Below are 54336 nucleotides of genomic sequence, written 5' to 3'. Positions count from 1 at the left end.
GTCATTGTCTTTTTCCTGTTCACGAGTGAAGCTCTGCTATTGAGATGTACGATTGCAAAACTGAACACAATCGCTGATAAATCACAGCTCGTGTGCGTGCGTGCGCAACTGGGTAATTTGCAGACGGAGACCGGAATGGAAAACTGGGATGAGGTGCGTACGGCCTATCAGGTGGCTCGCATGGGAACGGTCAGCGGCGCGGCAGAGGTTCTGGGGGTCCACCACGCCACGGTCATCCGCCATATCGACGCAATCGAAGCCCGGATGGGGGTGAAACTGTTCCAGCGTCACGCGCGCGGCTATACCCCGACCGAAGCTGGGCAGGATCTGCTGCGGGTGGCGCAGACCACGGACGATCAGTTCAGCCAGCTGGCCGGGCGGCTCAAAGGGCAGGGGGATGAAGTCACGGGTGAACTGGTGGTGACCTCTCTGTCGTCCCTGTCGCATCTTCTGGTGCCGGTGCTGACCGAGTTCCAGCAGATGCATCCTGGATTGATCATCCGCTATCTGACCGGCGAGCGCCTGTTTCGGCTGGAGTACGGTGAGGCGCATGTGGCGCTGCGGGCAGGCAATGCCCCCGATCAGCCCGACAACGTGGTACAACCCTTCCTGAGCCAGCGAGTGGGGCTGTTCGCCACCCAGAGGTACGTGGATAAGCACGGCATGCTGAACGGTGTCGAGGATCTGCCGAACCACCGTTTCGTGGGCAGCGACAACGCAGACAGCCGGGCGCCCTTTAACAGGTGGCTGCGGGATCACACTACGCCCGAGACGATCATGTTCCGCTGCACGGACGGTGTCGCGATGCAGGAGGCCATTCTGGCCGATGCCGGGATCGGTTTCATGTCCCTGTGGGAAGCCGCCCGGCACAGCAATCTGGTGCCGATGATGGAGCCGTTGAAGGAGTGGGAAGGCAGCCTGTGGCTGGTCACCCATGTCGATCTGCACCGCACCAACAAGGTGCAGAGCTTCCTGAAGTTCCTGAAGGAAAGGTCGAAAGAATGGGTGGCCTGACCCCGGCGCTGCGCGGCCACATCGCCATGCTTTTGTTTTCGGCTCTGGTGGCGGGGTCTTTCTCGCTTGGGGTCATGGTTGCCAATGAAATCGCCCCGGCGGCGCTCAACGCGGCGCGGTTTGCCCTTGCGGCGGTGCTGATCGGGGCTGTGGCGCTCGGCACGCGGAAGTTCCGCGCCAGCCATTTTCGCGCTCCCTGGCGGTTTCTGGTGCTGGGCGGACTGTTCGCGGCCTATTTTGTGCTGATGTTCTATGGGCTGAAGACAGCAGATCCGGTCAGCGCCTCAGCGGTCTTTACCCTGACCCCGGTGATGAGCGGGGTCTTCGGCTGGATCCTGCTGCGGCAGGTGACAACGCCGCGTATGGCGCTGGCGCTGGCCATCGGAGCCACCGGCGCGCTCTGGGTCATCTTCCGCGCCGATTGGTCCGCCTTTACCGCCTTTGAGATCGGCCAGGGGGAAATGATCTATTTCACCGGCTGTGTCTCGCACGCGGTCTATACCCCCATGGTGCGCAAGCTGAACCGCGGTGAACCTGCGGTGGTCTTTACCTTCGGGATGCTGATCGCTGGTGGGGTGATCCTGACCGTCTTTGGCTGGAACGATATCCGCAGCACGGATTGGATGAACCTGCCGGGCATTGTCTGGATCGGACTTTTCTATCTTGCGATCTTTGCCAGCGCGACGACCTTTGTGCTGCTCCAATATGCGACCCTGCACCTGCCCTCGGCCAAGGTCATGGCCTATACCTATCTGACGCCCAGTTGGGTGATTGTCTGGGAAATCGCCCTAGGTCGCCCGGTGCCATCGGGGTTGCTGCTGGTGGGGATCGCGCTGACGGTCATCGCGCTGGTGTTGCTGCTGGAGAATGACGCGAAACCGGCCCGCGCCCCGACCTGAGGGGCGGGCCCGATGGGGTTATTCGCTGGCCTCTGCCGTGTCGCTGCCGAGTTCGGTGGCGAGAAACCGTTCAAAGGCATCAAGGTTCACCGGCTCGAACTGGCCAAACCCCTGCATCCAGACCGAGGCGCTGCGCAGGGCGTCCGGTTGCAGCTTGCACCATTTCACCCGGCCGCGTTTTTCCTGCGCGATGAGCCCGGCCCGGGTAAGGATGGTCAAATGCTTGGAAATCGCCGCCAGCGACATCTCGAACGGGTCGGCCACATCGGTGACGGCCATGTCGTCTTCGAGCAACATGGTCAGGATCGCCCGCCGGGTGGGGTCGGCGAGAGCGGCAAAGACGGTATCGAGATCGGCGCGGTTAGTCACCCTTTGGCGTTAGACGCAGCGCGCCCACCGGTCAAGGCCCAGCATGCTCTGTCGTATAGCGCGCTTAGGCGCTGTTTTCTTACTTAACCGAAAAGTTGAATAAGGGTTTTTGCCCGGAATCGACGCAGCAGGCCCCCTGTTCGACAAATCCGGTGAAGGCGACAGTTTGGAATGTGATTTAATTTCAACGCGGTAGACTGCTTGTCGCAGCCCTATCTGGGCAATTGACTCTGAGCCCCGCACCCCTTAGCACCCTCTTCAGAATTCACGTGAGGATGGCGCCCGTGACAGATGACGACCAAAAGCAGCGCATGGCGCAGCTGGAGGCAAAGCTGGCGGAGGCGCGTAAGGCCCAGGAGCCCAAGCCGCGCGTGGATGAACACTACTCTCTGGCCAATCAGGCCTGGCGGATGGTGATCGAATTGGTAGCCGGTCTCGGGATCGGCTTTGGCATCGGATACGGGCTGGACCACCTGTTTGGAACCCTGCCCATCTTCATGGTGCTGTTCATAATGCTGGGGCTTGCCGCCGGGGTGAAGACGATGCTTCGCACGGCGCAGGAGATCCAGAACGAGAAACTGGCCGAAGAGGCCGACAAAAATGCGCAAGACCGGGGCTGACCCTAAGGGGGAAGGCACTGGCGACAGGAGACACGGACAGATGGGCAAGATTTTCTTTTACGCGGCACTGGCGCTGGCCCTTGTAGCAGGGGTTGTGTTTGCACCCGAGCATGCCGCCCTGGCGATCCACCCGATGGATCAGTTCATCGTGACCCCGCTGTTCGGCGGTGACCACATTTCCTGGTACACCCCCACCAACGTGACCCTGTGGATGGGCCTCGCGGTTGTTGCAGTCTTCGCGCTGCTGGTTCTGGGCTCTTCGCGCCGCGCCATCGTGCCGAGCCGCGCCCAGTCGGTTGCGGAACTGGCCTACGGCTTCATCTACAAGATGGTTGAAGACGTTGCAGGCAAGGACGGTGTGAAGTTCTTCCCCTACATCATGACCCTGTTCATGTTCATCGTGATGGCGAACTTCCTGGGTCTGCTGCCGATGTCCTTTACCACCACCTCGCACATCGCCGTGACCGCGGTTCTGGCTGCGCTGGTGTTCTTCACCGTGACCATCGTTGGCTTCGTCAAGAACGGCGCCGGTTTCCTGGGCCTGTTCTGGGTGTCGAGCGCGCCGCTGCCGCTGCGCCCCATCTTGGCCATCATCGAACTGATTTCCTACTTCGTGCGCCCCGTCAGCCACTCCATTCGTCTTGCGGGTAACGTCATGGCTGGCCACGCGGTTCTGAAGGTGTTCGCAGGTTTTGCCGCCGCTCTGGGCGCATTCAGCTTCCTGCCGATCTTTGCCATCACCGCAGTTTACGCTCTCGAAGTTCTTGTGGCCTTCATCCAGGCCTACGTCTTTACCATCCTGACTTGCGTGTACCTCAAGGACGCACTGCACCCGAGCCACTAAGGCAGGATCGTTTCCTCATCCGGGTGAGCTGTCCGGCTCACCCGAGACCCTAAATCATCAATTCCATCGTAAGGAGAAAACCCATGGAAGGCGATATCGCACAACTCGGTCAGTTCATCGGCGCAGGCCTGGCAGCAATCGGTTCCGGCGCAGCCGCAATCGGTGTGGGCCACGTAGCCGGCAACTTCCTGGCAGGCGCTCTGCGCAACCCGTCGGCAGCCGCCGGCCAGACCGCAACTCTCTTCATCGGCATCGCCTTTGCAGAAGCTCTGGGCATCTTCTCGTTCCTGGTCGCTCTGCTGCTGATGTTCGCTGTCTAAGACCTCAGGAACCTCAATCCTTACGGCCGGGCAGTGCGGATCATCGCGCTGCCCGGTGTAACGGCAAGTTCCCAAGGAGAACGACATGGCATCAATTACGCAAGAGGCAGCACACGGCGCGGCGGACGCAGCGCACGGGTCTGCACCGGGCATGCCGCAACTGGATTTCTCGACCTTCGGAAACCAGATCTTCTGGCTCGCCGTTGCGCTGGTCGTGATCTACCTCATTCTGTCGCGCGTGGCTCTGCCCCGCATCGCGGCGGTACTGGCGGAACGCCAGGGAACGATCACCAATGACCTCGCCGCGGCTGAAGATCTGAAAGCCAAAGCGGTCGAGGCCGAAAACGCATATAACAAGGCTCTGGCCGACGCACGCGCCGAGGCGCAGCGTATCGCCGCCGAGACCCGCGCGGAAATTCAGGCCGATCTGAACGATGCAATCGCCAAGGCGGATGCACAGATCGCCGATAAGGCCGCCGAGTCCGAAAAGGCCATCGCAGAGATCAAAGCCGGCGCGCTGGAAAGCGTGAAGGTTGTGGCGACCGACACCGCAGAGGCGCTGGTTGCAGCCCTGGGCGGCAAGGCGGACGCGAAAGCGGTATCGGCTGCGGTCGATGAACGGATGAAAGGATAAGGACATGCGCACAGTTCTGGCAATTGCCCTGACCCTTGGCGCCACTTCCCCGGCCTTTGCCGCAAGTGGTCCGTTCCTGTCCATGAGCAACACCAACTTTGTTGTTCTGATCGCGTTCCTTCTGTTCGTCGGCATTCTGCTGTTCGTGAAGGTGCCGAGCCTGCTGGGGAGCCAGCTGGATTCGCGCGCCGAAGGTATCCAGAAAGAGCTGGACGAAGCCCGCGCCCTGCGGGAAGAAGCCCAGACCATCCTGGCCTCCTACGAGCGTAAGCAGCAGGAAGTCCAGGCGCAGGCCGACCGCATCGTTGCGGCCGCCCGCGAGGACGCCGTCAAAGCCGCAGATGAAGCAAAATCCGATCTGGAAACCTCGATTGCACGCCGTCTGGCCGCAGCCGAAGAGCAGATCGCTTCTGCCGAAGCATCGGCTGTGAAGGAAGTGCGTGATCAGGCCATTTCCATCGCGGTTGCAGCTGCGGATCAGGTTATCGCCAAGCAGATGACTGCGACCGAGGCGAACAAGCTGATCGACGCGGCCATCGCGGATGTGGACGCCAAACTGCACTGATCCTCAGTCAGTTTAAAACCTTAGAAAACCCGGGCGGTAACGCCCGGGTTTTTGCGTTTCCGGGGTCTTCTGCGGGCCGGAACCGTTTCCCATCCTTTTGGATAGGAGGGCTAACCCGTCAGCATCGCGGACTGTTCTCCTGCCTTGCTGCGGCGCGCAGCCCTGTCGGGTATGGTGGATTGAGCAACGTTCAAAGGAACCGGAGGACGCTATGACGCCGCAGCAAAGCCGCCTGAAGACATTTCACCCGATGGGACCGTCGGGTGCGTTTGAACCGCTGGCAATCGCCGTGGCGCTGGAAACCGCAGGTGCAAGCATCATCGACACGCAATGCCTTGGCGCCTTGGGACCGGTTCGCAAACGGCTGGCAGAGACCGATCCGTCGCGTGGCTTCTTGATGGATTTTGCAGCCGCCTGAAGAAGATTAAAACGGGTTGCAACGCGCCCCTTCTCCCGCCCGGATGGACGTCCCTGTGCTCTCTCCACAGGCGGCGCCACCGGGCCGGTAGTATTTCACGGATCAGCAGCCCGGCGGCGTTAACCATCATTTACGTATGCTCGGTTATGGTTTTATGGTTGTTATGAGTAGCAGTTTTGAAAGGTGTCCGGATGGACAAGGTAGATCTGGACCGGCAGATTAAAGACGCCGTCGGCGCGCATGGATGCTGGAAACTACAGCTGAAAGAGGCCGTTGCGACCGGCAAGCTGCCTTGGTCGGCAGAGCAAATTTCCCAAGACGACCAATGCACTTTTGGAAAATGGCTGGTAAAGCTGCGCCAGGATCCCGAAATCGGTGACTCTCCGTACTTTCAGGCTGTAGCGCAGGCGCATAGTCGTTTTCATCAGGCGGCGGGTCATATCGCGACCTGTGTGGAAAAGAACCGGCGGGATGCGGCGGCAGAGCTGCTGAGCAGTGGCGATTTTCAGAAGATCGCGGACCGGCTTGGCAAGGCGATCATCGACTGGCGGAAAAGCCTGCACTAGGCGCAGATGGCTGTGTCGCGTGGGCGCAGTCATCCAAAGTCCGCCCGTCTGGGTCAGGATTTGCTTTTTTCGTGTTCCAGCCGCTGCCGGGCAACATCGGCGTTCCGCTCGGCGCGCTGGTGGTCCATCAGGGCCTGTTTCACATAATCCAGATGCCGTTCCACGGCTGCGCGCGCTGCCGCGGGATCACGCGCTTGCAATGCGGCATTGATGGCTTCGTGTTGCTCCAGGATCGCCTCATACGAGGTATACTGCTGAAACATGACCTTGCGATTGTAGAACACCCCTTCGCGCAGCAGATCGATCATCGACCGCATCATATGCAGCATCACCACGTTGTGGCTGGCATCCATGATCGCGGAATGAAACTGCGCATCCAGCTTTGCCGCTTCTTCGGATTCGGCGGGGTTTCCAGCGGCTTTCATCTTGTCAAAGATGGTCTGGATCACCTTCAGATCATCGTCTGACCCCAGCCGCGCTGCACGTTCGGCGGCCAGACCTTCCATGTCGCGGCGGAAGGACAGGTAATCGAACAGCGCCTCATCATGGCTGGAAAACAGCTGCACCAGCGCGGGGGAAAAGGCGGAGCCCAGAACATCGCCGACAAAAACACCTGATCCCGCTTTCGAGGTCAGAAGCCCGCGTTCCTGCAACTCGCCGATGGCTTCGCGTAGCGAGGGGCGTGATACGCCCAGACGTTCCGCTAGTTCCCGCTCGGCCGGCAGGCGCTCACCAGGCGACAGGATACCTCGCAGAATCAGCTGCTCGATCTGGCGCACGACCGAGGTCGAGAGTTTTTCCGGCTGAACTTTCTGAAACGGCATCGGAGCCTCGGGATCTGTGTATTGCACGACGGGAGTGGTTTTCCCGAATTGGTCAAATCATATGACCGCATCTCAGGCAAGACCGCAAGTCATGCGCAAGATCCGTAAAAGCCTGATCACCTTTTTGAAATAAAAGGTCAGTTATATTGACTTACCTGCAAGAAAGATTGCCAATCGCCCAAAGGTGTGCAGTCAGGAGGGTCTCATGCAGCTGAAAGACATATTTGCCAGTCGTGCGATGCGGATGAAGGCGTCGGAAATCCGCGAGTTGCTGAAACTTCTGGATCAGCCGGGCATTCTGTCCTTTGCAGGTGGCATTCCCGACCCGGACCTGTTCCCGGCCGAGGCTTTTGCCGAAGCGTTCCAAGGGGCCTTGTCCGGCGGACAGCAAGCACAGTCCCTGCAATATTCGGTCAGCGAAGGATACCTGCCGCTGAAAGAATGGATCGTTGGCCAGATGGCGCGCATGGGCGTTGACTGTGATCCGGACAACATCCTGATCACCTCAGGCTCGCAGCAGGGGCTGGATTACCTTGGCAAACTGTTCCTGTCGCCAGGGGACACCGCGCTCGTGACGGCGCCGACCTATTTGGGGGCGCTGGCGGCCTTCAACGCCTATGAACCGCGCTATGATCAGCTGAACCTTTCCGGGAACCGCACTGCACAAAGCTATCGCGATGGCGCCGCACAGAATGGTGGGGCGGTCAAATTCGCCTATCTGTCAGCGGATTTTGCCAACCCGACTGGGGAGACCGTCGGTCAGGCCGACCGGGAACGTCTGCTGGATCTCGCCGAAGACCTGCAATGCGCCATCGTCGAAGACGGTGCCTATCAGGACCTGCGCTATGACGGCGATCCGGTGCCGCCCATTCTGGCGCTTGAGCTGGCGAAGAAGGGAACGCTGGACAACTGCCGCACAATCTACTGCGGCACCTTTTCCAAGACCCTGTCGCCAGGGCTTCGCGTTGGCTGGATCGTCGCGGCCCGGCCGGTGATTGCACAGATGGTGCTGATCAAACAGGCGGCGGATCTGCACTCGCCAACCCTGAACCAGATGGCAGTAAACGCCGTTGCGCGTCAGCAGTTCGACAGCCATATGGAAAAGGTCCGCGCCGCTTACAAGGCGCGCCGGGACGCCATGCTGCGCGCGCTGAAGCAGCACATGCCGCCGGGCGTGTATTGGACCCGCCCCGAAGGCGGCATGTTCATCTGGATTACTCTGCCTGCGGGGCTGGACGGGGCGCAGCTTCTGGCGCGCTCGCTGGACAGCGTGAAGGTGGCCTTTGTTCCCGGTCAGGCCTTTTTTGCCGATGGCGGTGGCCCGAACACGATCCGGCTCAGTTATTCGGTGCTAGATGAGGCCGCGATCGAAGAGGGGATCGCTCGTCTGGCCCGTCTGATCGCAGAGACTCTGGCAGAGCAGGACGCTGTGTCGCCTCGGCAGGTCAGCGCAGAGGTGGTATAATCACTTCCGAGCCTCTCCTATCGAGGGCGAGGAAGCAACCGTGAGGCGGCCATGCGTGTACTGAGTCTTCTGTGCGTTCTGCTGGTGGCGGGCTGTGATACCCCGAGTGCGCATTTCCGGGGTGTTGCGCCTGCGCGGATTACGGTCGAGGGCAGCACCTTTGATATCCGACAGCGCGGAACTCTGGTCGAGGCGGTGCGCATCAACCCGCAATATGCGCCCCGGCTGGGACCACTGCGGCACCGGGCCAGACGGGCAATGGCGGCCTCTACCGGCTGCCGGGTCCTTTGGGTCAGCGGTGATCAGGCGGTGCTTGTCGGGCGTTTGTCCTGCCCGTAAAAGGCCAGTTCCGGCAATTTTTCCCGCTGAGGCTGTATTTCTCGGGATTATCCACAAGATATAGTGGCCAAAGAAGGCAGGCTTGCCCGATTTGGGGGCTGTGGCGTTGACTCAAGACCCGCGAACCTGCTGAGGTTCACTATCACGGAATCACTCAGGGGCAGCTTTGCGCTTTTCCAAACTCAGGCTCAACGGCTTCAAAAGCTTTGTCGATCCGACCGATCTGATCATCGCGGATGGGCTGACCGGCGTTGTCGGGCCTAATGGCTGTGGCAAGTCGAACCTTTTGGAGGCGCTGCGCTGGGTAATGGGCGAAACCCGCGCCCGGGCCATGCGTGGCGGCGGTATGGAGGACGTGATCTTTGCCGGGACGACCTCCCGTTCGGCGCGCAATTTCGCCGAGGTCAGCCTGCAGATTGATAACAGCGACCGGCTGGCACCCTCGGGGTTCAACGACAGCGATCAGCTGGAAATCGTGCGCCGGATCACCCGCGATGTAGGCAGCGCCTATAAATCCAACGGCAAGGATGTGCGAGCGCGGGACGTGCAGATGCTGTTTGCCGATGCCTCGACCGGGGCGCATTCGCCTGCGCTGGTGCGGCAGGGGCAGATTTCCGAACTGATCAACGCCAAACCGAAGGCGCGCCGCCGTATTCTGGAAGAGGCGGCCGGGATCTCGGGGCTTTATCAGCGCCGCCACGAGGCAGAACTGAAGCTGAAGAATACCGAACAGAACCTGCTGCGCGTCGATGATGTGATCGAACAGCTGGCGGCGCAGTTGTCGCAGTTGGCGCGTCAGGCGAAACAGGCGCAGCGCTATCGTGATATCGGGGAGAAACTGCGCCTCGCCGAGGGCATGCTGCTGTACCGCCGCTGGCGTGAGGCAGACGACGCCCGCGCTGCAGCCGAGGAAGAGCTGAGTACCCGCGTCACCCAGGCGGCTAAGGCTGAGGCGCTGAGCCGTGCAGCGGGCGCCAAGCGGGCTGAGAATGAAGCCGCCCTGCCGCCCCTGCGCGAAGAAGAAGCAATTGCGGCGGCGATCCTGCAGCGGCTGATGGTACAGCGCGATGCGCTGAGTGATCAGGACGCGCAGGCGCGTCAGGCCATTGAGCGGCTGACCTCCCGCATTCAGCAGCTCGGCAACGATATCGAGCGTGAGACTGGTCTGAACCGGGATGCGGGCGAAACCATCGAACGGCTGGATTGGGAACAGCGGGAACTGGCCAAGGCCAGCGAAGGCCACGAGGATCGTCTGGCCGAGGCCTCTGATCTGGCGCGCGATGCAGGGCAGATCCTTGAGGCCCGCGAGGACCACCTGTCGCAGGTCACCGAGGATGTGGCCCGTCTGGTGGCCCGTCACCAATCGGCGCGGCGTCTGGTCGAGGATTGCCAGCGCGCGCTGCAGCGGGCCACCGATGAAGGCGAAAAATCCCGCGGCGCCCAGGCAGAGGCCGAAGAGGCACTGGAACAAGCCTCCGATCGGTTTGAAGAGGCTGTCACTGCCGAGGAGGACGCCCGCGAGGCCGCAGAGGCCGCCGAAGAGGCGCTCGCTGCTGCCGATGAAATGCGGGCGGACACGCAGGAACGCGAAACCGAGGCGCGCGCGCAGCGATCTGAGGCCGAGGGCGAGTTGGGCACCCTGCGGGCCGAGGTCACGGCACTGGCGAAACTGGTGGAACGGGACACTGCTGAAGGCGGCCAGATCCTGGATGAGCTGAGCGTGGCCCCGGGTTATGAAAAGGCGCTTGGCGCGGCGCTCGCCGATGATCTGCGTGCGCCGATGGCCGATGTGGACGGACCGACCGGCTGGGTCACACTGGCGGGATATGATCGCGATGTGCCTTTGCCTGATGGGGTAGAGCCACTGGCGAAATATGTGTCTGGCCCGGTGGCGCTGGGGCGGAGGATCGGACAGATCGGATTGGTAGATGGTGACACGGCCCGCGATCTGCAGTCGCAGCTGCAACCGGGGCAACGTCTGGTAACGCTGGAGGGCGATCTGTGGCGCTGGGATGGCTATCGGTCTTGGGCCGAAGATGCGCCAAGCGCCGCCGCCTTGCGGCTGGAACAGCTGAACCGGCTGGAGGCGCTGAAACAGGATCTGGAACGCGTTGGTGCCCGCGCGGATGGCGCCCGCGCCGCCCATGATGCGCTGCTGCGCAAATTGGAAGAGGTGTCTCAGGCGGATCAGCTGGCTCGCCAGGCCCGCCGCGCCGCCGATCAACGCGTTGCCGATGCCGCCCGGGCGCTGAGCAGGGCGGAGGCTGACCGGAATATGGCCGAGGGCAAGCTAGAGACCCTTGGCATCGCGGTGACCCGGCATGAAGAAGACGCCATGGCCGCCCGCCTGCAATTGACAGATGCCGAGACCGCGTTGGAAGAACTCGGGGATCTGGAGCAGGCCCGCGCCATGGTCGAGGAGATCAAGCAGCAGGTGGAGGCGGCGCGGATTACCATGCTGACCCACCGCTCGGCCCACGATGAGCTGCGCCGCGAAGGCGAAGCACGCACCAAACGGGCGCAGCAGGTCACCAAGGATCTGTCGGGCTGGCGTCACCGGTTAGACACTGCCGAGCGCAGGATCGCTGAGTTGGCCGAACGGCGCGAGGCCTCTCAGGAAGAGCTGGAAGACGCCCACGCGGTACCCGCCGAGATTGCCGAAAAGCGCGAAGAGCTGAACGAGGCCATTGAAGAGGCCGAAGCACGCAAGGCGGCAGCGACCGATGCGCTGATCGCGGCAGAGGCGGTGCTGCGCGAGACGGTGCAGGCTGAACGCGATTGCGAGCGTCTGGCCTCCGAAGCGCGCGAGGCGCGGGCCAGATCCGAAGCCCGGTTCGAGGCAGCGCGGGAAACCGTGACCCATGCTGCGGAACGGATCGCAGAGGAGCAGAACTGCGCGCCGCAGGTACTACTAGAACAGCTTGATACCGACCCTGATCAGATGCCCACGGCCGAGACGCTGGAGGCCGAGGTCTCCCGTCACAAGCGGCAGCGGGATGCGCTGGGTGCGGTAAACCTGCGGGCCGAGGAAGATGCCCGGGAGATCCAGACCGAACATGACGAGTTGGTGTCGGAAAAACAGGATCTGGAAGAGGCCGTGCGGACCCTGCGCAGCGGGATTGCCAGCCTCAACCGCGAAGGGCGCGAGCGGCTGCTGACCGCGTTTGAGCAGGTCAACGCCAGTTTCGCGATGCTGTTCACCCATCTGTTCGGTGGCGGCGAGGCCAACCTCGTGATGGTCGAAAGCGACGATCCGCTGGACGCCGGGCTGGAGATCATGTGCCAGCCGCCGGGCAAGAAACTGTCGACCCTGTCGCTGCTCTCCGGTGGTGAGCAGACCCTGACGGCGATGGCGCTGATCTTTGCCGTCTTCCTGTCCAACCCGGCGCCGATCTGTGTGCTGGACGAGGTCGACGCGCCGCTGGATGATGCCAATGTGACCCGGTTCTGCGATCTTCTGGACGAGATGTGCCGCCAGACTGATACCCGGTTCCTGATCATCACCCACCACGCGGTCACCATGGCCCGCATGGACCGGCTGTTCGGGGTGACGATGCAGGAAAAAGGCGTCAGCCAGCTGGTTTCTGTCGATCTGAAAAAGGCAGAAGCGCTGGTCGCCTGATCCTCGATCTAAGCAAGGCGACTTTAGGTTATGGCGCGGGCGACTTCCTTGTGTGGCCGAGACGTCCTGCTTAGGATCGGTACAAGTGTTTTCAGGAGACCTAGTATGTACCCTTCACGATGCCTCGTCATCCTCACGGCCGTTGCGCTGACTCTGCCCATTGCAGCACAGGCCGAACCCGTTTTTGCGACGGATGGCGATAGCCTTTACAGGTTCTTCGAAAATGAAGGGGCAGAGGTCGAAGCGACAACGGATAATGTCGGCGATCCCAAGCTGCGCGTGACTTATTACGGCAGTGATTTCTCAGTCTATTACTACGGCTGTGACAACAACACCGACTGCAACGCGGTCCAGTTCTTTTCCGGCTACCAGACCGAAGGATCGGTACGGCTGGCCAAGATCAACGAATGGAACACGGAGAACCGGTTTGCACGTGCCTATATCTCGAATGAAGGGTCGGCCCGCATCGAGATGGATATCTATCTGGGCCGGGACGGTGTCAGTGCTGATGACTTTGCCCAGCAGGTGTCACTCTGGGCACGGGCGATGAAAGACTTCGAAACCTTCATCGACTGGTAGGCACGCCCGCGGAACAGGTATTTTCGGCGTCACCGGATCGTGACCTGCGCCCGGCGGCTTTTGCGATATACCGGGGGCATGACACGTGTTTCCCTTATTGCCTGCTCTCTTGCCGTCGCCACGATCTGTCTTGGCGCAGGCCCGGCCGATGCGGAAGACTGGAACCTGAAACCCGCCGACCAACCCTTTGCTCCGTCTGAGCTCGCGGCGCTGCCTGGGCAGGCCTTCGTGTTCTTTGATGACGGTGAGGCGCGGTTCGGCAAGGATGGTGCCTATTCCTATACCAACTCGGCCGCAAATGGCGGGGCCACCAGCTGGGGCAGCTACCGGATCGCACAAGATGGCAGCGTCTGTATCGATTATGTCGACGGGTTCTCGCGCTGCGATCTCTATGTGCACAGCCATGGCCGGGTGGTGCTGATCAACCAGGCTGGCGACAGGTTTCCTGTGCGTTAGAGTCGGTTCAGCAGGGCCGGAGTGGGCCAGGCGTCAGCGGGCAGGCCAAGGCGTTCTTGCTCTTTTTGTACCGCGATCCGGGTCTTGGCGCCCAGAATGCCGTCGATGTCTCCCACGTCGTGACCGCGCGCCTGCAGTTTCTGTTGCAACTGTTTCATCCCGGCGCCGCTGAGGCCCTGATCGGGGTTTCCGGCGTCATAGATCGCCGCGCCTTCCAGCCGGGTGGCGAAATAGGCGGCCGTCATCACGTAGGTGAAGCTTTGGTTCCATTCGAAATAAACATCGAAATTGGGGTAGGCGAGGAAGGCAGGTCCCTTATGGCCCTGCGGGACGATCAGCGAGGCGCGCATGGCTGGATCGGGCAGGCGCCCTTCGCGCGGCGCGACACCCATCCGCTGCCAGTCGGCCACTTTCAGCTTTTGCGCGGGCCCGGTGAGCGACAGGTCCAGGCCTTTGGGCAGCGTCACCTCCTGAATCCAGGGCTGACCCGGCTGCCAGCCCAGATGCGATAGCATCTTGGCTCCCGACATCAGTGCATCCGGTGCCGAGGTTTTCAGGGTGACATGCCCGTCGCCATCGGCATCAACGCCATTGTCCAGAATATCGCGGGGCAGCATCTGTACCATGCCGATCTCTCCGGCCCAGGCGCCTGTGGTGCGGGCTGGGTCGAAATCGCCGTGCCGGAACAACTCCAGCGCGGCAAAAATCTGCGGGCGGAATAATTCGGGGCGGCGGCAATCGTGGGACAGGGTGACGAGCGCATTGCGGGTGTTGAAATCGCCCTGAAAGGCGCCAAAGTCGGTTTCAAATGCCCAGAACGCCAATAGCACGCCGCGGTTGATGCCGTAGGTGTTTTCGATGCGGCGGAAGGTGCTGTCGTGTTTCTTCGACATGGCTCGGCCTCGGTCGATCCGGTTCTGGGAGATCAGTCGCCGTGAAAACTCGATGAAGGGTTTCTGAAACACACCCTGCGCCCGGTCTGCGCGCAGCACCTTGGGGTCCTGTTTGGTGCCTTTGAAGAACGCATTCACGGTGGCGGCGTCATAGCCTGCGGTCACCGCTTCCTGTTTCAGGCCCTGCACGAAGTCGGAAAAGCTGCCGCCACATTGGGCGAAGGTGCCGGTGGGCAGCATCGCGGCTGCCAGGGCCAGGATCAGTTTGCGCATGTCTTGGGCGTCCTTTCTAGACCGTGATTGCCCCAAGTGTGTGCTAGAAGATTACCGCAATAGCAACCGTCAGCAGCAGGCCAAGTCCCCAGGTTTTCCAAAGCATCTCGGTGCAGCGCCGGATTGCCTCGGCGCCGATGCCTTTGGCACCATCTTCGTAAACCCAGGGAAATTCTTGCATCTCGCCGTCATAGGAGCGGGGCCCCGACAGGGCCGCATCCAGCGCCCGCGCCATGGCAGCCTCGGGCCAGCCGGCATTCGGGGAGCGATGCTTGCGGGCGTCCTGCGCAATCGCGGACCAGTCCCGCAAGGTTCCTCCGGCCAGCGCCATCAAAAGCGACGTCAGCCGCGCCGGGATCCAGTTCACCAGATCATCGAGCCGCGCCGCCGCCCAGCCAAAGTCGCGATAGCGCGCGTTGCGGTAGCCGATCATGCTGTCGGCGGTGTTGATCATCTTATAGGCCAGCAATCCGGGCAGCCCGGCGATCAGAAACCAGAAGGCGGGTGCGATCACCCCGTCCGACATGTTTTCGGCGCCGCTTTCGATGGCAGCGCGGGCGACCTGTGGGCCGGTCATCTCGGTGGTGTCGCGGCTGACGATCATGGCAACTGCCGCGCGGCCGCCGTGCAGACCGTCCTTTTGCAGGCCCTGAACCACCGCCTGCAGATGATCGCAGAGCGAGCGCTGGGCGATCAGGATTGCGGCCACGAGGATCTCCATCAAGGCGCCAAAGAGTGACAGCAGCCAACCGATCAGCAGTCCGGTGATGACAAGGACCAGAACGGCGACCACGCCCTTGGCCCGGCGCCCGGCGCCGGAGTTGAGCCCTGCATCGAGGGCACCAACCAGTTGCCCCATCAGCACCGCCGGATGCGGTAATCTGTTCCACAGCCAACGGGGTTCCCCCAGAATGGCGTCTAGGATCAGGGCGGGGATCAGAAGGGTTGCGGTGATCAAAGGGCGGCCTCCAGCCGGTCCCAGCCTGCTGCCGGAGGCAGGCCAAGGCGCAGGTAGGTGTCTGAATAGGGGAAAATGCGGCTCCAGATGTGGGCGCGCGCCAGTCGCTGCTGCCAGGCGGCGGCATCATCGACGTGATAGAGACGGAACAGATCGGTGCCGCCTGCCAGTTCCGCGCCTTTGGGCAGGATCATGTCGTCCATCCGAGCAGCGTCCTCCGCCAGCCTTGTGCGGGTCTGCGCCGCCCAATCTGTATCCGACAGCGCCTGGATGCCGGTTTTCAGCGCCGGACCGGACACCGACCAGGGGCCTTGCAGTTCAGAGAGGCGGGAAATCAGCTCAGGATCGCCAATGGCAAAGCCAAGGCGCAGACCGGCCAGCCCCCAGAACTTGCCAAAGCTTTTCAACACCAGCGTGCCGGGTTCTGCCGCCAGATGGATCAGGCTCTGATCAGGGCAGATGTCGCAGAAGCTTTCATCGATGATACGGAAGGGCGCAGCCAGCTCTTCGGCTTGCCACTGGCGGCCGGTCGGATTGTTGGGGTGTACCGCGACGCAGGCTTCGGCGGGGCCTTGGCCCGTGACGCTCCAGCCGTGGGCGCGAAAGGCGGCCGCGTGTTCGTTATAGGTCGGTGTCTCAATCCGCACCCAGCGCGGATCGGCCAGCGCAGGGGCCAGGGCAATCAGGGAGGAGGCACCGGGGGCAGAAAGGATCTCGGCTCCCTCCGGAACATTCCAGAACCGGCGCGCTGCCTGATGCAGATCGTGGCTTGCAGCGCTGTCAGGCAGCGCCGACCAATCGGCTTCTGTGAAACATGGAAGCGGGTAGGGGGCCGGGTTGATGCCGGTGGAGAGGTCGATCCAACCCTCCCGTGTCCCGCCGTATTGTTCCATCGCGGCCGCGAGATTGCCGCCGTGATCGCGCTGCACGTTCTTGCTTGCTGTATTGCTTGCTACCATTGCAGGCCCTGACTCGTGAAAAGGCCACGGGACATCCCGGTGCCGGACCCGGGCCGTATGAAACAGCCCGGGTGATAAGGCAACCGAATGTCGCAATCAGAAGCTGCAATGCAGGCCCGAAAGCCCCAAAAGTAAGGAATTCCTTAGCCTCGCCCGTGCGGTTCCAGCCAGTCGATCACCGGGTTGATGGGCAGAATTCGGTTCGGGTTAATGGTGTCATGGCTATAGTGATAGTGGCGCACGATGTGATCCATACCGATGGTCTGCTGCACACCGGGCCACTGATACAGTTCGCGCGTATAGGCCCAGAGGTTCGGGTAATCGATGATGCGCTTGCGGTTGCATTTGAAATGCAGGTGATAGACCGGATCGAACCGCAGGAGGGTGGTGAACAGGCGCCAGTCGGCCTCGGTCACGCGTGTGCCCAGCAGGTAACGATGCTCGGACAGGAGGTCCTCCAGCCAGTCCAGCGTGTCGAAGAGCGGGGTGACGGCCTCGTCATAGGCGGCCTGACTGGTGGCAAAGCCGCAGCGGTAGACGCCATTGTTCACCGTGTCATAGACGCGCGCGTTAACTGCTTCGATCGGCTCCCGCAGCTCCTCGGGCCAGTAATCGTCCCGGTTACCGGTCAGATCATCAAAGGCCGAGTTGAACATGCGGATGATTTCCGAGCTTTCGTTCGACACGATGGTTTCGCGCTGTTTGTCCCAGAGGATCGGCACCGTGACGCGCCCGGAATAGCTCGGATCGGCGCGGGTGTAGATCTCGTAGGCGTAATCGTGACCGAACAGGGTGTCGCCGGTGGCACCATGTTCGTCTTTCTCAAAGGTCCAGCCCCGGTCCAGCATGTCGGGATGCACCACTGAGACTGAGATATGGTCGGTCAGCTCTTTCAACTGGCGAAAGATCAGCGTCCGGTGGGCCCAGGGGCAGGCGAGTGAGACATAGAGGTGATACCGCCCGCTTTCGGCGGCAAATCCCGAATCGCCCGATGGCCCGGCGCTGCCATCCGCCGTAATCCAGTTGCGAAACTGCGATACGGAGCGTTCAAAGGCGCCGCCTGTGGATTTGGTATCATACCATTTGTCGTGCCAGGTACCGTCGATCAAAAGACCCATTGTTTTCGCTCCTTCCGTTCCATGCCCGCAAACTAGGCACTTCGGAGGGTGTCGCCCATGCCGACAGGCGCGCAGCCTCCCTGCGGATCTGCACAACCTGCAGGAAGCAGCAGCCACGGGCGCCGCAGCATTGAAAAAAGTTCACTTGATTTTAGGCAATTATGAGTCACCCTAGAGAGGCTCAGCAGAGCCGATCAGATGATCCACCGGAAAGGCAGATGCCATGACCACCTATGTTCCGAAAGCCGTTCAAGAGGCGCTGGACGCCGCCCGCGTTCAGGGGCTGAAAAAGAAAAGCCGCCTGCGCGTGCAGGTCGGAGAGTCGCAGTTTCCGGTTCTGCGCATGTGGAAGACCGGTTTTTCGGTGGAAGAGGCAACCGCGCCGCAACTGCGGGGCCTCGTCGATCTCTATGATGGTGCCCGCCACATCTCGCAGTGCCTGATCGTCGCCTCTGAGGCGGAGGGTGGCGAAATGCGGTACGAGTTCAAGCGTTCCACTGCTGCCGCCGATACCGCGCCGCTGGATTTCTATCGCGCCCCGGACGCGCCGGTGGCTCTGATCGCTTATGACGGGGTGCATGGCGAGGCCTGAACCGAGCCCGCTCTGCCCTATTCCAATTCCGAGCCCGAAGATCGGGTCGATATTTTCGGGCGCAGCGTGATCGCTGCGCCCGCTTCTGTGTAATTACTGCAGATCCGAAAAAGCCTCGGTCAGGCGGCGGCAGGCTTCCTCGATGCGGGAGCGCTGGGTGCCGAGGTTGAACCGCAGGAAGTTCTCGCCCCCGGTGCCAAAGGTGGTGCCGTGGTTGGCGGCGATCTTTGCGCCTTGTTCGACCCGTTTGGTGAATTCCTCGCGGCTCATCCCGGTGCCGGAGAAATCGACCCAGGACAGGTAGGTGGCCGCCAGCGGCATCGAGGACAGGCCGGGGATCTTTTCGATCGCTGCGTCAAAGACCTTCCGGTTGCCATCCAGATAGGCGATCAGCTGGTCTGCCCATGCGGCGCCCTCGGGTGAATAGGCGGCAGCGGTGGCGTATTGCCCGGCCGAATTCGGCGCCAGCGCCAAGGCCAGCATGCGGCGCTGGAACTGTTCGCGCAGATGCGGGTCGGGGATGATCACCTGACCGGTGTGCAGCCCGGCAAAGTTGAAGGTTTTCGACGGTGCGGTCAGCATCAAGAGCCGTTCGGTCACCTCGGGCACGGCGTTCTGCATCGGGATGTGCGTGTGGCCGGGATAGACCAAATCGTGGTGGATCTCGTCCGACAACAGGATCAGGTCGTGGCGTTTGGCGAAATCCGCAACCGCCTGTAGTTCTTCCTGGCTCCAGACGCGCCCCCCCGGATTGTGCGGCGAACACAGGATGACCATCTTCTCTTTGCCGGTCATCTGCGCGTCATAGGCGTCGAAATCCATCTCGTAACGCCCGTTATTGTTGGTCATCAGGCATTCGACCACTTCGCGGCCCGCATTGCGGATCACCTTGGCAAAGGCGTGGTAGACCGGGGTGAACAGGACGATGCCATCGCCCGGCTGGGTGAAGGTATCAAGGCACATGCCGACACCGTTAACGAGGCCGGTCGTGGTGAAGATCGCATCGGCCTCGACCTGCCAGCCGTGGCGGTTCTGCATCCACCATTGGATTGCGTTCTTGTAGGGCTCGTCGCAGTTTACATAACCATAGACACCGTGATCTGCCATTTCACGCATCTTGTCGGTGACCGCAGGGGGCACCGGGAAATCCATATCGGCCACCCACATCGCAAGCCCTTCATCGGGCGAGACGCCATAAAGGCTCTCCATCATGTCCCATTTGGCGCAATGGGTGCCGCGACGGTCGATCAGGGTGTCAAAATCCATGGTTTAAACTCCGGTTGTTTGGCAGAGAAGCTACGCACAATGACGCTGCGCGCAAGGGGGGCGTTGCAGGGCGGGGTGCAATCGCCTAAATCAAGCGCATGAAACGTCCTATCCTGATCCATCCCGACCCCCGCCTGAAAAAGGTTTGCGTACCGGTTGCCGATATTTCGGACGATCTGCGCACCCTGGCTGATGACATGCTGGAAACCATGTATGCGGCGCCGGGCATCGGTCTGGCGGCGCCGCAGGTTGGCATCCTGCAACGGGTGATCGCACTGGATTGCGCCAAGGAAGGCGAGGGCGATGCGCGCCCGCTGGTGATGTTCAACCCCGCTGTGATTGCCTCTTCGGACGAAACCAACGTCTACGAAGAAGGCTGCCTGTCGATCCCCGAGCAATACGCCGAAGTCACCCGCCCCAAAGAGGTCGAGGTGGAATGGATGGACCGGGACGGCAATGCGCAGCGCGAAACCTTTGACGGGCTCTGGGCGACCTGCGTGCAGCACGAGATCGACCATCTGAACGGGAAACTGTTCATCGATTACCTGAAACCGCTGAAGCGGCAGATGATCACCCGCAAAATGCAAAAGCTGAAACGCGAGCGCGCCCGGGAGCAGTAAGGCTCCGACCGGAACGCTGAAAGAGGGGGCTTGCCCATGGCGGTTCTACCGATCCTGAAATGGCCTGATCCCCGGCTCAGCCAGCACTGCGCCCCGGTGGAGCAGGAGCACCTCGACGAGCTGATCGCCGACATGTTCGACACAATGTACGCCGCCAATGGCCGGGGTCTGGCCGCGCCGCAGGTGGGGGTGCTGAAACGCCTCTTCGTGATGGATTGCACCTGGAAAGAGGGGAAACGCTCTCCGATGGTGATGATCAACCCGTCGATCATGGCGGTGGAACGCGTGCCGGTGACGATGGAAGAAGGCTGCCTGTCGATCCCCGGTGTCATGGTTCCGGTCGAACGCCCCGTGGCGGTCACCGTGCAATGGACCGCTGCGGAAGGGGACATTCACATGGCCGATTTCGACGGGTTCGAGGCGCGCTGCATCCAGCATGAATTCGATCATCTCAATGGCACCGTGACTTTTGACCATCTCGATCCCGAAGCCCGCTCTGCGGTCGAGGTTGAATACACCGCCCTGAAAGGGACTTCCGAATGACTGTCCGCCCCTGCCTGCACTGGCCCGACAAACGCCTGCGTACTCGCGCCGAAGAGGTCACCGAGATCACCGACGAGATCCGCCAGATCTGGCAGGACATGATCGACACGATGGAGGCGATGCCGGGTGTCGGCCTTGGTGCCAATCAGATCGGCGTGATGCTGCGCCTTGCGGTGGTGGATGGCTCGACCGAGCGCGGCAAGGCAGTGCGGATGGCCAACCCCGAGATTCTGCATGCCTCCACCCAGCTGCGCGAACACGATGAAGCCTCGCCCAACCTCCCCGGCGTGTCGGCCAAGGTGAAACGCCCCCGCGCCGTCACCGTGCGCTATATGGATGAGAACGGCGAGATCACCGAGCGGGATTTCGTCGGGATCGAGGCCACATCGGTGCAGCACCAGATCGACCACCTCGATGGCAAACTCTATATCGACCGTCTCAGCAAGGTGAAGCGCGACATGTTGATCCGCAAATCCAAGAAACTGACCGGCTAAAGGGGGATCAGGCCCATGCGCGTCATCTTTATGGGAACGCCCGAGTTTTCCGTGCCGGTGCTGGATGCGCTGGTCGAGGCCGGACACGAGATCGCTGCCGTCTATTGCCAGCCGCCGCGCCCGGCGGGGCGTGGCAAGAAGGACCGTCCAACGCCGGTCCATGCCCGGGCCGAGGCGCTGGGTCTTGACGTGCGCCATCCAGTCTCGCTGAAAGGCGCCGAGGAACAGGCTGAATTTGCTGCGCTCGGCGCTGATGTCGCCGTGGTGGTGGCCTATGGGCTGATCCTGCCGCAGGCGGTTCTGGATGCGCCCAAATTGGGCTGTCTCAATATCCACGCCAGTCTTCTGCCGCGCTGGCGCGGGGCTGCACCGATCCACCGTGCCATCATGGCTGGGGATGCGGAGACCGGCATCTGCATCATGCAGATGGAGGCCGGACTGGATACCGGCCCGGTACTGCTGCGCCGCGCCACCGCCATAGAGGCCGAAGAAACCACTGCGCAATTGCACGACCGGCTGTCCGCGATGGGCGCCGGGCTGATCGTCGAGGCGTTGGAGAAGCTGACCGAGCTTGTACCTGAGGTGCAGCCCGAAGACGGTGTCACCTACGCCAGCAAGATCGACAAGAGCGAGGCGCAGATCGACTGGACCAGACCGGCGGAAGAGGTGGATCGCAAGATCCGCGGCCTGTCGCCCTTCCCGGGCGCCTGGTGCGAGATTGACGGACAGCGGGTAAAACTGCTTGCCTCGCGCCTTGCCGATGGCAGCGGCGAAGCGGGTGAGGTGCTGGACGATGCCCTGACCGTTGCTTGCGGCAGCGGCGCGGTCGAGCTTCTGCGCCTGCAGCGGGCGGGCAAGGGCGCGCAGGATCGCGAGATCTTTCTGCGTGGCTTTCCGGTGGCGAAGGGTGTCAGGCTTTAACAGGTCTGCTGCGTCTTTCCTTTGCCGGGCGTGAATGCCATCCTCTTCTCTAGCGGGGCGCTGATCCTCGTGCCAAGCCATTGGAGGAAATCAGATGTCCATTGTCGCGCTAATCATCATCGGGGCCGCAGCCGGGTTTCTGGCCACGCGGATGATGCGGATCGAGGCGGATATCATCACCACCGTGGCGATCGGCATCGCGGGCGCCCTGGTTGGCGGGTTGGTGCTGCGCACGCTGCTGGCGGTGATGGGGATGCTCTCTGGTCTGGTCGGGGCGGTTCTGGGGGCGCTGCTGCTGATCTGGCTCTGGCAGAAATACTTGCAAAAGTAGCTGCCTCAGCTGCGCGGTGGTCGGCTTTTGTAGACTGGCAGGTGCCAGCCAAAGGCGATGGACCCCGCGCGAAGTCCCCAACAGACTGCGCCGCAGGCCAGCAGGGCAGGCCCGGTGTCCAATCCCGCCCAGATGGCGGTTACGGCAGTGATCGCCCCCGCCATGGCGCAGGAGATGTAAAGCTCGCCCTGTTTTAGCACCAGCGGCACCTCGTTGCAGACCACATCGCGCATCAACCCGCCGAGCGATCCGGTTGCCATGCCCATCAAAACCACGACCACCGGCGGTTTGCCCATGGCCAGCGCTGCGCCAGTGCCTGCCGGGACCGCCACGGCAAGGGCAAAACTGTCGAGCCAGATCACCCATTTCATCCGGCTTTCCACCAAGTGGGCGGTGCCAAAGACGATACCGGCGGCCCCAGCTGCCAGCAGGATGAAATTGGGATCGTCCACCCAGAACACCGGATGCCGGTCCAGCAACAGATCGCGCACCGTACCGCCACCTACCGCAGTCAGGCAGGCCACAAAGGCAAAGCCGACGACATCAAGCTGTGCCCGGCTGGCCACCAGCGCGCCGGTCAGGGCAAAGACCAGCACCGAAGCGTAATCAAGCAGGGTCAGAAAACTCATGGTCGCAATAACCCTTGGGCGGTGCTGCGGAGTTGGCCGGGCCGGGGACGGATCCGTTTCAGGCCGATTTACGTTTGCCGGGTTTGAAAGGTGCCATGCCGGCGCGGGCCAGCTCATCTGCGCGTTCGTTTTCGGGGTGACCGGCGTGGCCCTTGACCCATTCCCATGTCACGTCGTGCTGGTGCTGCGCCGCATCCAGACGCTGCCACAGCTCGGCGTTTTTCACGGGTTTCTTGGCAGCGTTCTTCCAGCCGTTTTTCTTCCAGCCGAAGATCCAGCCAGTGATGCCGTTCTTCACGTAGTTACTGTCAGTAACGATGGTAATTTTCGTCGGACGGCTGAGGCTCTCCAGCGCGTTGATCGCCGCCAGAAGCTCCATCCGGTTATTTGTGGTCTCTGGCTCGCCGCCCTTCAGCTCGCGTTCCTTGACGATCTCATCGCCGTCCATCGCGCGCAGCAGCACGCCCCAGCCGCCGGGACCGGGGTTGCCCGAGCAGGCGCCATCGGTATAGGCAAACAGATCAGCCATGGGTGGCCACCGAAATCCAGTGTGAAACCGAGCCATCCAGTCCGGGGCCTTTGCCGTGGCTGCGGTCCAGAGGGGTGAAACCGGCGGTGGTCAGCAGATCGATCAATTCGTCTTCCTCGTAGTAGGTGTAAAGGCGGCCAATGGTGTCGCGGGCCTCGCCTTTACCGAGCTTGAGCGCAATGTAAAAGGCGCCATTGGGTTTCAATGCCCGGTGGATGTCCTGCAGATGCCGGGGCATGTCGCTGCGCGGGGCGTGCAGCAGGCTGAAGTTGGCCCAGATCCCGTCGTAGATCCCGTCTCCGGTGATCTCGTCAAAGCGCGCTTGCCGGGCGTTGACGCCGTCAATCTGCGCCGCAAGGGCGGTCATTTCGGCGGAGGCATCCGTGGCGTCCACCATCAGGCCTGCCTCTGCCATCACCCCGGCCGAGGTGCCCGGCCCGCAGCCCAGATCCAGAACCCGGCCATTCGCAGGGCAGGCCGCGATAAAGGCGGCTAGCCTGGGATCGCTGCTGAGGTAGTCCTGGTTCAGCGCGGCGTAGTCTTTCGCGCGGGAATCATAGACCTTGATGGTTTCGGTATCGCTCACAGGTATACTCCGACAGAGAGGCAGATGATGACCACCAGCGTCAGTAGCACCCGCAGACGCAGCCACCAGTGCGGGGTCAGGTTCCAGATGGAAAAGACGCAGTCCAGCAGCAGCAGCCCTGCGAAACCGTAGATCAGGTTGGTCCCGGCGCTCAGCGGCCCGCCGCCGGTCATGAAGAATGCCCAGAGGGCTGGTATCACCGACAGGGTGTACCCGGCGGCGGCCTTGGTGCCGCTCGTCTTTGTGGCAAAACCCCAGAGAACGCCGGACATGAAGCTTAGGATCACTGAGCCATAGAAAAGCTGTACATAGGGACCGACGAACCTTGGGCCCAAATGGCTGCTGCCCCAGGCCTGCAGGTCGGGCAGCCACAGCGTGGTTGCGCCCCAGACAAAGGGGATCAGACCGGTGAGGCCCAGGATCAGAGGGACAAGCGGGATACGGTTCATGCCCGTTCTGCCGCCAGCCGCACGGCAAGAGCGGCAAAAATCGCGGCAAAGCCACGGTTCAGCCAAGTCAGCACCCGTTCAGAGCCAAGAACGAAGTCGCGGGCCTTGGCGGCAAAGACGCCATAAAGAACAAAAACCACAAAGGTCAGCACCATGAATACGGCGCCGAGAAGGGTCATCTCGGCGGTGGCGCTCTCCGGGATGCCCGACAGGAAGGGCGGCAGCAGAGCGAGGAAGAAGACCGACAGTTTCGGGTTCAGGATATTGATCAGCGCGCCGCGCCGGGCGATGCGCAGGCCTGATTGCGGGCGGCTGTCCGACGTGATCGAGAGGGCACCACCGGATTTCAGCGCCTGCCAGGCCAGATACAGCAGATAGGCAACCCCTGCCAGTTTGACGACCTGAAACAGCAGGGCGGAACTGTGCAGCACGGCAGCAAGGCCTAACGTTGCAGCTGCCAGATGGGGAAGGATGCCGAAGGTACAGCCAAGCGCCGCCCAGAGGGCAGCCCGCGTTCCCTGGCCAAGCCCAAGTGCCAGCGTGTAGACGACCCCGGTGCCGGGCGCGATGACAACCACAAGGGCGGTGATCAGGAACTGCATTGAAATCATCTCTCGGGCCTCCTTGCGGCGCAGTGGTGTTGATCAACTGCTAACACGCCGCGCCCGTTCAGGGGAGTCCCGGCACGCGGCAGATCTGTCGCGCGTGTTTGGGATCCGTCTGCTATAAAGGCCGACCCGGTTCTGGTCCGCTTCAGGCCGGGGCGCGCAGCACGCGGGGAACTTTGAACTCGACCCGCTCGACCGCGGTTTCCACGATGTCGACGGTGACATCGAAACGGGCACGGAAGGCATCGATGACCTCGTTCACCAGCAGTTCCGGCGCAGAGGCGCCTGCGGTGATGGCGATGCTGCGGATCCCTTCGAGGGCGCGCCAGTCGATATTCTCGGCCCGCTGCACAAGCTGTGAATAAGCGCAGCCCGCCTTGGCACCGACTTCGACCAGCCGCCGCGAATTGGAGGAATTGGGCGCGCCGACCACCAGCAGTGCGTCGGATTTTGGCGCCACGGCCTTTACCGCTTCCTGACGGTTGGTGGTGGCATAGCAGATGTCTTCCTTGTGGGGGCCGACGATGTTGGGAAACCGCGCCTCAAGCGCTGCGACGATGTCCTTGGTGTCGTCCACCGACAAGGTGGTTTGCGTCACATAGGCGAGCCGGTCCGGATCGCGGACCTCGACCGAGGCGACGTCACCGGGGGTTTCGACCAGAAGAACCTCGCCTTCGGGCAGCTGACCCATGGTGCCGATTGTCTCTGGGTGGCCCTTGTGGCCGATCATGATCATCTGCAGGCCCGCCTCGGCGTGGCGCTGGGCCTCGATATGGACCTTGGACACCAGCGGACAGGTGGCGTCCACATAGACCATCTGACGTTTTTCCGCTTCTGCGGGGACGGATTTCGGAACCCCATGCGCGGAGAAGATCACGGGGCGGTCGAGCGGGCATTCGTCCAGTTCCTCGACAAAGACGGCGCCTTTGGCGCGCAGCCCATCAACCACGTATTTGTTGTGCACGATCTCATGGCGCACGTAGACCGGTGCGCCCCATTTCTCCAGCGCCATCTCCACGATCTTGATCGCCCGGTCCACGCCCGCGCAAAAACCACGCGGGGCGGCCAGGTAAAGGGTCAGGGCCGGTTTCGCGGGCTGATTGGTCTGGGCCTGCTGGCCGGAGGACAGGTCTGAAGTCATGGTCGCGCATCTCCTTGCACGGCAGAGGTAGGGTTTTCCGGCCGCAAGGTCCAGAGGCAGCTGCCTGTTGCAGGCCACCCTAGGGCATCCTGCTGAAAACGACTGTAGATTGTCGCAGAAATGACGGAATGTTAACCTGATGCAGGCAGGCTGCTGTTTTGGATAAGGTGATTTCAGTGCTTTGCCTGCGGTTAGAGTGCGGGACTGAAAACACCGGTTTTCGCGAAACCCTCTTCACAGGGCGAGCGTTTGGTCTTGGGGGCCGGAGTGGCGGACGTAGCGAGTACAAAGAAAATCAGCAGCACCGCTGAATGGCGCGCGGTCGAGGACAGTATGGAACGCCGGTTCCGTACGGTACGGACCACGGCCAATCTTGTTGTGGTGATGAGTGTTCTGTGGATGGGTTTTGGCATCTACATGGGAGAGCTGACGGTCGTCGAAATCGCCCTGATCGCCGGCGCCGGTTCAGCGGCTGCCTGGTATCTGATGCGCACGCGGCACAAAATGGCGGCGCGGCTAATCTGGTTCGTCGCCGGCCTGTGCACGGTTCTGGGCGGGGTTTTCAACCTGCACCCGGCCAGCAGCGTCGAGTTCATGTTCGTGGCGCTTCTCGGCGGGCCGTTCATGGCCTTCTCTCTGAAGCGGGAAAAGCCCTATATTATCGGGCTGATCGTGGCGGTTCTGTGTGCCTGGATCGGGTACCGGCTTCTGGGTTATGATTACTTTGGCTCTCCGATCTTTGACGAGGAATTTTCTCGGACCTACCTGTCGATACCGATCATGCTGACCGTCTTCGGCATTATCATGATCGAGATGATGGCCTTTGGGCAGCTGACGGATTCCTATGGTCAGGAACTGTGGAAATCGCATCAGAAAGAGCGCAAGGCCAATCGTGCTAAAAGCGAATTTTTGGCCGCGATGAGCCATGAAATCCGCACCCCGATGAACGGGGTCATCGGCATGGTCGAAATTCTGGAGAGCACCGAGCTTTCCCCGGAACAGCGGCGTATCCTGCATGCGATCAAGGAATCGTCGTCTTCCTTGCTGTGGATCATTGACGATATTCTGGACGTGTCGAAAATCGAAGCGGGCAAGATGGAGCTGTCGAATGCGCCGATGCGTTTGCTGCCCGTTGTCGAAAGCGTTGCCGAAACCCTGCGGGCCCATGCAGATCAGAAACGGGTCGAATTGTCCTTGTCGGTGCAGGCGAACCTGCCGGATTCTATCCTGGGAGACGCCGGTCGTCTGCGTCAGGTGCTGCTGAATCTGCTCGGAAATGCGATCAAGTTTTCGGCACCGCAGTCGGATGAACCCGTTGGCCAGGTCAGCTTGCGGGTGCAGTTGCAGGGGGACGACTGGATCGAGTTCGTTGTCGAAGATAATGGTATCGGCATGGATGCAGAGGTTCAGAAGGCGATCTTTCAGCCCTTTGAACGCTCTGGGGATGTGGTCAAGCGTATGATCCAGGGCAATGGCCTGGGGCTGACCATCGTCAAACAGCTTGCAGAGAAGATGGGCGGCGAAATCTCGGTCGATAGTACTCTGGGAGACGGGGCGACTTTTACCCTGCGGCTGCCGGTGGCGGATGCCTCCGGCCCGCTCAAATGCCTGCGGCCGTCGGGGAAACAAGTCGTTGCCATGCTGCCCAAGGGCACCGACCGGGCCTGCTGGTCTTCTTATGCGCTGGCGGCGGATTGCGATATCAAATGGGTCGCAAACCGGGATGAGTACATGGCGATCGCGCGCAAGGCGGGACCCGACAAGATCTTTGTGCTGACGGCACCGACCGAGCAGGATCGCACCAGTGAATGGCTGCGCAGCCGGATCGAAGAAGAGGCGCCAGGCGTCAAGCTGCTGTCCCTGAGCCGCGACCGGACCGATGTCACGGGCATTCGCGCCCCGGGACGGTATTCGGTTCAGGACCTGCCGGTGATCCCCAAACATTTCTGGGACGGTCTGGCTTATCTGTCCGGTAGGGCGGCGCCGCAGGACCAGACGCGGGGCGCCCCCGTCTCTGAAGCGTCGGGACATGTCGGCGGGCGCATCCTGGTGGCTGAGGACAACGAGATCAATCAGGCCGTTTTTGAATCCCAGTTGGAACTGCTGGGGTATTCCGCAACGATTGTCCGGGACGGCAAGGAATGCCTTGAGGCCTGGGAGACCGGTCAGTTTGACCTTGTGCTGACGGATTGCCAGATGCCGACGATGGATGGGTTTGAGCTGACGGCCGCCCTGCGCGCGGCCGAAGCCCGGGACGGGCGCGGTCATACGCCGGTGATTGCCGTCACGGCCAATGCGCTGGAAGGGGAGGCGGATAAATGCCTTGCGGCGGGCATGGATGACTACTTGTCAAAGCCGGTGACCATTGCCGCGCTTGAAAAGGTTTTGAACGTTCATATGCCATCGGGCTCGGCGCTGCCGCAGGGGCTGGGGCGGCCACCGCCTGCTGCCCGTTCTGCCGGAGGATAAAAGCCCGAAGGTAGAAGGGAGCGGCGGAACCGAGAACGGCCGGTGTTTCCTGCAGTTTCTGTCCGACAAAGGCCCGGAATACAAAGAAAGGCGCCCCGAGTGGTTGGGCGCCTTTCTTTTGTTTTGATATCTGAAGGGCGGAGCAGCCCCAATATTCAGCTGTGTGAGGTCAGGACTGGGCCGCTGCGGGGGTGCGCTGCTCGTTCGGGTATTCGCGCGGCGGGCGGCCAATCACATCCTTGAGCTCTTCCAGCTCGATGAAATTGTCGGCCTGACGGCGCAGTTCGTCCGAGATCATCGGCGGCTGGCTGCGGATGGTCGAGACCACCGATACCCGGACGCCCTGCCGCTGCAGGCTGGCGATCAGCGGGCGGAAGTCGCCATCTCCTGAGAACAGCACGATATGGTCCACACGTGGCGCCAGCTCCATGGCATCGACGGTCAGTTCGATATCCATGTTTCCTTTGACCTTCCGGCGGCCCATGCTGTCAGTGTATTCCTTGGCTGGCTTTGTAACCATGGTGAAGCCATTGTAATGCAGCCAGTCGACCAGAGGACGGATCGGAGAATACTCGTCATTTTCCAGCAGTGCCGTATAATAAAAGGCCCGCAGAAGCTTGCCGCGACGCATGAATTCCTGCCGCAAAAGCTTGTAATCGATGTCAAAACCCAATGCCTTGGCGGCTGCGTATAGATTCGATCCATCGATGAACAGCGCAAGCCGTTCGTCTTTGTAAAACATCAAAATTGTCCTTCCGATATAACTATTCCGCCAGTGTACCGTGAGTGAATGCTAAAAAGCGGCGAAACAGGTGGACTTAATGTAAGTTATTTGACATCTGCCGCAAGTGGAAGGATTTTCGGAAGCGAGGCCAAAATGACCGAAAACCGGTCAAAATCACTGATCGCGCTGGGAGGAAACCTGAACCTGCGCGATTTGTTGCCGCAGGACACCCTTGCGGCGGCCGTCGGGGAATTGCCCGGTGCGGCAATTTCCTTGCGCGCGGTTTCCCGGTTTTTCAGGACACCCAGTTTTCCTGCGGGGGCCGGGCCCGACTATGCCAATGCTGTCGTTGAGATCGAAACAAGCCTTTCTGCGCAGGCACTGCTGACCCGGCTGCACGAGATCGAGGCGCATTATGCCCGCGAGCGCGGAGAGCGCTGGGGTATGCGGACGCTTGATCTCGATCTGATCTCGTTAGGAGACAGTGTCCTACCGGATCAGGATGAATATGTCCGCTGGCGCGATCTGCCGCTGGAAGTGCAGATGGAGGCAACGCCAGACCAACTGATTCTACCGCATCCGCGGGTGCAGGACCGCGCCTTTGTTCTGGTGCCGCTGTGCGATATCGCGCCGGATTGGTGTCATCCTGTGCTGCATAAAACAGCCGCCCAGATGCGGGATGCCCTGCCAAAAGCAGATATCGACAGCGTTATCCCGATATATTGACCCGTTTCGGGGTTTTCTTCGCTTGTCAATAAAAACATATGGGCGTAGAAGTCTCCCTTCCGGACCCACTAATATTTTGGAGAGTCGCCCATGGCCCGCGTGACGGTTGAAGATTGCGTAGACAAAGTCCCCAACCGGTTTGAGCTGGTAATGCTTGCGGCCCATCGTGCCCGCGAGATTTCCGCAGGCGCCCCGATCACCGTGGAGCGTGACAACGACAAGAACCCCGTCGTGTCGCTGCGCGAGATCGCAGAAGAGACCCAGAGCGCCGACGAGCTGCGTGAGCGTCTGATCGAAAGCAACCAGACCCAGATCGAAGTCGACGAGCCCGAAGAGGATTCGATGGCGCTGCTGATGGGGGCCGACAACGACAAACCCTCCGAGGACGATATGTCCGAGGAAAAACTGCTGCGTGCGCTGATGGAGGCCCAGAGCCAGGGCTGAGCGGCGCAGAGATTGCTACCTGAGGCTGCGGACCGGATATGACTTCTGCTGAAATTTCCGCCGGAGATCTGATTGCTCTGGTCCGCAACTATAACCCCAAGACAAACGCGGATCGCATCGCCGAAGCCTATGCCTTTGGCGAAGAGATGCACAAGGGCCAGTTCCGCCACTCGGGTGAACCCTATTTCACCCATCCGGTGGCCGTCGCAGCGATCCTGACCGAGCAGCGCCTTGATGATGCGACCATCATCACCGCGCTGCTGCACGACACCATCGAAGATACCAAAGCGTCTTATGACGAGGTTGCCCGCCGATTTGGCGATGAGGTGGCCATGCTGGTCGATGGGGTCACCAAGCTGACCAACCTGCAACTGTCGAGCCGGGAAACCAAGCAGGCGGAAAACTTCCGCAAGCTGTTCATGGCGATGTCCAAGGACCTGCGGGTGATCCTGGTGAAGCTGGCTGACCGGCTGCACAACATGCGCACGATCAAGGCGATGCGCCCGGAAAAACAGGCGCAGAAAGCCCGCGAAACCATGGATATCTATGCGCCGCTGGCGGGGCGCATGGGTATGCAGTGGATGCGCGAAGAACTGGAGGATCTGGCGTTCCGGGTGCTGAACCCCGAGGGCCGTCAGTCCATCATTCGCCGTTTCGTGACCCTGCAGCGGGAAACCGGCGATGTGATCCACCGGATCACCGGCGATATGCGCGCCGAGTTGGAAAAGGCCGGAATCGAGGCCGAAGTCTTTGGCCGCGCCAAGAAGCCCTATTCGATCTGGCGCAAGATGCAGGCCAAGGACCAGGGGTTCTCGCGCCTCTCCGATATCTACGGCTTCCGCGTCATCACCCAGTCCGAGGAAGACAGCTATCGCGCGCTCGGTGCCATCCACCAGCGCTGGCGGGCGGTTCCGGGCCGGTTCAAGGATTACATCAGTCAGCCGAAGTCCAACGGGTATCGTTCGATCCACACCACGGTGTCGGGTCGCGACGGCAAGCGGGTCGAGGTGCAGATCCGCACCCGCCAGATGCACGATGTGGCCGAAACCGGCGTTGCCGCGCATTGGTCCTATCGCGATGGCGTGCGCTCGGAAAACCCATTTGCGGTGGATCCGGCGAAATGGATTTCCTCGCTCACCGAACAGTTCGACGCCGAGGAGGATCACGATGAATTCCTCGAAGCCGTCAAGCTGGAGATGTATTCCGACCAGGTCTTCTGCTTCACCCCCAAGGGGGACGTGATCAAGCTGCCCAAGGGCGCGACGCCGATCGACTTCGCTTATGCAATCCACACTCGTATCGGCCATGCCTGCGTTGGCGCCAAGGTGGATGGCATCCGGGTACCGCTGTGGTCGCGGCTGCGCAATGGCCAGTCGGTCGAGGTGATCACCGCCGAAGGACAGACGCCGCAGGTCAGCTGGCTGGAAATCGCCACCACTGGCAAGGCTCGCACCGCCATCCGCCGCTCGTTGCGCGAAGCGGACCGGGCGCGCTTTGTCAAGCTTGGGCATGAATTGGCGCGCTCGGCCTTTGAGCATGTGAACCGCAAGGCAACAGACAAGGCGCTGGAAACAGCGGCCCGGGCGCTGCGCGTCGGTACTGTCGATGAACTGCTTGCCCGTCTGGGCGCGGCAGAGATCGTGGCCCACGATGTGGTTCAGGCGGTCTATCCTGAGCTGACCGCCCACGAGAGCGAGGAAATTTCGCCACGCCGCGCGGTGATCGGTCTGGAGCCGGGGCAAAGCTTTGAACGCGCGCCATGCTGCCAGCCCCTGCCTGGGGAGCGGATCATTGGCATCACCTACCGCGGCCAAGGCGTAGTCGTGCATGCGGCCGATTGTGACCGGCTGGGCGAATTCGAGGAACAGCCAGAGCGCTGGGTCGATGTGCATTGGCATAGCGGCACCCACCCGGCCGTCTACAACACCACGCTTGAGATGATCGTCGGCAACGATGCAGGCGTGCTGGGGCGGATTTGTACATTGATTGGTGAGAAGAAGGCCAATATTTCGGACCTGGAATTTGTTGATCGGAAACCAGACTTTTACCGGCTTATGATCAATGTCGAGCTACGGGATGTGGAACAGCTCCATTCCCTCATGTTGACGTTGGAGGCGGAAAGTCATGTCGCCGAAGTGGTGCGGTTCAGGGAAAAACCGGTAAAGCACACAATTCCGGGATAATGGTTCGGCTGGAACCGGGAAGGACGCAGACCGTTGGTATTCAGGCGCCGGGACAGACGTCCGCCCCTTCGTGCGGTTGCGGATTTTTTCTGGCCTCGGGGCGGTTGGACCCGGGCGTTTCACTACGTCAAGCACCGCGTCCGCAGGCTTCCCGATTCGCCTGAACGCATTGCCCGCGGCATCTGGGCTGGGGTCTTTACCACCTTCACACCGTTCTACGGGATGCATTTCGTTGTGGCGGCGATCATCGCGCGGGTGATGAATGGCAATATCCTTGCGGCGCTCAGCTCGACCTTCTTCGGCAACCCTCTGACCTATGTGCCGATCGGGGTGGCCTCGCTGCAGACCGGCCACTGGCTGCTGGGCACCCATTTTGACGAGGAAGTGGACAAGTCTCTGGTGGGCAAATTTTTCGCTGCCGGTGACGATCTGAAGAACAACCTCTTTGCCCTCTACAGTGACCGCCCGGCGGATTGGCACGGGTTGCAGGTGTTCTACAACGAGGTGTTCTATCCCTATATGATCGGCGGCATCATTCCGGGCATCATCTGCGCTACGGTTTGCTATATGGTCAGCCTGCCGCTGATCCGGGCCTACCAGCAGCGCCGCCGGGCCAAGATCAAGGCCAAGTTTGAAGAGATCAAACGCCGCGCCGCGCTGGAAGGTGCGGAAAGCACAGAACCTCCGGCGAAGAAGGGGTTGAAAACCAGCCTCAAGTCATCGCTGGGTGCGCGTGTGAAACGCCGCGCGGATTAGACCGCAGTGGTTTCCCTAAACAGGATGGAAAATCGGGGTTGCCCCCAGAGTTTGCCTGTCTAGTCTCTGGCGCAGGACATTCCTTTCAGGACCGAGGACCATGGCAGAGAACAAGGCACAGAACAGGTTGAGGCTGGGCGTCAACATCGACCACGTGGCCACCGTGCGCAACGCCCGCGGCGGCGACAACCCGGATCCGGTGCGCGCCGCTCTGCTGGCGCAGAACGCAGGCGCCGACGGGATCACTGCACACCTGCGCGAAGACCGCCGCCATATCATCGACAGCGACATCGAAGGCATGATGCAGGTGCTGCAGGCGCCGCTGAATTTTGAAATGGCTGCCACTGAAGAAATGCAGGCCATCGCCCTGCGTCACAAGCCCCATGCGGTTTGCCTGGTGCCGGAGAAGCGCGAAGAGCGCACCACCGAGGGCGGGCTGGACGTGGCCGGGAATGACAATGCGCTGGCAGAATACATCACCCCCCTGCGCGAGGCGGGCAGCCGGGTGTCCATGTTCATCGCTGCCGATAAGGCCCAGGTCGAAGCCAGCCACCGCATCGGCGCGCCGGTAATCGAATTGCACGCAGGTGCCTATGCAGATGCCTGGGCCGAAGGTCGCTGGGACGAGCGTGACGCCGAACTGGCGAAGATCACCGAAATGGCCGCCTATGCGCATGATCTGGGGCTGGAGGTCCATGTCGGACACGGTCTGACCTACGACAGCGTTGGTCCCATCGCCGCCCTTCCGCAGGTCATGGAGCTGAACATCGGTCATTTCCTGATCGGCGAAGCCCTGTTCGTGGGGCTGCCTGCAGCCATCGCGGAAATGCGCCGCCGGATGGATGCCGCGCGCAGCGAGGCAGAGGCATGAACCTCAAACGCTTTACGCTGGTCTATGTGGCTACGGCTCTAGGGGTGATCGCGGTTGTCTATGCCGTGCAGGTCCTTTTGGGTCATAACATTGCCAATGGCGGGATGAGCATCATTCCTGCCATCGTTGCGGCGATGGTCGAAGGGCAACGATACGCCAAGGCAGAACGTGCGGTGCCGGAAAGCGCTGTCCTGTGGCGGTTTGCAAAGGCTGCGGCGCTGATGATCCTTGGGCTGAGCCTGATCTTCGCGGTGCTTCTCAGCCTCATCATGCCGCCGCTGCGCCAGATGATGAGCGATCCGGTTGGGGCCAGTGTCCTGTTTGGGGGAGCGCTGCTGCAGGCGGCGCTGGGGCTTGTGCTCGTGCGGTTCTTTACCGGCATGGGTGCGAAATCCCAACTGACCGCGATCCGCAAGAAAGAAGGACGGGACTGACCGCCATGGGTGCTTCATGATCCTTGGCATCGGGACCGATCTGGCAAATATCGACCGCATCCAGCGCACGCTGGACCGTTTTGGCGACCGGTTCCGCAACCGGGTCTTTACCGAGGTCGAACAGCGCAAGTCCGAGCGTCGCCGTGATGTGGCGGGCACCTATGCAAAACGCTGGGCGGCCAAGGAGGCGTGTTCCAAGGCGCTGGGAACCGGGCTGCGCATGGGCATCGCCTGGAAAGACATGTCCGTCAGCAACCTGCGCACCGGCCAGCCCGTCATGCATGTGACCGGCTGGGCTGCGGACAGACTCGCCAAGATGACCCCGCCGGGCCACGAGGCGCATATCCATGTCACCCTGACCGATGATCACCCCTGGGCGCAGGCCATCGTGATGATCGAAGCGCGACCCTTTGCTGACGCAGCGGGGGAATCCGGCGGGGATGCTTGACTTAGACCCAGCCGGGCCGCATGTAGCCCCCGACCCAACCTACAACACCGGAGAGCCTGATGACGGCCAAATCCCATGCCGGACACTCGATCCTTGAGACGATAAAGACCATTGTCTACGCGCTGCTGATTGCCGGCGTGTTCCGGACGTTGTTCTTTCAGCCGTTCTGGATCCCTTCGGGTTCGATGAAGGAGACGCTGCTGATTGGTGATTTCCTGTTCGTGAACAAGATGGCGTACGGTTACTCCTATGCTTCCTGCCCCAGCGTACGGCTGGGCAGTATCGGGATCGACGTTGATGCCAGCGACATCTGCGGCTTTCTGGACGGGGAAAACACCCGCATTCTGGGAAGTGAGCCCGAGCGCGGTGATGTTGTCGTCTTCCGGCATCCGGTGACAGGCACTGATTTCATCAAGCGACTGATCGGCCTGCCTGGCGACCGTATTCAGGTGACCAATGGCGTTCTGCAGATCAATGGCACTGCTGTCGCGCTGCAGGACGCAGGCGATTTCGAGGAGCTGATGGAGCGTCAGGGGCCGATCGGCTCTTACCCGCGCTGCGAGAACGCACCGGTGGGTGAGGGCGCGACCTGTGCCAAATCACGGCAGATCGAAACCTTGCCGGGTGGGGTGGAGCATGTAATCCTGAATATCGCCAATCAGGGCATGGATCACACGGGCGTTTATCAGGTGCCCGAAGGCCATTATTTCTTCATGGGCGACAACCGCGACAATTCCAGCGACAGCCGCCTGCCGCAATCTGCCGGAGGTGTCGGCTTCGTACCGTTTGAAAACCTGATCGGGCGCGCGGATCGCATCATGTTCTCTTCTGCCGGGCGCTCGATGCTGTATTTCTGGACCTGGCGTGGTGATCGTTTCTTCAAGGGGATCGAGTGAAACTGTCTAAAGACATGCGGGCATTTGAGGATCGGATCGGGCACAGCTTTGCCCGGCCCGAACTTTTGCTGCGCGCGCTGACCCATGCTTCGGTGTCTTCGCCGAACCGCAAGGATAACCAGCGGCTGGAATTTCTCGGCGATAGGGTGCTGGGCCTCGTGATGTCCACCGCGCTGTTGGAACATGACAAGACCGCGACCGAAGGCCAGCTCGCGCCGCGCTTTAACGCGCTGGTGCGCAAGGAAGCCTGCGCCGATGTCGCCCGCGAGATCGACCTTGGGTCCGTCTTGAAACTGGGCCGGTCTGAAATGATGTCCGGCGGGCGCCGCAAGGAGGCCCTGCTGGGCGATGCGATGGAGGCGGTAATCGCCGCCGTCTACAAGGACGCCGGGTTCGAAGCAGCGCAGGAGATGATCCTGCGGCTGTGGGGATCGCGTATCGGCAAGGTCGAGGACGACGCCCGCGACCCGAAGACCGCTTTGCAGGAATATGTGCAGGCGCGCCGCCAGAACCCGCCGGCCTATGTGCAGGTTGCCCGCGAAGGCCCGGATCACCAGCCGATCTTTACCATCGCGGTCCGACTGGATGACGGGACTGAGGAACAGGCCAGCGCCGGGTCGAAACGGCAGGCTGAACAGGCGGCTGCCAAGGCGCTTTTGACACGATTGGAGCAAGACACATGACCACACGCGCCGGGTTCATTGCCCTGATCGGAGAGCCGAACGCAGGCAAATCCACCCTTTTGAACCGCATGGTGGGGGCCAAGGTCTCGATCGTGACCCACAAGGTACAGACCACCCGCGCCCGGATCCGGGGCGTGGCGATGGAGGGCGACAGCCAGCTGGTGTTTGTCGACACGCCCGGCCTGTTCAAACCGCGCCGCCGACTGGACCGCGCCATGGTAGCGGCCGCCTGGGGCGGCGCTGCGGATGCGGATGTGGTGGTGCTGCTGGTTGAGGCGCATCGCGGCGTTACCGAAGGCGTGGAGCGCATCCTTGAAGGGCTGTCGGAGATCGGTAAGGGCCGCACGGTGGCGCTGGCGATCAACAAGATCGACAAGGTGCAGGCCGAGGAGCTTCTGGCGCTGACGAAGAAACTGAACGACGCCTATGAATTCTCCGAAACCTTCCTGATTTCCGCCGAACGCGGCCACGGGGTCGAGGATCTGCGTCACTGGCTGGCCGAGCAGGTGCCCGAGGGGCCGTGGCTTTACCCTGAGGATCAGATCGCTGATCTGCCCATGCGCATGATCGCGGCAGAGATGACCCGCGAGAAACTGACGCTCCGCCTGCATCAGGAACTGCCCTACCAGTTGACCGTCGAGACCGAGAACTGGGAAGAGCGCAAGGATGGCTCCGCCAAGATCGACCAGATCATTTATGTGGTTCGCGATGGTCACAAGGGCATTGTTCTGGGCAAGCGCGGCGAAACCATCAAGGCCGTCAGCCAGGCCGCCCGCGCCGAGTTGGAAGAGTTCCTGGACCGCAAGGTGCATCTGTTCCTGCAGGTCAAGGTCCGGCCGAACTGGCTCGAAGAATCCGAACGCTATTCGGAGATGGGACTTGATTTCAAAGACGGAAACGCATGAGCCGTCTGACCGCGCGCTTTTGGGTCGATGCCTATCTGGCTCGGCTTCGGCTTTCTGACATTCCGGCCTTTGTGACCGCGCATGGCGACGACACCGCCGGCGCGGTTCTGGTCAAGCTGAACACACTTGATGGGCAGGCTCAGGCCTTTCATCGCTCTTACGATCTGATGAGCGGCGACCGCAAATGGGTTCTGCTGGCCGAAGGGCCAGAGGCTGATGTGGATGCCTCGGTCCGGCGGCAGGGCGAGTTTGACCCTGACCTCTGGGTGATCGAGGTCGAGGACCGGCAGGGTCGTCACCTGCTGGATGAACCGGGGCTGGAGTAGGCGATGGACTGGCGTGACCACGGTATATTGCTGACCGTGCGCCGCCATGGTGAGAGCGCTGCCATCATCGATGTCTTTACCGAAGGGCACGGGCGCCATGCCGGGGTCGTGCGTGGTGGCGCCGGGCGGCGGATGGCGCCGATCCTGCAACCGGGGGCGCAGCTCGATCTGACGTGGCGTGCGCGCCTCGAAGAGCATCTGGGCAGCTATCAGGCGGAACCCCTGCGCAGCCGCGCGGCGGCGGCCCTGTCCGGACGGTTGGCTCTCGCGGGCCTCAATGCGGTGACAGCGCTTTTGTCCTTTTGTCTGCCGGAACGCGAAGCCTACCCGGCGCTATACGCGCGCACGGAACAACTCTTGGATCTTCTTGAACAAGAAGACCTCTGGCCGCTGGCCTATCTGCATTGGGAGGTGGCGCTGCTGGAGGAGATGGGCTTTGGCCTTGATCTGACGGCCTGCGCCGTCACCGGGGCAGAGGAGGGGTTGGTCTATGTCTCGCCCAAGACTGGGCGCGCGGTGTCGGCTGCGGGGGCAGGGGACTGGGCGGACCGTTTGTTGCCGCTGCCACCGGTGCTTTTGGGGCAGGGGGCGGCAGAGGATCCCGAGATCGCGATTGCCCTGCGCACCACTGGTTATTTCCTGGAAAGCCATCTGGCGCGGGCCTTGGGCAACCGCCCGCTGCCCGAAGCGCGCGGGCGACTGGTGGATCTGATCAGCCGTCGGCCTTGAACAGCATCTCGCGCCCCGACCCATTGCGTAGGATCAGCACGTCGCCGGTGACTTCGGCCTCGCCCATGGTTTGCAGCGCCTCTAGGAAACGGGTTTCTTCCAGCAATTCGGGGCAGACCTTGCGGGTCGATGAAAGGCCCGTGGCATCAAACCAGGGGTAGGGCGCGGTGGCTTCGGCGCGATAGGCGTTGCAGGGCGCCTGCCCCGCGATCTTGCCGGGGGCGGGGAATTCCAGCGTCGCGGAGGCGCTGAAGGGCGCGCCATCAATCTGGCTCAGCCGCCATGTCTTGCCTGCCGCGCCATAGGCCGACAGGGTTTCGTCCCCGGCGCAGGCAGTTAGGGCAACCAGCAGGACCGGTGCCAGACGGGCGGGCCACGAAATCAGTTTTGTGAAATGGGAAACGGGCATAGGGCAGCCTTCTTCGTATTCAATCAGAGCAGCAATCCGCGATCAATTTTTGCGGGTCTTCAACCGACGGGGGATTAGGTTCGTCGCGTGGTAGGACAGATTGCCGTGGGACACCAGCGCCGACCGGTAACCAAATGGTTCACTTCATGGGGGCCATGCGGCTGTGATCCAAAGGAACACCGTCTGCCGGGAGCCGTTACCTCAATAAAAAAAGAGGCCCGGCACAAGGCCGGGCCAGTCGGGGATGTCCCCGGGGAGTGATAGGTGTGAAGGGGGTCAGGCCAGCAGTCGGCGGGCGATGACCTGCGCCTGAATTTCGGCGGCCCCTTCGAAGATGTTCAGGATCCGGGCGTCGCACAGCACGCGGGAGATCTTGTACTCCAGCGCAAAGCCGTTGCCGCCGTGGATCTGCAGACCGTTGTCCGCTGCCGCCCAGGCAACACGGGCGCCCAGCAGTTTGGCCATGCCAGCCTCAAGGTCGCAGCGGTGGCCGTTGTCCTTTTCCCAAGCCGAGAAATAGGTCAGCTGGCGGGCAACCATGATCTCAACCGCCATCATCGCCAGTTTCGACGACACCCGTGGGAAGTTGATCAGGGATTTGCCGAACTGCTTGCGGTCCTGCGCGTATTGCATGGCGATATCCAGTGCCGATTGTGCCACGCCGATGGCGCGGGCTGCGGTCTGGATACGGGCGCTTTCAAAGGTCTCCATCAGCTGTTTGAAGCCTTTGCCCTCTTCGCCGCCCAGAAGGTTCTCACCCTTGACCTTGAACCCGTCAAAGCCAAGCTCGTATTCCTTCATGCCACGATAGCCCAGAACCTCGATTTCACCGCCGGTCATGCCTTCGGTCGGGAAGGGGTTCTCATCAGTGCCGGGCGTTTTTTCCGCCAGGAACATCGACAAACCGCGGTGATCGGTGGTGTCGGGGTTGGTGCGTGCCAGCAGGGTCATCACATGGGTCCGGGCCGCATGGGTGATCCAGGTCTTGTTGCCGGTAACCTCGTAATCGCCATCGGCGTTCTTCACCGCTCGGGTGCGCAGCGAGCCAAGGTCCGACCCGGTGTTCGGCTCGGTAAAGACGGCCGTGGGCAGAATTTCGGCGCTGGCGATCTTGGGCAGCCAGTTCGCTTTCTGCTCATCCGTGCCGCCGGCGATGATCAGCTCGGCCGCGATTTCAGAGCGGGTGCCAAGGCTGCCGACGCCGATATAACCGCGAGACAACTCTTCGGAGACCACGCACATCGACGCCTTGGACAGTCCGAAGCCACCAAATTCCTCAGGGATGGTCAGGCCAAAGACGCCCATCTCGGCCAACTCGTTGATAATCTCGATCGGGATCAACTCATCCTTGAGGTGCCATTCGTGAGCAAAGGGCTCGACCTTTTCCAGCGCGTAGCGGCGGAACTGGTCGCGGATCATCTCCAGTTCTTCGTCCAGGCCGGAGGCGCCGAACATGACCGAACCGGCCTGTTCCTGCATAAGTTCAACCAGACGCGTGCGGGCAGCAGCGGAGTTGCCAGCCTGGCACAGGGTGGTGATTTCTGCGCTGTCGAGCAGGTTTTGGGCCGAGGCGTCCAGTCCCAGATCGTTCAGGCGGATGATCTCACCCTGGTTCATCTGGATGCCGCCGCGCATCTGCGCCAGGTATTCGCCAAAGGCGATCTGGTGGATCAGCTGCTCCATTTCGTTGAACTTGCCCTCGGATTGCATCCGCTCGGCCCAGTTCTGCATCTGGCGCAGGCTGTAGACATAGGTGGCAAGCCAGGACAGCCCGTGGGCCGCAGTCTGGTGCTGCTCTACCAGTGCGCCGGAAACGCGGCCATCGGCTGTGACCAGATCGCGGACCGCGCCGCGGGCAGTCTCCAGCAGTTGGTCAAGCGGGCCAAGCGTCGCTGCGGTCAGCGTCAAAAGGTCGGGGAGTACAATCTGCTTCATTTGCAAGTCCTGTCCGTCGTGGGCCATGAGTCACATCCTTCTTCGGTCGCTTGGTGGTAAACATTTCGCAGGTGCAGCGCAATAAAAATACGCCGCGATGCGGCATATCGACCAAAAGTTTCGTGTTTATTTTGCTGGTGCAGCGGTCTGGACCTATCGCTATGAAGAGGCATGACAAGTCTTTTTTCCGCTTTCACACCGTCTGAACTGGCGGCGGCCTTTGCTGTTGCGCTGGTCGCGGGCACGGTCAAAGGGATGGTTGGTTTTGCCATGCCGATGATTCTCGTCTCTGGTCTCAGCATGTTCATGCCGCCGGAAATCGCCTTGGCCGGGCTGATCCTGCCGACGGTTGTGACCAACGGAATGCAGGCCTTTCGTCACGGCTTTGCCGCAGCGGTTCAGTCCTTGAAACGCTTCCGGCTGTTCCTTCTGGTGGGGCTGGTGTTTCTTCTGACCAGTGCCCAGCTGGTGCGGGTTCTGCCGCAGCAGGTGATGCTGCTGATTATCGGCGTGCCGGTATCGCTGTTCGCCCTGACACAGCTGATGGGCAAGCAGCTGACACTCGCCAGGCCCACGCCCCGGTCCGAAGTGCTGGTGGGCGGCTTTGCCGGGCTGATCGGCGGCATGTCGGGCATCTGGGGGCCGCCGACGGTGGCCTATCTGACCGCCCTTGGCACGGAAAAGAGCGAGCAAATCCGTGTGCAGGGCGTGATCTACGGCATGGGGGCGGTCGCCCTGTTGGCGGGGCACATCGGCTCGGGTGTCATGCGGGCTGAAACAGCACCGTTTTCGGTGGCACTGATCCTGCCTGCGGTGATGGGCATGTGGATCGGCGGACGTCTGCATGACCGTATCGATCAGGTTGCCTTCCGCCGTCTGACGCTGTTCGTCCTGCTGGTTGCGGGGTTGAATTTGCTCCGCCGCGCGCTGATGCTGTGATCAGTATCCGTTGATCAGACAGATCCGGGCTGTAAGACTACAAGCAGGGGCAGGAAGACCGACATGGGCAACCGTCTGAATGCAAGCCAGCTTGCGCTTGGATCCATCGCGATCTCCTTGATTGTTCTGGCGCTCAAGCTTGTCGCCTGGTGGGTCACCGGGTCCATTGCGCTATTTTCCGATGCTCTTGAGTCCCTGGTGAATGTGGGCGGTGCATTCTTGGCGTGGCTTGCGGTGCGCTATGCAAGCCGTCCTGCGGATGCGGGCCACCCGTTCGGGCACCACAAGGCGGAATATTTTTCGGCCGTTGCCGAAGGCATCATGATCATCATCGCTGCCTTCCTGATCCTTGAGCAGTCGATCTATGCATTAATGCGGCCTATCGCGCCCGCTGATTGGGGAATGGCAGGTCTTTGGATCAACGCTGTCGCGATGGTGGCCAACCTGCTCTGGGCGCGCCTGCTGATCGGGCGGGGTGGGGCGTTGCGGTCTCCGGCTCTGGTGGCAGGCGGGCGTCACCTGATGAGTGATGTCTGGACGTCGGTTGGGGTTCTGTTCGGCCTTGGTCTGGCACTGTGGACAGGGTGGAGCTGGCTGGATCCGGCGCTGGCGCTGATCGTGGCGGTCAATATCCTGCGCGAGGGCTATGGAGTGGTGGCCTCCTCGGTCAACGGCTTGATGGATTCGGCTGCTCCGCCGGACGAGCGGGAGGAGATCGAGGAAATCATCCACCGCTCTGCAGAAGGTGCCCTGCAGGTGCACGGGCTAAAGACGCGCCGGGCGGGCACAGCTTTGTTCGTGGAATTTCATATGGTGGTTGCGGGCATGATGACGGTGCGTGCGGCCCATGACATCTGCGACCGGGTAGAGGACGCGATCCGGGCCGAGTTGCCAGAGGCAAAGGTGAACATCCACGTGGAGCCCGAGCACAAGCTGGAGAAGACGGGTATCTCTCCGCGCTGAGGTGATTGCATTTCCGCACCAGTTTCCGTTTAACCCATGCCAAAGAGGCACAGGGCAGGAGCGCAGCACATGGCGATGGAATGGGACAGGTTGTTGAACCCGGGGCGTTTGTGCCGACCCGATTTTGAGGAAAAGCCGGGCCGCCCCGCCTATTTGCAGGATTACGACCGTATCCTGTTTTCCGAACCGTTTCGCCGTCTTGCGCAAAAGACGCAGGTGCATCCGCTGCATTCCCATGACCACGTGCATCACCGGATGATCCACAGCATGGAAACCTCCAGTGTGGGGCGCTCCCTTGGCATTCAGGTGGGGCAGAAACTGGTTGAACGCGGCAGTCTGGCCGAAGGGCAGCAGCATGTGATGGCAGGCGTGGTGCAGGCGGCCTGTTTGGTGCATGACATCGGCAACCCGCCCTTTGGTCATTCCGGCGAGGACAGTATCGGCGAGTGGTTTGCGCGCCAGTTTGCCAGCGGCACCGGCCTTGCCGCTGCTGTGCCTATCGAGGTGCGTCCCGAATTCGAGGCCTTTGAAGGCAACGCGCAAGGCTTTCGCATCGTTGCTCGGCTGGAGATGGGCCAGCGCGAAGGCGGTATGCGCCTGTCCTATGCGACCCTTGGGGCCTTTTCCAAATACCCTTGCACGGCAGAGGCCAAGGCGCTGTCCTCGGGGAACTACGTGGGCCTGAAGAAATTCGGCGTCTTCCAGTCTGAACGCGATCTATTCGCCGAGGCTGCAACGGCGCTGGGCCTGCCCTCGGACGGCACGGGAGCGGCGCAGGTCTGGCGGCGCCATCCGCTTGCCTTCCTCGTCGAGGCGGCGGATGACATCTGCTACCGCATTCTGGATATCGAGGATGCCGCCACGGTGGGCGATCTGGACAGCGATCTGGTGGCGGGCATTCTGGAAGATATCACCGGCAAGGCGAACCATCCCGAAGATGCCGCTATGCCCCTGCGGGACCGCGTCGGAATGCTGCGGGCCATGGCCATCGGGGCCGCCATCGAAAGCGCGGTCGAGGCCTTCATGGCCAACTATGATGCCATCATGATGGGGGAGTTCAGCGACGGGCTGATGGAGGTGTCCACCAAGGCGGACGCCTTTGCCAAGCTGAAAGAGATTTCGAACGCCCGCATCTTTACCGCGCGGCGCAAGACCGAGCTGGAGATTTCGGGGCGTCAGGTGCTGCATGGGCTGTTGGATCACTTCAGCGGGCTCTATGAGGATTTGAAGGCCTGCGGCTGGGACGTCGAGGCATTGAAGGCGCGGCATGGCTATTGGGCGAAACTGATCCGGGCCGTCGATCTGGACCTGCGCGGGATCAAGGATGAGTATACCGCGCTGCATTCTCTGGGCGATTTCGTCTCGGGCATGACGGATCGTTATGCGGTGAAGGTCCGCGACATGGTCGAAGGACGCATTTCGCAGGGCTGATCAGGACACCGGATCTCTCATGAAACAAAAAACCCGGCCACTGGCCGGGTTTTTCGTTTGATCTGACGAAAGAGTTTAGCCGATTGCGGCGGCTTTCACATCTTCGTCGATGTAGGGCAGATACTGTTCGAAGTTGTCTGCGAACATCTGAACCAGTTTGGCGGCCTGCTTGTCGTAGGCGTCCTGATCGTCCCAGGTGCGGCGCGGGTCCAGCAGAACTTCCGCAACGCCGGGCACGGCGACCGGCACGTCAAAGCCGAAGTTGCTGTCCTTGCGGAACTCGACCTCTGCCAGCGAGCCGTCCAGCGCGGCAGTCAGCAGGCCGCGGGTCGCCTTGATCGGCATCCGCGAACCGATGCCATAGGCACCACCGGTCCAGCCGGTGTTCACCAGCCAGCAGGTTGCGCCATGCTGGGCGATCTTGTCACGCAGCAGGTTGCCGTAGACCTCGGGGCGGCGCGGCATGAAGGGCGCGCCAAAGCAGGTGGAGAAGGTCGGCTCCGGCTCGGTCACGCCGCGCTCGGTGCCGGCCACCTTGGAGGTGAAGCCCGAAAGGAAGTGATACATCGCCTGCGCCGGGGTCAGGCGTGCAATCGGAGGCAGCACACCGAAGGCATCGCAGGTCAGCATGATGATGTTCTTGGGGTGACCACCGCGGGCGGTGCTGGATGCGTTGGAGATATACTCCAGCGGATAGGCGCAGCGCATGTTGGCGGTCAGGCTGTCATCGTCGAAGTCGAGCTCAAAGGTCTCGGGATCAAAGACCATGTTCTCGATCACGGTGCCGAATTTCTCGGTGGTGGCGTAGATTTCCGGCTCTGCCTCGGGGTTCAGGTTGATGGTCTTGGCATAGCAGCCGCCTTCGAAGTTGAAGGTGCCGTTGTCGGCCCAGCCATGTTCGTCATCACCGATCAGCACGCGGTCCGGGTCGGCGGACAGGGTGGTCTTGCCGGTGCCGGACAGGCCAAAGAACACGGCGGCGTCGACCGGGTTGCCCTTGGCGTGGTTGGCCGAGCAGTGCATCGGCATGATGCCTTTTTCCGGCAGCAGGTAGTTCAGCAGGGTGAAGACCGATTTCTTGTTCTCGCCCGCGTATTCGGTGCCGCCGATCAGGATCAGCTTCTTGTCGAAGTTCAGCGCGATCACGGTTTCGCTGCGGCAGTTGTGCTTGGCCGGGTCAGCCTGGAAGCTGGGGCAGTTGATGATGGTGAAATCTGCCATGAACTCGTCCAGATCCTCGCGGTCGGGACGGCGCAGCAGGTGGCGGATGAACAGGCTGTGCCAGGCAAGTTCGGTTACCATGCGCACGTTGATTGCGTGGGCGGGGTCCGCACCGCCAACCAGATCCTGCACGAAGTAGTCGCGACCCTTCATGTGCTCCAGCATGTCGGCATAAAGCGCGTCAAAGCCTTCGGGGCTCATCTCGGCGTTGTTTTCCCACCAGATGGTGTCTGCAACCGCTTCGGTCTTGACCACGTGCTTGTCCTTGGGGGAGCGACCGGTGAATTTGCCGGTGGTCACGAGAAAGGCGCCGCCGTTGCCCAGTGTGCCTTCATCCCGTTTCAGCGCCGCTTCGATCAGCGCGGGCTCCATCAGGTTGTAATGGACATTGCCCAGACCCTCGATACCTTGATCTTCGAGGCGGAATTGTGGGTTCACCCGTCCTGATGCCATGTGTTCTTTCTCCTGTGGCGGCTGCTTGAAGCCGCATACATCTAAAGCCGCGCCGTGGGGCAATTCACCGGTAGCGACACCGGTGAGCCGGGTCTTAACATGACGTTTTACACGGTGAACAGGACGCTTTGGCGCAGTTAGCGCCATCAAGTGAACGTTTAGCGCAACCATTTTTTTTGTCGCCAAAAGGAAGCGCTTTCTTCAGTGAGTGCTAAGACATTTTTGCCTTAATTGCGGCCCAAAGGTGCCGTGATTCGCCAATGGGGATTGATTCGCAGCCTGAGAAGGGCGATTAAGGAATGTAAAAAGCGAAAAGCTGAGCAGTGATTTAGGGGCGCATTCAATGTCAAAGATTGCTTTGGTGGACGACGACAGAAACATCCTGACTTCGGTGGCTATGACGCTGGAGGCAGAAGGGTTCGAGGTCGAAACCTACAACGACGGTCAGGCCGCCCTGGATGCTTTTAACAAGAAGCTTCCGGATATGGCCGTGCTGGACATCAAGATGCCGCGCATGGACGGCATGGATCTGCTGCAGCGTCTGCGGCAGAAATCGCAGATGCCGGTGATCTTCCTCACCTCCAAGGACGATGAGATCGACGAGGTTCTCGGTCTGCGCATGGGGGCGGATGACTACGTCAAGAAACCGTTTTCGCAACGCCTGCTGGTCGAACGCATCCGTGCCCTGCTGCGGCGCCAGGAAGCAATCAACGGCGACGCGGTAGAAGGCGCTGCGGTTACAGAGACCAAGGTCATGGAGCGCGGCAACCTACGCATGGACCCGCTGCGTCATGCGGTCAGCTGGAAGGGCAAGGATGTCTCGCTCACCGTGACCGAGTTCCTCCTGCTGCAGGCGCTGGCCCAGCGGCCCGGTTTCGTCAAAAGCCGCGATCAGCTGATGGATGTGGCCTATGACGATCAGGTCTATGTGGATGACCGCACCATCGATAGCCACATCAAACGCCTGCGCAAAAAGATGCGCAGCGCGGATTCCGACTTTGCGGCGATCGAGACGCTGTATGGGATCGGTTACCGCTACAACGAAGAGTAAGAGTCAGATCCGGTTTGGGGAGGCAGGGGGATATGCGCGATACCGGCAGCACACCGCCACCATCCGGTGAGGATGTGGTTCTGGGCGACGATTGGGTCGCTCCAGAGCAAACCGTGACGGAAGAGATGCAGGTGCGTCGGGCCAGCCGCGGGGTGTTTTCGCTCAAAGGCTCGCCTTTGACTCGGAAAATCATCACCTTCAACCTGATCGCACTGATCATCCTTGTCGCTGGGATTCTCTACCTCAACTCCTCGCGCCAGAGCCTGGTTCGGCAAAAGGCGGGCGCGCTAGTTTCCGAAGCAACCCTGATCGCAAATGTGTTCGAAGCTGAATTGCCTGCGGTGGGCGGCGTCAGCTTTGCCACCGGTGACGGCATCGATGCCGAGGGCACCCTGTCCGGCATCAGCCTGCGGGGCGGGGTCGAAGCCATGGTATTCGATGCTAGTGGCACCCTGATCGCCAGCGTCACAGGCGTTGCGCGCTCGGATGCGCTGAATGCTCTGAATGAAAATCAAAAGGGTAAAACTCTGATCTCCGACGGGCTGTCGGCGCTGTGGTCGGCGGCGGGCAGTGTGTTCAAATCCGGGGAAAACACCGCCGATGCGGGGCTTACGCTCGAGGCGCAATTGGGCCGGTTGGCGGAGCACACCCTTGGCGCCGGAGCAACAGTTGATACTGCCGTAGATACCAGGGGTGGTACGGTCTTTTCAGCGGCAGCCCCGATTCTTCACAACGGACAGGTCATCGGAGTGGTGGCCCTGGCCTCTCCCATCGGGGAAATCGACGCGCTGGTGCGTGGTGAGCGCGAGCGCGTGTTGCAGATGTTCGTCGTGGCGCTGCTGGTTTCCGTCGGGCTCAGCCTGGTTCTTGCCTCGACCATAGCCAATCCTCTTGCCGATCTGGCAGAGGCTGCGGAAAGCGGGCGCGACCGTGATGCCCGAAAGAGTCACCCCGGCCGGGTACGTATCCCGGACCTGTCTGCACGGCCTGACGAGATTGGTCGTCTCAGCCGGGCGCTGCGCGGAATGGTAAAAGCGCTCTACAGTCGCATCGATAGTAACGAACAATTTGCAGCTGATGTGGCACATGAGATCAAGAATCCCTTGGCGAGTCTGCAATCTGCAGTCGGGACCTTGCGGATGGTAAAGCGCGAAGACCAACGGGAGAAGCTTATGGAAGTGATCGAACACGACGTGCGCCGCCTTGACCGGCTGGTGAGCGATATCTCGAATGCTTCCCGACTGGATGCCGAACTGGTCAAGGAAGAAGAAGAAGAATTCGACCTCCTGACCATGCTGGGCAATCTCAACCAGTTCCTTGGCGAAGATGCCCGCTCCAAGGGGATCGACTATATCGCCGACTTGCCGCCGCAACCGATTATGCTTCAGGGACTTGAGGCACGTCTGGCGCAGGTGTTCGTCAACCTGATCACCAATGCGATTTCCTTTTGCGAAGATGGCGATGCGATCCGTGTCTGGGCGCGACGCCGGGCCAATCGGGTGCTGATTGTGGTCGAGGACACCGGTCCGGGCATTCCCGAACAGGCGCTGTCGAACATTTTTAAACGCTTCTACTCACAGCGCCCGGAAGAGCATTTTGGCAATAACTCTGGCCTTGGACTGGCGATTTCAAAGCAGATCGTCGAAGCGCATGGCGGTGTGATCTGGGCCGAGAATATCCGCCCGACCGAAGCCGACATCACCTCTGAACCGCTGGGTGCGCGGTTTGTGGTCGGCCTGCCGGTGTGATCCTCTTGTGATGGTCCTGTGATGGTGCAGGACCTTAGCCATTGTATACATGCCTCCTGTGTAGCGCTTGACGGGCGTGGCCTCCTGATCCGGGGGGCTTCCGGCAGTGGGAAATCGGCGCTGGCCCTGCATTTAATGGCCTATGGAGCGCAGCTGGTCGCGGACGACCGGGTTTTGCTCACGCTCAATGATGGATCCGTCGTGGCGCGGCCGCCCAAGGCAACGGCAGGCCTGATCGAAGCGCGCGGTCTGGGCATCCTGCACGCGGAAAACACCGCTCAGGCGGCTGTCTGTGCCATTGTGGACTTGGACCGGCTTGCAGACGGGCGGCTTCCGGCCCAGTCTGCCGAAACGATTCTGGGGCTGGATCTTCCCGTGATACACCGCGTGGAGGCAACGCATTTCGCTCCAGCCCTGTTGCAGTATTTGAAATGTGGAGCCCTGAACCCTGATGCCTGACGTCGATCCCGATGCACAGCCGATCGTTCTGGTCACCGGTCCGTCCGGCGCCGGGCGCACCACGGCGATCAATGTGCTGGAGGATCTGGGGTTCGAGGCGATTGACAACCTGCCGCTGCGGCTGCTGCCGATCCTGATCGAGGCGGCAGGGGTGAGCGCGCCAATGGCGCTGGGGCTGGACAGCCGCAACCGGGATTTTGCGCCGGGTGCCCTTCTCGACATGATTGAAATGCTGGCGGCGCGGCAGGACGCCGAACTGACGGTTCTCTATCTGGATGCCCGCCCCGGCGTCCTGCTGCGGCGTTATTCGGAAACACGGCGCAGGCACCCACTGGCCCCGGCAGAAACGCCCGAGGTTGGCGTGGCGCGGGAGCAGGACCTGATGGCGCCAATTCGCGAACGCGCGGATATGCTGCTCGACACCTCCGAAATGAATGTGCACCAGCTAAAGGCCGAGATTGAACATTGGTTCGCGCCGGATGGGCGGTCGCTGGCCCTGTCCGTACAAAGTTTTTCCTACAAACGCGGTGTGCCGCGCAGCGTCGATCTGGTCTTTGATTGCCGGTTCCTGGCGAACCCCTATTGGGAAGAGGCACTAAGGTCGCTGAATGGCCGCGACGCTGCGGTTCAGGACTATGTGAAAAAGGACCCGCTGTATGACGGGTTCATGGCGCGGGTGGTGGATATGGTACGGTTTTTGTTGCCCGCCTTTCGCAGCGAAGGGAAATCGCATCTCTCCATTGCCTTTGGCTGTACCGGTGGGCAACATCGTTCGGTGACCCTAGCAGAAACCCTGGCTAAGACCCTTGCGGAAGACGGGCAGCAGGTGTCAATTAGACATCGCGAGCTGCAGCGCTAACAGCGGAACGGAGAGGCCGGGTTGATCGGGATTGTTATTGTCGCGCATGGGGGGCTGGCCAGAGAGTATCTGGCCGCCGTTGAGCATGTGGTTGGCGAGCAGCCGAACCTGCGTGCGATTACCATTGCACCTGACGATGACCGTGACGACAAACAGCGCGAAATCTGTATTGCCGCCGACGATGTGGACACCGGCGATGGCGTTGTGATCGTTACAGACCTGTTTGGTGGCTCTCCGTCCAATCTCAGCCTACGGGCCTGTGCGCCCACGGATCGGCGCATCCTTTACGGTGCCAATCTTCCGATGCTGATCAAGCTGGCAAAATCCCGCCATTTGCCTGTTGCCGATGCCGTGCGCCAGGCGATGGAGGCGGGGCGCAAGTATATCAACTCGCAGAACATTAACCCCGCAGGGGAGTAAGACACTTCAATGGCAGTTAAAACGCTGAAGATCATAAATGAAAAAGGCCTGCATGCGCGTGCCTCCGCAAAGCTGGTCGAAGTGGTCGAAGGCTTTGATGCCACGGCTGAGGTTTCAAAGGACGGTCTGTCAGCTTCCGGCGACAGTATCATGGGGCTTTTGATGTTGGCAGCCTCGAAAGGAACGACTATTGACGTCGATACTTCGGGGCCGGACGCAGAGGCTCTGGCAGAGGCTTTGGAGGCTCTTGTCGCCGACAAATTCGGCGAAGGATACTGAAGGGCACAAGCACCTGTGGAAGACGGGAAGGGCAAAGTGGCGGATACGGCGCATGACCATGACGGCGGCCTGAAGGCAGAGTCGGAGACGGGCGAGGTCTATGACCGGCGCACCCTGACCTATGCCAATTCCTTTGACGACCGCTGGACCTCGCTTGCCATCCGCGCCATCGAATGGTTCACCGGCAAGCTGACCATTCTGCGCATGGTCAAGAAGTTCGAAAAGCAGAACGCCCAGTACCGCGGTCAGAAATTCTGGCGCGGCGCGCTGAACGTGATGGGGATCGATCTGCTTACGCCCGAAGAGCAGATCCGCAACATTCCCGCCGAAGGTCCGGTTGTGATCGTGGCGAACCACCCGCACGGAATGGTCGATGGCATGATCTTTGCTGACCTGATTGGTCGCATCCGGCTTGATTACCGAATTCTGACGCGCTCGGTCCTGACGGGGCTTGATGAGGCGGCGACCTCCTTCATGATCCCGGTGCCGTTCCCCCATGACCCTGAAGCGCAGCGCAAGATGGTGGAAATGCGAGCCAAGACCATGGCCCATCTGAAGGAAGGCGGCGTTGTGGCGCTGTTCCCCTCGGGGGTGGTGATGTCGTCGGACAGCTGGTTTGGCCCTGCTATCGAGCAGGAGTGGAACGTGTTCACCGCGCAGCTGATCCGCCGTTCTGGCGCGCGTGTGGTTCCGATCTTCTTCCCGGGGTCGAATTCGCGCTGGTATCAAATTGCCTGCCGGATCTCTCCGATCCTGCGTCAGGGGCTGCTGCTGCATGAAATCGTGCGCTCCTGCAACAAGCCGCAGGCGCCAGTGGTCGGAGAGCCGCTGACGGATGCGCAGATGGAGCGGTTGCACAGCGATCCGCGCGGCTTCATGGCTTGGCTGCGAGAGCATACCCTGTCGCTGGGCAGTAAAACTCCGGCTGACGACAAGTAATCCGCTTTCTAAATTGATGGACGCGCTGCAGCTTTTTGATCGCTGCGGGTCAGGCCCCTGGATAGAGGGCCGTCGCCGCAGCAGTCAGGAAAGCCCGGGGATCAGCGCGTCGGAACCGGCGTTTCCCCGCGATAGTCATAGAACCCGCGCTGTGTCTTGCGGCCCAACCAGCCAGCCTCGACATATTTGGTTAGCAGTGGGCAGGGGCGGTATTTGGTGTCGGCCAGCCCGTCGTGCAGCACGTTCATGATGGCAAGACAGGTGTCCAGGCCGATGAAGTCTGCCAGTTCCAGCGGCCCCATCGGATGGTTGGCGCCCAGCTTCATCGATTCGTCGATGGATTTCACCGAACCAACCCCTTCATAGAGGGTGTAGACGGCTTCGTTGATCATCGGCATCAGGATCCGGTTGACGATGAAGGCGGGGAAATCTTCGGCGCTGGCGGCGGTCTTGCCCAGACGCTCCACCACGGTCTGACATGCCGTGAAGGTCTCCTCGTCGGTGGCGATACCGCGGATCAATTCGACCAGCTGCATCACTGGCACCGGGTTCATGAAGTGGAAGCCCATGAAACGTTCGGGGCGGTCGGTGCGACTCGCCAGACGGGTGATCGAGATAGACGAGGTGTTAGAGGTGAGAATCGTATGCGGCTGCAGATGCGGTTGCAGATCTTCAAAGATCGCCTGCTTGATGGTTTCACGCTCGGTTGCCGCTTCGATGACCAGATCGGTGGCCCCGATATCGGGCAGAGCCAGCGTCGGAGTGATGCGCGCAAGGGCCGCATTCATGTCCTCTTCGCTGATCTTGCCGCGACTGGCCTGCCGGGCCAGGTTCTTCTGGATCGCACTCATAGCGCCATCCAATGCGGTCTGATTTACATCATTGATAACAACGTCATAACCCGCAACTGCCATGACATGGGCAATGCCGTTGCCCATCTGTCCCGCTCCGATTACGCCGATTTTTTTGACTTCCATGCCGATGGCTCCCTGGCTGCCTGCCGGGTGATCTTATCGGTCGTTTCGGGGGGGGCACAAGGCTGGCGAAGGGGTATTTTAACCAAATTTGAGCTTTAGGAAATTTGCAAGTTTTCAGGCTCAAAGTGAGTATCGGGTGAAAAATTGGTGGGACTATGAGTTACGAACTCCAAAGCGTTTCGACGCTTTCGGGTGGAACATGTTGCTATGCAGGCTCAAGGCTGCAGGTACGTGGACCCGAACGCGACTTGAATGAACCTTATATCGCATTTCTGGGCGGAACAGAGGTGTTTGGTCGCTTTGTGGCTGAGCCGTTTCCCGCCGTGGCCGAATCCCTGCTGGATGTTCCTTGCGTCAACCTTGGCGGTGTGAACGCGGGGCTGGACAGTTTCATGAGCGATGACAGCCTTATGAAGGTGGCCAAGGCATCAGATATCGCTGTCTTCCAGCTTCTGGGCGCCCAGAATCTGTCGAACAAATATTACCGGGTGCATCCGCGCCGGAATGACCGGTTCCTGCAAGCCCGCCCTGAACTGAAGGCCCTTTATCCGGAAGTGGATTTCACCGAGTTTCATTTCAACAAGCATCTTCTGACCGAGCTCAAAAACGTCTCTGAGGAGCGGTTTGAAACCCTCTGCCTGCATCTGCAATCTGTGTGGGTCAGTCGCATGGGTGATCTCATCACTGCGATGGACGGACGGTTGGTGCTGCTGTGGCTGCGCTATAATCTGGGTGGTGTGGGAATGTTCGGACGTGAACCGGTCCTGGTCGATCAGGCGATGGTCGATTCTCTGAGGCCCTTGGTCAAAGGGGTGGTAGAGCTCCCCGTTGCCACCGCAGGGTTGGCAAATGACGTCATGGGCATGGACATGGGGCCGCTCGACCTGCCGACGGCACGCCATATGCTGGGGCCGAAGGAACACAACCGGATTGGATGCGCCACGGCTGAGAAGCTGCAGGGTATCCTGGGGCAGCGCAAAGCAGCGGGCTGACCCGCATGTGATAGCTGCCGGTCAGTAGAGTGGCCGACCTGCTGCCTGGTTTTCGAAGTATACAGAACGCAAAAGGCCCGCATCGGATGCGGGCCTTTTTCGATGACATGTGGCTCTGTGTGGCCCGGCGTGTGCCGGGCCGGAGCCAGGGCTTTTAGCCCAGTTTTTCGGTGAGTTCGGGGACGGCCTGGAACAGGTCTGCCACGAGGCCGTAATCGGCAAC

63 protein-coding genes and 1 pseudogene (1 of these 64 only partly in view) are annotated in these 54336 nt (G+C 61.2%); 44 read left to right on the top strand and 20 right to left on the bottom strand.

Going from position 1 to position 54336, the window contains the following annotated elements; all coding sequences use genetic code 11:
* Nucleotides 1-5, bottom strand: partial view of an FMN-dependent NADH-azoreductase gene (locus SM765_RS13360; protein ID WP_065271562.1) — the 5' end (the start) only. 577 nt of this gene lie to the left of the window's left edge; only the first 5 of its 582 coding nucleotides appear in the window; its start codon is at nucleotides 3-5; its stop codon lies off the left edge, out of view.
* Between the two features lie 130 nt (nucleotides 6-135).
* On the opposite strand from SM765_RS13360, the gene SM765_RS13355 reads away from it, so the two are divergent.
* The gene (locus tag SM765_RS13355; RefSeq protein ID WP_274835516.1) at nucleotides 136-1014 is read left to right on the top strand and encodes a LysR family transcriptional regulator; all 879 of its coding nucleotides are present in this window, start codon (nucleotides 136-138) and stop codon (nucleotides 1012-1014) included.
* Nucleotides 1002-1913: a DMT family transporter gene (locus SM765_RS13350; RefSeq protein WP_274838254.1), complete on the top strand. Its 912-nt coding sequence runs from the start codon at nucleotides 1002-1004 to the stop codon at nucleotides 1911-1913. Before SM765_RS13355 ends, SM765_RS13350 begins: the two co-directional genes overlap by 13 nt.
* A gap of 18 nt (nucleotides 1914-1931) precedes the next feature.
* Here SM765_RS13350 and SM765_RS13345 read toward each other — a convergent pair whose 3' ends face one another.
* A complete protein-coding gene (locus SM765_RS13345; protein ID WP_065271560.1) occupies nucleotides 1932-2282 on the bottom strand; it encodes an ArsR/SmtB family transcription factor in 351 nt (116 codons plus the stop codon).
* Nucleotides 2283-2557: 275 nt separating this feature from the next.
* Here SM765_RS13345 and SM765_RS13340 point away from each other — a divergent pair, with 275 nt between their 5' ends.
* The 7 genes from SM765_RS13340 (at nucleotide 2558) to SM765_RS13310 (ending at nucleotide 6249) form a co-directional block, all read left to right on the top strand.
* Nucleotides 2558-2902: an AtpZ/AtpI family protein gene (locus SM765_RS13340; protein WP_197492345.1), complete on the top strand. Its 345-nt coding sequence runs from the start codon at nucleotides 2558-2560 to the stop codon at nucleotides 2900-2902.
* 40 nt (nucleotides 2903-2942) lie between these two features.
* On the top strand, nucleotides 2943-3746 hold the full coding sequence (locus SM765_RS13335; RefSeq protein ID WP_065271559.1) for a F0F1 ATP synthase subunit A: 804 nt from the start codon (nucleotides 2943-2945) through the stop codon (nucleotides 3744-3746).
* 83 nt (nucleotides 3747-3829) lie between these two features.
* Nucleotides 3830-4066 carry a F0F1 ATP synthase subunit C gene (locus SM765_RS13330; protein ID WP_008205040.1) on the top strand — a complete coding sequence of 79 codons (237 nt, stop codon included), beginning with the start codon at nucleotides 3830-3832 and terminating at the stop codon, nucleotides 4064-4066.
* 85 nt (nucleotides 4067-4151) lie between these two features.
* Nucleotides 4152-4700, top strand: coding sequence for a F0F1 ATP synthase subunit B' (locus SM765_RS13325; protein WP_274838255.1), 549 nt, complete (start codon nucleotides 4152-4154; stop codon nucleotides 4698-4700).
* Nucleotides 4701-4704: 4 nt separating this feature from the next.
* On the top strand, nucleotides 4705-5265 hold the full coding sequence (locus SM765_RS13320; protein ID WP_065271557.1) for a F0F1 ATP synthase subunit B: 561 nt from the start codon (nucleotides 4705-4707) through the stop codon (nucleotides 5263-5265).
* Between the two features lie 211 nt (nucleotides 5266-5476).
* Entirely contained in the window at nucleotides 5477-5683 is a 207-nt protein-coding gene (locus SM765_RS13315; protein WP_065271556.1) for a hypothetical protein, read from the top strand.
* A gap of 191 nt (nucleotides 5684-5874) precedes the next feature.
* The gene (locus tag SM765_RS13310; RefSeq protein WP_274830310.1) at nucleotides 5875-6249 is read left to right on the top strand and encodes a CZB domain-containing protein; all 375 of its coding nucleotides are present in this window, start codon (nucleotides 5875-5877) and stop codon (nucleotides 6247-6249) included.
* Nucleotides 6250-6302: 53 nt separating this feature from the next.
* Here the strand turns inward: SM765_RS13310 and SM765_RS13305 are convergent, their stop codons facing one another.
* Nucleotides 6303-7073: a FadR/GntR family transcriptional regulator gene (locus tag SM765_RS13305; RefSeq protein WP_065271554.1), complete on the bottom strand. Its 771-nt coding sequence runs from the start codon at nucleotides 7071-7073 to the stop codon at nucleotides 6303-6305.
* A 205-nt stretch (nucleotides 7074-7278) separates the two neighbouring features.
* Between SM765_RS13305 and SM765_RS13300 the strand changes: the two genes are divergently transcribed.
* The 5 genes from SM765_RS13300 (at nucleotide 7279) to SM765_RS13280 (ending at nucleotide 13534) form a co-directional block, all read left to right on the top strand.
* Entirely contained in the window at nucleotides 7279-8538 is a 1260-nt protein-coding gene (locus tag SM765_RS13300; protein ID WP_274838256.1) for an aminotransferase-like domain-containing protein, read from the top strand.
* A 51-nt stretch (nucleotides 8539-8589) separates the two neighbouring features.
* Nucleotides 8590-8877: a hypothetical protein gene (locus tag SM765_RS13295; RefSeq protein WP_274833341.1), complete on the top strand. Its 288-nt coding sequence runs from the start codon at nucleotides 8590-8592 to the stop codon at nucleotides 8875-8877.
* Nucleotides 8878-9043: 166 nt separating this feature from the next.
* On the top strand, nucleotides 9044-12499 hold the full coding sequence (locus tag SM765_RS13290) for a chromosome segregation SMC family protein (RefSeq protein ID WP_274838257.1): 3456 nt from the start codon (nucleotides 9044-9046) through the stop codon (nucleotides 12497-12499).
* A gap of 105 nt (nucleotides 12500-12604) precedes the next feature.
* A complete protein-coding gene (locus SM765_RS13285; protein ID WP_274835510.1) occupies nucleotides 12605-13078 on the top strand; it encodes a YbjN domain-containing protein in 474 nt (157 codons plus the stop codon).
* Between the two features lie 78 nt (nucleotides 13079-13156).
* The gene (locus SM765_RS13280) at nucleotides 13157-13534 is read left to right on the top strand and encodes a hypothetical protein (protein ID WP_274835508.1); all 378 of its coding nucleotides are present in this window, start codon (nucleotides 13157-13159) and stop codon (nucleotides 13532-13534) included.
* Here the strand turns inward: SM765_RS13280 and SM765_RS13275 are convergent.
* The 4 genes from SM765_RS13275 to SM765_RS13260 form a co-directional block, all read right to left on the bottom strand.
* A complete protein-coding gene (locus SM765_RS13275) occupies nucleotides 13531-14700 on the bottom strand; it encodes a lytic murein transglycosylase (protein ID WP_274835507.1) in 1170 nt (389 codons plus the stop codon). The two genes, SM765_RS13280 and SM765_RS13275, sit on opposite strands and share 4 nt — an antisense overlap.
* A 43-nt stretch (nucleotides 14701-14743) precedes the next feature.
* Nucleotides 14744-15658, bottom strand: a complete 915-nt coding sequence (cbiB, locus tag SM765_RS13270) for an adenosylcobinamide-phosphate synthase CbiB (RefSeq protein ID WP_274838258.1) — start codon at nucleotides 15656-15658, stop codon at nucleotides 14744-14746.
* Nucleotides 15655-16617 carry a threonine-phosphate decarboxylase CobD gene (gene cobD, locus SM765_RS13265; protein ID WP_274838259.1) on the bottom strand — a complete coding sequence of 321 codons (963 nt, stop codon included), beginning with the start codon at nucleotides 16615-16617 and terminating at the stop codon, nucleotides 15655-15657. Before cobD ends, cbiB begins: the two co-directional genes overlap by 4 nt.
* Nucleotides 16618-16760: 143 nt before the next feature.
* Nucleotides 16761-17735, bottom strand: a complete 975-nt coding sequence (locus SM765_RS13260; RefSeq protein ID WP_274838260.1) for a glutathione S-transferase family protein — start codon at nucleotides 17733-17735, stop codon at nucleotides 16761-16763.
* A gap of 223 nt (nucleotides 17736-17958) precedes the next feature.
* Between SM765_RS13260 and SM765_RS13255 the strand changes: the two genes are divergently transcribed.
* Complete coding sequence (locus SM765_RS13255; RefSeq protein WP_274830300.1) at nucleotides 17959-18327, top strand: hypothetical protein; 369 nt, start codon at nucleotides 17959-17961, stop codon at nucleotides 18325-18327.
* 93 nt (nucleotides 18328-18420) lie between these two features.
* On the opposite strand, the gene SM765_RS13250 is transcribed toward SM765_RS13255, so the two are convergent.
* Complete coding sequence (locus tag SM765_RS13250; protein ID WP_274838261.1) at nucleotides 18421-19593, bottom strand: MalY/PatB family protein; 1173 nt, start codon at nucleotides 19591-19593, stop codon at nucleotides 18421-18423.
* Between the two features lie 98 nt (nucleotides 19594-19691).
* Between SM765_RS13250 and def (SM765_RS13245) the strand changes: the two genes are divergently transcribed.
* The 5 genes from def (SM765_RS13245) to SM765_RS13225 all read left to right on the top strand — a co-directional run bounded on the left by def (SM765_RS13245) (nucleotide 19692) and on the right by SM765_RS13225 (nucleotide 22502).
* A complete protein-coding gene (gene def, locus SM765_RS13245; protein ID WP_065271542.1) occupies nucleotides 19692-20213 on the top strand; it encodes a peptide deformylase in 522 nt (173 codons plus the stop codon).
* A 36-nt stretch (nucleotides 20214-20249) separates the two neighbouring features.
* Entirely contained in the window at nucleotides 20250-20756 is a 507-nt protein-coding gene (def, locus tag SM765_RS13240) for a peptide deformylase (RefSeq protein WP_274838263.1), read from the top strand.
* The gene (gene def, locus SM765_RS13235) at nucleotides 20753-21250 is read left to right on the top strand and encodes a peptide deformylase (protein ID WP_274838264.1); all 498 of its coding nucleotides are present in this window, start codon (nucleotides 20753-20755) and stop codon (nucleotides 21248-21250) included. The genes def (SM765_RS13240) and def (SM765_RS13235) overlap by 4 nt, the downstream gene beginning before the upstream one ends.
* Nucleotides 21251-21265: 15 nt before the next feature.
* Nucleotides 21266-22171 (top strand): methionyl-tRNA formyltransferase, encoded by a 906-nt coding sequence (gene fmt / locus SM765_RS13230; RefSeq protein ID WP_274838265.1) that lies wholly within the window; start codon nucleotides 21266-21268, stop codon nucleotides 22169-22171.
* Between the two features lie 94 nt (nucleotides 22172-22265).
* Nucleotides 22266-22502, top strand: a complete 237-nt coding sequence (locus tag SM765_RS13225) for a GlsB/YeaQ/YmgE family stress response membrane protein (RefSeq protein ID WP_274838266.1) — start codon at nucleotides 22266-22268, stop codon at nucleotides 22500-22502.
* Nucleotides 22503-22507: 5 nt separating this feature from the next.
* Here SM765_RS13225 and SM765_RS13220 read toward each other — a convergent pair whose 3' ends face one another.
* The 6 genes from SM765_RS13220 to ispH form a co-directional block, all read right to left on the bottom strand.
* Complete coding sequence (locus tag SM765_RS13220; RefSeq protein WP_274838267.1) at nucleotides 22508-23131, bottom strand: trimeric intracellular cation channel family protein; 624 nt, start codon at nucleotides 23129-23131, stop codon at nucleotides 22508-22510.
* Between the two features lie 58 nt (nucleotides 23132-23189).
* Entirely contained in the window at nucleotides 23190-23660 is a 471-nt protein-coding gene (gene rnhA / locus SM765_RS13215; protein WP_065271536.1) for a ribonuclease HI, read from the bottom strand.
* A complete protein-coding gene (locus SM765_RS13210; RefSeq protein ID WP_274838268.1) occupies nucleotides 23653-24246 on the bottom strand; it encodes a class I SAM-dependent methyltransferase in 594 nt (197 codons plus the stop codon). The genes rnhA and SM765_RS13210 overlap by 8 nt, the downstream gene beginning before the upstream one ends.
* A complete protein-coding gene (locus tag SM765_RS13205; RefSeq protein WP_274838269.1) occupies nucleotides 24243-24695 on the bottom strand; it encodes a DUF3429 domain-containing protein in 453 nt (150 codons plus the stop codon). Before SM765_RS13205 ends, SM765_RS13210 begins: the two co-directional genes overlap by 4 nt.
* A complete protein-coding gene (locus SM765_RS13200) occupies nucleotides 24692-25306 on the bottom strand; it encodes a LysE family translocator (protein ID WP_065271533.1) in 615 nt (204 codons plus the stop codon). The genes SM765_RS13205 and SM765_RS13200 overlap by 4 nt, the downstream gene beginning before the upstream one ends.
* A gap of 142 nt (nucleotides 25307-25448) precedes the next feature.
* On the bottom strand, nucleotides 25449-26444 hold the full coding sequence (gene ispH / locus SM765_RS13195; RefSeq protein ID WP_065271532.1) for a 4-hydroxy-3-methylbut-2-enyl diphosphate reductase: 996 nt from the start codon (nucleotides 26442-26444) through the stop codon (nucleotides 25449-25451).
* Between the two features lie 267 nt (nucleotides 26445-26711).
* Here ispH and SM765_RS13190 point away from each other — a divergent pair, with 267 nt between their 5' ends.
* Entirely contained in the window at nucleotides 26712-28913 is a 2202-nt protein-coding gene (locus SM765_RS13190) for an ATP-binding protein (protein WP_368981544.1), read from the top strand.
* A gap of 169 nt (nucleotides 28914-29082) precedes the next feature.
* Here the strand turns inward: SM765_RS13190 and SM765_RS13185 are convergent, their stop codons facing one another.
* Entirely contained in the window at nucleotides 29083-29655 is a 573-nt protein-coding gene (locus tag SM765_RS13185; RefSeq protein WP_274830289.1) for a LabA-like NYN domain-containing protein, read from the bottom strand.
* Between the two features lie 135 nt (nucleotides 29656-29790).
* Here SM765_RS13185 and folK point away from each other — a divergent pair, with 135 nt between their 5' ends.
* The 12 genes from folK (at nucleotide 29791) to recO (ending at nucleotide 39038) form a co-directional block, all read left to right on the top strand.
* Complete coding sequence (folK, locus tag SM765_RS13180; protein WP_274835490.1) at nucleotides 29791-30363, top strand: 2-amino-4-hydroxy-6-hydroxymethyldihydropteridine diphosphokinase; 573 nt, start codon at nucleotides 29791-29793, stop codon at nucleotides 30361-30363.
* Between the two features lie 90 nt (nucleotides 30364-30453).
* Nucleotides 30454-30807, top strand: a complete 354-nt coding sequence (gene rpoZ, locus SM765_RS13175) for a DNA-directed RNA polymerase subunit omega (protein WP_065271528.1) — start codon at nucleotides 30454-30456, stop codon at nucleotides 30805-30807.
* 38 nt (nucleotides 30808-30845) lie between these two features.
* Complete coding sequence (locus tag SM765_RS13170) at nucleotides 30846-32990, top strand: RelA/SpoT family protein (protein ID WP_065271527.1); 2145 nt, start codon at nucleotides 30846-30848, stop codon at nucleotides 32988-32990.
* 33 nt (nucleotides 32991-33023) lie between these two features.
* Nucleotides 33024-33746 (top strand): DUF2062 domain-containing protein, encoded by a 723-nt coding sequence (locus tag SM765_RS13165; protein WP_065271526.1) that lies wholly within the window; start codon nucleotides 33024-33026, stop codon nucleotides 33744-33746.
* 100 nt (nucleotides 33747-33846) lie between these two features.
* Nucleotides 33847-34617 (top strand): pyridoxine 5'-phosphate synthase, encoded by a 771-nt coding sequence (locus SM765_RS13160; RefSeq protein ID WP_274830287.1) that lies wholly within the window; start codon nucleotides 33847-33849, stop codon nucleotides 34615-34617.
* The gene (locus SM765_RS13155; protein ID WP_274838270.1) at nucleotides 34614-35051 is read left to right on the top strand and encodes an ABZJ_00895 family protein; all 438 of its coding nucleotides are present in this window, start codon (nucleotides 34614-34616) and stop codon (nucleotides 35049-35051) included. Before SM765_RS13160 ends, SM765_RS13155 begins: the two co-directional genes overlap by 4 nt.
* Nucleotides 35052-35067: 16 nt before the next feature.
* Nucleotides 35068-35499 (top strand): holo-ACP synthase, encoded by a 432-nt coding sequence (gene acpS / locus SM765_RS13150; RefSeq protein WP_065271523.1) that lies wholly within the window; start codon nucleotides 35068-35070, stop codon nucleotides 35497-35499.
* Between the two features lie 59 nt (nucleotides 35500-35558).
* Nucleotides 35559-36395: a signal peptidase I gene (gene lepB / locus SM765_RS13145; protein ID WP_065271522.1), complete on the top strand. Its 837-nt coding sequence runs from the start codon at nucleotides 35559-35561 to the stop codon at nucleotides 36393-36395.
* Complete coding sequence (gene rnc / locus SM765_RS13140; RefSeq protein WP_065271521.1) at nucleotides 36392-37078, top strand: ribonuclease III; 687 nt, start codon at nucleotides 36392-36394, stop codon at nucleotides 37076-37078. The genes lepB and rnc overlap by 4 nt, the downstream gene beginning before the upstream one ends.
* Nucleotides 37075-37983, top strand: a complete 909-nt coding sequence (gene era / locus SM765_RS13135; protein ID WP_274838271.1) for a GTPase Era — start codon at nucleotides 37075-37077, stop codon at nucleotides 37981-37983. Before rnc ends, era begins: the two co-directional genes overlap by 4 nt.
* Entirely contained in the window at nucleotides 37980-38309 is a 330-nt protein-coding gene (locus SM765_RS13130) for a DUF1491 family protein (RefSeq protein WP_274838272.1), read from the top strand. Before era ends, SM765_RS13130 begins: the two co-directional genes overlap by 4 nt.
* Nucleotides 38310-38312: 3 nt before the next feature.
* Nucleotides 38313-39038, top strand: coding sequence for a DNA repair protein RecO (gene recO, locus SM765_RS13125; RefSeq protein ID WP_274838273.1), 726 nt, complete (start codon nucleotides 38313-38315; stop codon nucleotides 39036-39038).
* On the opposite strand, the gene SM765_RS13120 is transcribed toward recO, so the two are convergent.
* Together SM765_RS13120 and SM765_RS13115 are read right to left on the bottom strand one after the other, a co-directional pair.
* The gene (locus tag SM765_RS13120; RefSeq protein ID WP_274838274.1) at nucleotides 39022-39447 is read right to left on the bottom strand and encodes an META domain-containing protein; all 426 of its coding nucleotides are present in this window, start codon (nucleotides 39445-39447) and stop codon (nucleotides 39022-39024) included. The two genes, recO and SM765_RS13120, sit on opposite strands and share 17 nt — an antisense overlap.
* Before the next feature lie 276 nt (nucleotides 39448-39723).
* Nucleotides 39724-41409 (bottom strand): acyl-CoA dehydrogenase family protein, encoded by a 1686-nt coding sequence (locus SM765_RS13115; protein WP_274838275.1) that lies wholly within the window; start codon nucleotides 41407-41409, stop codon nucleotides 39724-39726.
* A gap of 144 nt (nucleotides 41410-41553) precedes the next feature.
* Between SM765_RS13115 and SM765_RS13110 the strand changes: the two genes are divergently transcribed.
* The 3 genes from SM765_RS13110 to dgt all read left to right on the top strand — a co-directional run bounded on the left by SM765_RS13110 (nucleotide 41554) and on the right by dgt (nucleotide 44715).
* Entirely contained in the window at nucleotides 41554-42321 is a 768-nt protein-coding gene (locus SM765_RS13110) for a sulfite exporter TauE/SafE family protein (protein ID WP_274830282.1), read from the top strand.
* Nucleotides 42322-42384: 63 nt separating this feature from the next.
* Nucleotides 42385-43284, top strand: coding sequence for a cation diffusion facilitator family transporter (locus SM765_RS13105; protein WP_065271515.1), 900 nt, complete (start codon nucleotides 42385-42387; stop codon nucleotides 43282-43284).
* 75 nt (nucleotides 43285-43359) lie between these two features.
* On the top strand, nucleotides 43360-44715 hold the full coding sequence (gene dgt, locus SM765_RS13100) for a dGTP triphosphohydrolase (RefSeq protein ID WP_274838280.1): 1356 nt from the start codon (nucleotides 43360-43362) through the stop codon (nucleotides 44713-44715).
* Nucleotides 44716-44790: 75 nt separating this feature from the next.
* On the opposite strand, the gene SM765_RS13095 is transcribed toward dgt, so the two are convergent.
* The gene (locus SM765_RS13095; protein WP_274833362.1) at nucleotides 44791-46389 is read right to left on the bottom strand and encodes a phosphoenolpyruvate carboxykinase; all 1599 of its coding nucleotides are present in this window, start codon (nucleotides 46387-46389) and stop codon (nucleotides 44791-44793) included.
* Between the two features lie 343 nt (nucleotides 46390-46732).
* Between SM765_RS13095 and SM765_RS13090 the strand changes: the two genes are divergently transcribed.
* The 7 genes from SM765_RS13090 to SM765_RS13060 are packed head-to-tail and all read left to right on the top strand — an operon-like array spanning nucleotide 46733 to nucleotide 52144.
* Nucleotides 46733-47440, top strand: coding sequence for a response regulator transcription factor (locus tag SM765_RS13090; RefSeq protein ID WP_065271513.1), 708 nt, complete (start codon nucleotides 46733-46735; stop codon nucleotides 47438-47440).
* Nucleotides 47441-47472: 32 nt separating this feature from the next.
* A complete protein-coding gene (locus tag SM765_RS13085; protein WP_065271512.1) occupies nucleotides 47473-49188 on the top strand; it encodes a sensor histidine kinase in 1716 nt (571 codons plus the stop codon).
* 21 nt (nucleotides 49189-49209) lie between these two features.
* Nucleotides 49210-49647, top strand: coding sequence for an HPr kinase/phosphorylase (locus SM765_RS13080; RefSeq protein WP_274835483.1), 438 nt, complete (start codon nucleotides 49210-49212; stop codon nucleotides 49645-49647).
* The gene (gene rapZ / locus SM765_RS13075; protein WP_274838276.1) at nucleotides 49640-50506 is read left to right on the top strand and encodes an RNase adapter RapZ; all 867 of its coding nucleotides are present in this window, start codon (nucleotides 49640-49642) and stop codon (nucleotides 50504-50506) included. Before SM765_RS13080 ends, rapZ begins: the two co-directional genes overlap by 8 nt.
* Before the next feature lie 21 nt (nucleotides 50507-50527).
* A complete protein-coding gene (locus SM765_RS13070; RefSeq protein WP_065271510.1) occupies nucleotides 50528-50926 on the top strand; it encodes a PTS sugar transporter subunit IIA in 399 nt (132 codons plus the stop codon).
* Between the two features lie 9 nt (nucleotides 50927-50935).
* Nucleotides 50936-51205: an HPr family phosphocarrier protein gene (locus SM765_RS13065; protein ID WP_065271509.1), complete on the top strand. Its 270-nt coding sequence runs from the start codon at nucleotides 50936-50938 to the stop codon at nucleotides 51203-51205.
* Between the two features lie 36 nt (nucleotides 51206-51241).
* Nucleotides 51242-52144 (top strand): lysophospholipid acyltransferase family protein, encoded by a 903-nt coding sequence (locus SM765_RS13060; protein WP_274835481.1) that lies wholly within the window; start codon nucleotides 51242-51244, stop codon nucleotides 52142-52144.
* Between the two features lie 101 nt (nucleotides 52145-52245).
* Here SM765_RS13060 and SM765_RS13055 read toward each other — a convergent pair whose 3' ends face one another.
* Nucleotides 52246-53121, bottom strand: coding sequence for a 3-hydroxybutyryl-CoA dehydrogenase (locus tag SM765_RS13055; protein WP_065271508.1), 876 nt, complete (start codon nucleotides 53119-53121; stop codon nucleotides 52246-52248).
* 155 nt (nucleotides 53122-53276) lie between these two features.
* On the opposite strand from SM765_RS13055, the gene SM765_RS13050 reads away from it, so the two are divergent.
* Nucleotides 53277-54113: a DUF6473 family protein gene (locus tag SM765_RS13050; protein ID WP_274838277.1), complete on the top strand. Its 837-nt coding sequence runs from the start codon at nucleotides 53277-53279 to the stop codon at nucleotides 54111-54113.
* Nucleotides 54114-54267: 154 nt separating this feature from the next.
* On the opposite strand, the pseudogene SM765_RS13045 reads toward SM765_RS13050, so the two are convergent.
* Nucleotides 54268-54336 (bottom strand): annotated as a pseudogene (locus tag SM765_RS13045) (electron transfer flavoprotein subunit alpha); the annotation flags it as partial.

The sequence above is a fragment of the Pseudophaeobacter sp. 1A09344 genome, assembly GCF_041008745.1.
Lineage (GTDB): Bacteria > Pseudomonadota > Alphaproteobacteria > Rhodobacterales > Rhodobacteraceae > Phycobacter > Phycobacter gallaeciensis_A.
The sequence above is the reverse complement of the archived record's forward strand: the minus strand, read 5'-3'. Positions and strand labels throughout refer to the sequence as shown.

Excerpts from the sequence above, each read along its gene's own strand:
- def (WP_274838263.1), top strand. The coding sequence starts at position 20,250 with ATGGCGGTTCTACCGATCCTGAAATGGCCTGATCCCCGGCTCAGCCAG.
- SM765_RS13310 (WP_274830310.1), top strand. The coding sequence starts at position 5,875 with ATGGACAAGGTAGATCTGGACCGGCAGATTAAAGACGCCGTCGGCGCG.
- def (WP_274838264.1), top strand. The coding sequence starts at position 20,753 with ATGACTGTCCGCCCCTGCCTGCACTGGCCCGACAAACGCCTGCGTACT.
- SM765_RS13225 (WP_274838266.1), top strand. The coding sequence starts at position 22,266 with ATGTCCATTGTCGCGCTAATCATCATCGGGGCCGCAGCCGGGTTTCTG.
- SM765_RS13300 (WP_274838256.1), top strand. The coding sequence starts at position 7,279 with ATGCAGCTGAAAGACATATTTGCCAGTCGTGCGATGCGGATGAAGGCG.
- SM765_RS13095 (WP_274833362.1), bottom strand. The coding sequence starts at position 46,389 with ATGGCATCAGGACGGGTGAACCCACAATTCCGCCTCGAAGATCAAGGT.
- SM765_RS13200 (WP_065271533.1), bottom strand. The coding sequence starts at position 25,306 with ATGATTTCAATGCAGTTCCTGATCACCGCCCTTGTGGTTGTCATCGCG.
- folK (WP_274835490.1), top strand. The coding sequence starts at position 29,791 with ATGACCGAAAACCGGTCAAAATCACTGATCGCGCTGGGAGGAAACCTG.
- rpoZ (WP_065271528.1), top strand. The coding sequence starts at position 30,454 with ATGGCCCGCGTGACGGTTGAAGATTGCGTAGACAAAGTCCCCAACCGG.
- era (WP_274838271.1), top strand. The coding sequence starts at position 37,075 with ATGACCACACGCGCCGGGTTCATTGCCCTGATCGGAGAGCCGAACGCA.
- recO (WP_274838273.1), top strand. The coding sequence starts at position 38,313 with ATGGACTGGCGTGACCACGGTATATTGCTGACCGTGCGCCGCCATGGT.
- SM765_RS13350 (WP_274838254.1), top strand. The coding sequence starts at position 1,002 with ATGGGTGGCCTGACCCCGGCGCTGCGCGGCCACATCGCCATGCTTTTG.
- SM765_RS13305 (WP_065271554.1), bottom strand. The coding sequence starts at position 7,073 with ATGCCGTTTCAGAAAGTTCAGCCGGAAAAACTCTCGACCTCGGTCGTG.
- SM765_RS13170 (WP_065271527.1), top strand. The coding sequence starts at position 30,846 with ATGACTTCTGCTGAAATTTCCGCCGGAGATCTGATTGCTCTGGTCCGC.
- SM765_RS13295 (WP_274833341.1), top strand. The coding sequence starts at position 8,590 with ATGCGTGTACTGAGTCTTCTGTGCGTTCTGCTGGTGGCGGGCTGTGAT.
- SM765_RS13050 (WP_274838277.1), top strand. The coding sequence starts at position 53,277 with ATGAGTTACGAACTCCAAAGCGTTTCGACGCTTTCGGGTGGAACATGT.
- SM765_RS13130 (WP_274838272.1), top strand. The coding sequence starts at position 37,980 with ATGAGCCGTCTGACCGCGCGCTTTTGGGTCGATGCCTATCTGGCTCGG.
- SM765_RS13205 (WP_274838269.1), bottom strand. The coding sequence starts at position 24,695 with ATGAACCGTATCCCGCTTGTCCCTCTGATCCTGGGCCTCACCGGTCTG.
- acpS (WP_065271523.1), top strand. The coding sequence starts at position 35,068 with ATGATCCTTGGCATCGGGACCGATCTGGCAAATATCGACCGCATCCAG.
- cobD (WP_274838259.1), bottom strand. The coding sequence starts at position 16,617 with ATGGTAGCAAGCAATACAGCAAGCAAGAACGTGCAGCGCGATCACGGC.
- def (WP_065271542.1), top strand. The coding sequence starts at position 19,692 with ATGAAACGTCCTATCCTGATCCATCCCGACCCCCGCCTGAAAAAGGTT.
- SM765_RS13105 (WP_065271515.1), top strand. The coding sequence starts at position 42,385 with ATGGGCAACCGTCTGAATGCAAGCCAGCTTGCGCTTGGATCCATCGCG.
- SM765_RS13340 (WP_197492345.1), top strand. The coding sequence starts at position 2,558 with ATGGCGCCCGTGACAGATGACGACCAAAAGCAGCGCATGGCGCAGCTG.
- SM765_RS13320 (WP_065271557.1), top strand. The coding sequence starts at position 4,705 with ATGCGCACAGTTCTGGCAATTGCCCTGACCCTTGGCGCCACTTCCCCG.
- SM765_RS13315 (WP_065271556.1), top strand. The coding sequence starts at position 5,477 with ATGACGCCGCAGCAAAGCCGCCTGAAGACATTTCACCCGATGGGACCG.
- SM765_RS13325 (WP_274838255.1), top strand. The coding sequence starts at position 4,152 with ATGGCATCAATTACGCAAGAGGCAGCACACGGCGCGGCGGACGCAGCG.
- SM765_RS13255 (WP_274830300.1), top strand. The coding sequence starts at position 17,959 with ATGACCACCTATGTTCCGAAAGCCGTTCAAGAGGCGCTGGACGCCGCC.
- SM765_RS13120 (WP_274838274.1), bottom strand. The coding sequence starts at position 39,447 with ATGCCCGTTTCCCATTTCACAAAACTGATTTCGTGGCCCGCCCGTCTG.
- fmt (WP_274838265.1), top strand. The coding sequence starts at position 21,266 with ATGCGCGTCATCTTTATGGGAACGCCCGAGTTTTCCGTGCCGGTGCTG.
- SM765_RS13280 (WP_274835508.1), top strand. The coding sequence starts at position 13,157 with ATGACACGTGTTTCCCTTATTGCCTGCTCTCTTGCCGTCGCCACGATC.
- SM765_RS13330 (WP_008205040.1), top strand. The coding sequence starts at position 3,830 with ATGGAAGGCGATATCGCACAACTCGGTCAGTTCATCGGCGCAGGCCTG.
- SM765_RS13115 (WP_274838275.1), bottom strand. The coding sequence starts at position 41,409 with ATGGCCCACGACGGACAGGACTTGCAAATGAAGCAGATTGTACTCCCC.
- SM765_RS13055 (WP_065271508.1), bottom strand. The coding sequence starts at position 53,121 with ATGGAAGTCAAAAAAATCGGCGTAATCGGAGCGGGACAGATGGGCAAC.
- rapZ (WP_274838276.1), top strand. The coding sequence starts at position 49,640 with ATGCCTGACGTCGATCCCGATGCACAGCCGATCGTTCTGGTCACCGGT.
- SM765_RS13355 (WP_274835516.1), top strand. The coding sequence starts at position 136 with ATGGAAAACTGGGATGAGGTGCGTACGGCCTATCAGGTGGCTCGCATG.
- dgt (WP_274838280.1), top strand. The coding sequence starts at position 43,360 with ATGGAATGGGACAGGTTGTTGAACCCGGGGCGTTTGTGCCGACCCGAT.
- SM765_RS13185 (WP_274830289.1), bottom strand. The coding sequence starts at position 29,655 with ATGTTTTACAAAGACGAACGGCTTGCGCTGTTCATCGATGGATCGAAT.
- lepB (WP_065271522.1), top strand. The coding sequence starts at position 35,559 with ATGACGGCCAAATCCCATGCCGGACACTCGATCCTTGAGACGATAAAG.
- SM765_RS13090 (WP_065271513.1), top strand. The coding sequence starts at position 46,733 with ATGTCAAAGATTGCTTTGGTGGACGACGACAGAAACATCCTGACTTCG.
- SM765_RS13155 (WP_274838270.1), top strand. The coding sequence starts at position 34,614 with ATGAACCTCAAACGCTTTACGCTGGTCTATGTGGCTACGGCTCTAGGG.
- SM765_RS13250 (WP_274838261.1), bottom strand. The coding sequence starts at position 19,593 with ATGGATTTTGACACCCTGATCGACCGTCGCGGCACCCATTGCGCCAAA.
- ispH (WP_065271532.1), bottom strand. The coding sequence starts at position 26,444 with ATGACTTCAGACCTGTCCTCCGGCCAGCAGGCCCAGACCAATCAGCCC.
- SM765_RS13080 (WP_274835483.1), top strand. The coding sequence starts at position 49,210 with ATGGTGCAGGACCTTAGCCATTGTATACATGCCTCCTGTGTAGCGCTT.
- SM765_RS13160 (WP_274830287.1), top strand. The coding sequence starts at position 33,847 with ATGGCAGAGAACAAGGCACAGAACAGGTTGAGGCTGGGCGTCAACATC.
- SM765_RS13285 (WP_274835510.1), top strand. The coding sequence starts at position 12,605 with ATGTACCCTTCACGATGCCTCGTCATCCTCACGGCCGTTGCGCTGACT.
- SM765_RS13110 (WP_274830282.1), top strand. The coding sequence starts at position 41,554 with ATGACAAGTCTTTTTTCCGCTTTCACACCGTCTGAACTGGCGGCGGCC.
- rnhA (WP_065271536.1), bottom strand. The coding sequence starts at position 23,660 with ATGGCTGATCTGTTTGCCTATACCGATGGCGCCTGCTCGGGCAACCCC.
- SM765_RS13275 (WP_274835507.1), bottom strand. The coding sequence starts at position 14,700 with ATGCGCAAACTGATCCTGGCCCTGGCAGCCGCGATGCTGCCCACCGGC.
- SM765_RS13260 (WP_274838260.1), bottom strand. The coding sequence starts at position 17,735 with ATGGGTCTTTTGATCGACGGTACCTGGCACGACAAATGGTATGATACC.
- SM765_RS13335 (WP_065271559.1), top strand. The coding sequence starts at position 2,943 with ATGGGCAAGATTTTCTTTTACGCGGCACTGGCGCTGGCCCTTGTAGCA.
- SM765_RS13085 (WP_065271512.1), top strand. The coding sequence starts at position 47,473 with ATGCGCGATACCGGCAGCACACCGCCACCATCCGGTGAGGATGTGGTT.
- SM765_RS13220 (WP_274838267.1), bottom strand. The coding sequence starts at position 23,131 with ATGAGTTTTCTGACCCTGCTTGATTACGCTTCGGTGCTGGTCTTTGCC.
- SM765_RS13065 (WP_065271509.1), top strand. The coding sequence starts at position 50,936 with ATGGCAGTTAAAACGCTGAAGATCATAAATGAAAAAGGCCTGCATGCG.